The 55880-nt window shown below is 46.4% G+C and carries 61 protein-coding genes and 2 tRNA genes (1 of these 63 running past the window's edge); 42 read left to right on the plus strand and 21 right to left on the minus strand.

Features of this window, described 5'->3' with window-relative positions; all coding sequences use genetic code 11:
• Together ICN31_RS00405 and msrP are read left to right on the plus strand one after the other, a co-directional pair.
• Window positions 1-216, plus strand: a 216-nt coding sequence (locus tag ICN31_RS00405; RefSeq protein WP_216257541.1) for an NADP-dependent isocitrate dehydrogenase, incomplete at its 5' end; no start/stop codon positions are given.
• Window positions 217-363: 147 nt separating this feature from the next.
• Window positions 364-1326: a protein-methionine-sulfoxide reductase catalytic subunit MsrP gene (gene msrP, locus ICN31_RS00410; RefSeq protein ID WP_216257544.1), complete on the plus strand. Its 963-nt coding sequence runs from the start codon at window positions 364-366 to the stop codon at window positions 1324-1326.
• 26 nt (window positions 1327-1352) lie between these two features.
• Here the strand turns inward: msrP and ICN31_RS00415 are convergent, their stop codons facing one another.
• A complete protein-coding gene (locus ICN31_RS00415; protein WP_216257548.1) occupies window positions 1353-2942 on the minus strand; it encodes a 4-hydroxyphenylacetate 3-hydroxylase family protein in 1590 nt (529 codons plus the stop codon).
• Window positions 2943-3033: 91 nt separating this feature from the next.
• Here ICN31_RS00415 and ICN31_RS00420 point away from each other — a divergent pair, with 91 nt between their 5' ends.
• From ICN31_RS00420 to ICN31_RS00430, 3 genes are read left to right on the plus strand one after another with little or no spacing between them, the layout of a single operon-like run.
• On the plus strand, window positions 3034-3687 hold the full coding sequence (locus ICN31_RS00420) for a TetR/AcrR family transcriptional regulator (RefSeq protein ID WP_216257549.1): 654 nt from the start codon (window positions 3034-3036) through the stop codon (window positions 3685-3687).
• A gap of 7 nt (window positions 3688-3694) precedes the next feature.
• On the plus strand, window positions 3695-4240 hold the full coding sequence (locus ICN31_RS00425) for an isochorismatase family protein (RefSeq protein ID WP_216257551.1): 546 nt from the start codon (window positions 3695-3697) through the stop codon (window positions 4238-4240).
• Between the two features lie 41 nt (window positions 4241-4281).
• Window positions 4282-5052, plus strand: coding sequence for an SDR family NAD(P)-dependent oxidoreductase (locus tag ICN31_RS00430; protein ID WP_216257553.1), 771 nt, complete (start codon window positions 4282-4284; stop codon window positions 5050-5052).
• A gap of 15 nt (window positions 5053-5067) precedes the next feature.
• On the opposite strand, the gene ICN31_RS00435 is transcribed toward ICN31_RS00430, so the two are convergent.
• Window positions 5068-5601, minus strand: coding sequence for a DUF2889 domain-containing protein (locus ICN31_RS00435; RefSeq protein ID WP_216257556.1), 534 nt, complete (start codon window positions 5599-5601; stop codon window positions 5068-5070).
• Window positions 5602-5703: 102 nt separating this feature from the next.
• On the opposite strand from ICN31_RS00435, the gene ICN31_RS00440 reads away from it, so the two are divergent.
• Window positions 5704-6447: a pseudouridine synthase gene (locus tag ICN31_RS00440; protein ID WP_216257558.1), complete on the plus strand. Its 744-nt coding sequence runs from the start codon at window positions 5704-5706 to the stop codon at window positions 6445-6447.
• On the plus strand, window positions 6444-6737 hold the full coding sequence (locus ICN31_RS00445; protein ID WP_216257559.1) for a 4a-hydroxytetrahydrobiopterin dehydratase: 294 nt from the start codon (window positions 6444-6446) through the stop codon (window positions 6735-6737). Before ICN31_RS00440 ends, ICN31_RS00445 begins: the two co-directional genes overlap by 4 nt.
• A 15-nt stretch (window positions 6738-6752) precedes the next feature.
• Here the strand turns inward: ICN31_RS00445 and ICN31_RS00450 are convergent, their stop codons facing one another.
• The gene (locus ICN31_RS00450) at window positions 6753-6968 is read right to left on the minus strand and encodes a hypothetical protein (protein WP_216257561.1); all 216 of its coding nucleotides are present in this window, start codon (window positions 6966-6968) and stop codon (window positions 6753-6755) included.
• A 137-nt stretch (window positions 6969-7105) separates the two neighbouring features.
• On the opposite strand from ICN31_RS00450, the gene ICN31_RS00455 reads away from it, so the two are divergent.
• The 3 genes from ICN31_RS00455 to ICN31_RS00465 all read left to right on the plus strand — a co-directional run bounded on the left by ICN31_RS00455 (window position 7106) and on the right by ICN31_RS00465 (window position 10500).
• Window positions 7106-7603: a (2Fe-2S)-binding protein gene (locus ICN31_RS00455; RefSeq protein WP_216257563.1), complete on the plus strand. Its 498-nt coding sequence runs from the start codon at window positions 7106-7108 to the stop codon at window positions 7601-7603.
• Between the two features lie 10 nt (window positions 7604-7613).
• Window positions 7614-9842, plus strand: a complete 2229-nt coding sequence (locus ICN31_RS00460; RefSeq protein WP_216257566.1) for a xanthine dehydrogenase family protein molybdopterin-binding subunit — start codon at window positions 7614-7616, stop codon at window positions 9840-9842.
• Between the two features lie 64 nt (window positions 9843-9906).
• On the plus strand, window positions 9907-10500 hold the full coding sequence (locus ICN31_RS00465) for a sulfite oxidase heme-binding subunit YedZ (RefSeq protein WP_216257568.1): 594 nt from the start codon (window positions 9907-9909) through the stop codon (window positions 10498-10500).
• Window positions 10501-10503: 3 nt separating this feature from the next.
• On the opposite strand, the gene ICN31_RS00470 is transcribed toward ICN31_RS00465, so the two are convergent.
• Entirely contained in the window at window positions 10504-11370 is an 867-nt protein-coding gene (locus tag ICN31_RS00470) for a transporter (RefSeq protein ID WP_216257570.1), read from the minus strand.
• 452 nt (window positions 11371-11822) lie between these two features.
• Here ICN31_RS00470 and ICN31_RS00475 point away from each other — a divergent pair, with 452 nt between their 5' ends.
• The gene (locus tag ICN31_RS00475; protein ID WP_216257572.1) at window positions 11823-12665 is read left to right on the plus strand and encodes a peptidyl-prolyl cis-trans isomerase; all 843 of its coding nucleotides are present in this window, start codon (window positions 11823-11825) and stop codon (window positions 12663-12665) included.
• Between the two features lie 67 nt (window positions 12666-12732).
• Here ICN31_RS00475 and ICN31_RS00480 read toward each other — a convergent pair whose 3' ends face one another.
• Genes ICN31_RS00480 through fdxA form a run of 4 tightly spaced genes read right to left on the minus strand, consistent with a single transcriptional unit; the run spans window position 12733 to window position 15466 of the window.
• Window positions 12733-13221 carry a dihydrofolate reductase gene (locus tag ICN31_RS00480; protein WP_216257574.1) on the minus strand — a complete coding sequence of 163 codons (489 nt, stop codon included), beginning with the start codon at window positions 13219-13221 and terminating at the stop codon, window positions 12733-12735.
• Between the two features lie 17 nt (window positions 13222-13238).
• Window positions 13239-14033, minus strand: coding sequence for a thymidylate synthase (locus ICN31_RS00485; RefSeq protein ID WP_087909076.1), 795 nt, complete (start codon window positions 14031-14033; stop codon window positions 13239-13241).
• Between the two features lie 35 nt (window positions 14034-14068).
• Window positions 14069-15115, minus strand: a complete 1047-nt coding sequence (locus tag ICN31_RS00490; protein ID WP_216257575.1) for an FAD-dependent oxidoreductase — start codon at window positions 15113-15115, stop codon at window positions 14069-14071.
• Between the two features lie 27 nt (window positions 15116-15142).
• Window positions 15143-15466: a ferredoxin FdxA gene (fdxA, locus tag ICN31_RS00495; protein WP_216257576.1), complete on the minus strand. Its 324-nt coding sequence runs from the start codon at window positions 15464-15466 to the stop codon at window positions 15143-15145.
• Window positions 15467-15652: 186 nt separating this feature from the next.
• Between fdxA and ICN31_RS00500 the strand changes: the two genes are divergently transcribed.
• Window positions 15653-16189, plus strand: a complete 537-nt coding sequence (locus ICN31_RS00500) for a hypothetical protein (protein ID WP_216257578.1) — start codon at window positions 15653-15655, stop codon at window positions 16187-16189.
• 72 nt (window positions 16190-16261) lie between these two features.
• Here ICN31_RS00500 and ICN31_RS00505 read toward each other — a convergent pair whose 3' ends face one another.
• The 3 genes from ICN31_RS00505 to ICN31_RS00515 all read right to left on the minus strand — a co-directional run bounded on the left by ICN31_RS00505 (window position 16262) and on the right by ICN31_RS00515 (window position 20048).
• On the minus strand, window positions 16262-18145 hold the full coding sequence (locus ICN31_RS00505; RefSeq protein WP_216257580.1) for a TRAP transporter large permease subunit: 1884 nt from the start codon (window positions 18143-18145) through the stop codon (window positions 16262-16264).
• Entirely contained in the window at window positions 18138-18806 is a 669-nt protein-coding gene (locus tag ICN31_RS00510; RefSeq protein ID WP_216257582.1) for a TRAP transporter small permease subunit, read from the minus strand. Before ICN31_RS00510 ends, ICN31_RS00505 begins: the two co-directional genes overlap by 8 nt.
• A 126-nt stretch (window positions 18807-18932) precedes the next feature.
• Window positions 18933-20048 (minus strand): TRAP transporter substrate-binding protein, encoded by a 1116-nt coding sequence (locus ICN31_RS00515; protein ID WP_216257583.1) that lies wholly within the window; start codon window positions 20046-20048, stop codon window positions 18933-18935.
• A gap of 215 nt (window positions 20049-20263) precedes the next feature.
• Between ICN31_RS00515 and ICN31_RS00520 the strand changes: the two genes are divergently transcribed.
• Both ICN31_RS00520 and ICN31_RS00525 read left to right on the plus strand, forming a co-directional pair.
• Window positions 20264-20932, plus strand: coding sequence for a DsbA family oxidoreductase (locus tag ICN31_RS00520; protein WP_216257585.1), 669 nt, complete (start codon window positions 20264-20266; stop codon window positions 20930-20932).
• 82 nt (window positions 20933-21014) lie between these two features.
• The gene (locus ICN31_RS00525) at window positions 21015-22001 is read left to right on the plus strand and encodes a D-glycerate dehydrogenase (protein ID WP_216257588.1); all 987 of its coding nucleotides are present in this window, start codon (window positions 21015-21017) and stop codon (window positions 21999-22001) included.
• 90 nt (window positions 22002-22091) lie between these two features.
• Here ICN31_RS00525 and ICN31_RS00530 read toward each other — a convergent pair whose 3' ends face one another.
• The 5 genes from ICN31_RS00530 to ICN31_RS00550 form a co-directional block, all read right to left on the minus strand.
• Window positions 22092-22385, minus strand: coding sequence for a hypothetical protein (locus tag ICN31_RS00530; RefSeq protein WP_072583151.1), 294 nt, complete (start codon window positions 22383-22385; stop codon window positions 22092-22094).
• 12 nt (window positions 22386-22397) lie between these two features.
• Window positions 22398-23714 (minus strand): gephyrin-like molybdotransferase Glp, encoded by a 1317-nt coding sequence (gene glp / locus ICN31_RS00535; RefSeq protein WP_216257589.1) that lies wholly within the window; start codon window positions 23712-23714, stop codon window positions 22398-22400.
• On the minus strand, window positions 23711-24316 hold the full coding sequence (mobA, locus tag ICN31_RS00540; RefSeq protein ID WP_216257591.1) for a molybdenum cofactor guanylyltransferase MobA: 606 nt from the start codon (window positions 24314-24316) through the stop codon (window positions 23711-23713). Before mobA ends, glp begins: the two co-directional genes overlap by 4 nt.
• Window positions 24316-25443: a GTP 3',8-cyclase MoaA gene (gene moaA, locus ICN31_RS00545; protein WP_216257593.1), complete on the minus strand. Its 1128-nt coding sequence runs from the start codon at window positions 25441-25443 to the stop codon at window positions 24316-24318. Before moaA ends, mobA begins: the two co-directional genes overlap by 1 nt.
• A 94-nt stretch (window positions 25444-25537) precedes the next feature.
• The gene (locus ICN31_RS00550; RefSeq protein WP_216257595.1) at window positions 25538-28144 is read right to left on the minus strand and encodes an Rne/Rng family ribonuclease; all 2607 of its coding nucleotides are present in this window, start codon (window positions 28142-28144) and stop codon (window positions 25538-25540) included.
• A gap of 462 nt (window positions 28145-28606) precedes the next feature.
• Here ICN31_RS00550 and ICN31_RS00555 point away from each other — a divergent pair, with 462 nt between their 5' ends.
• The 3 genes from ICN31_RS00555 to ICN31_RS00565 are packed head-to-tail and all read left to right on the plus strand — an operon-like array spanning window position 28607 to window position 31294.
• Window positions 28607-29611, plus strand: a complete 1005-nt coding sequence (locus tag ICN31_RS00555) for an RluA family pseudouridine synthase (RefSeq protein ID WP_216257597.1) — start codon at window positions 28607-28609, stop codon at window positions 29609-29611.
• Window positions 29612-29644: 33 nt separating this feature from the next.
• On the plus strand, window positions 29645-30319 hold the full coding sequence (locus ICN31_RS00560) for an HAD-IA family hydrolase (RefSeq protein WP_216257599.1): 675 nt from the start codon (window positions 29645-29647) through the stop codon (window positions 30317-30319).
• 27 nt (window positions 30320-30346) lie between these two features.
• Window positions 30347-31294: a S49 family peptidase gene (locus tag ICN31_RS00565; RefSeq protein ID WP_216257601.1), complete on the plus strand. Its 948-nt coding sequence runs from the start codon at window positions 30347-30349 to the stop codon at window positions 31292-31294.
• Window positions 31295-31328: 34 nt separating this feature from the next.
• Here the strand turns inward: ICN31_RS00565 and ICN31_RS00570 are convergent, their stop codons facing one another.
• Together ICN31_RS00570 and ICN31_RS00575 are read right to left on the minus strand one after the other, a co-directional pair.
• On the minus strand, window positions 31329-32099 hold the full coding sequence (locus ICN31_RS00570; RefSeq protein WP_216257603.1) for an SAM-dependent methyltransferase: 771 nt from the start codon (window positions 32097-32099) through the stop codon (window positions 31329-31331).
• Between the two features lie 21 nt (window positions 32100-32120).
• Window positions 32121-32717, minus strand: coding sequence for a Maf family nucleotide pyrophosphatase (locus ICN31_RS00575; protein WP_216257605.1), 597 nt, complete (start codon window positions 32715-32717; stop codon window positions 32121-32123).
• 53 nt (window positions 32718-32770) lie between these two features.
• On the opposite strand from ICN31_RS00575, the gene ICN31_RS00580 reads away from it, so the two are divergent.
• From ICN31_RS00580 to nagZ, 17 genes are all read left to right on the plus strand, one after another.
• Window positions 32771-33349, plus strand: a complete 579-nt coding sequence (locus ICN31_RS00580; RefSeq protein ID WP_216257607.1) for a DUF177 domain-containing protein — start codon at window positions 32771-32773, stop codon at window positions 33347-33349.
• 102 nt (window positions 33350-33451) lie between these two features.
• On the plus strand, window positions 33452-33631 hold the full coding sequence (gene rpmF, locus ICN31_RS00585) for a 50S ribosomal protein L32 (RefSeq protein ID WP_216257609.1): 180 nt from the start codon (window positions 33452-33454) through the stop codon (window positions 33629-33631).
• Between the two features lie 83 nt (window positions 33632-33714).
• Window positions 33715-34728 (plus strand): phosphate acyltransferase PlsX, encoded by a 1014-nt coding sequence (gene plsX, locus ICN31_RS00590; protein ID WP_216257610.1) that lies wholly within the window; start codon window positions 33715-33717, stop codon window positions 34726-34728.
• On the plus strand, window positions 34725-35711 hold the full coding sequence (locus ICN31_RS00595; RefSeq protein WP_216257612.1) for a beta-ketoacyl-ACP synthase III: 987 nt from the start codon (window positions 34725-34727) through the stop codon (window positions 35709-35711). The genes plsX and ICN31_RS00595 overlap by 4 nt, the downstream gene beginning before the upstream one ends.
• Before the next feature lie 34 nt (window positions 35712-35745).
• Window positions 35746-36681, plus strand: coding sequence for an ACP S-malonyltransferase (fabD, locus tag ICN31_RS00600; RefSeq protein ID WP_216257617.1), 936 nt, complete (start codon window positions 35746-35748; stop codon window positions 36679-36681).
• Window positions 36682-36722: 41 nt separating this feature from the next.
• On the plus strand, window positions 36723-37466 hold the full coding sequence (gene fabG / locus ICN31_RS00605) for a 3-oxoacyl-ACP reductase FabG (protein ID WP_216257619.1): 744 nt from the start codon (window positions 36723-36725) through the stop codon (window positions 37464-37466).
• 102 nt (window positions 37467-37568) lie between these two features.
• Window positions 37569-37808, plus strand: a complete 240-nt coding sequence (acpP, locus tag ICN31_RS00610) for an acyl carrier protein (protein WP_071464736.1) — start codon at window positions 37569-37571, stop codon at window positions 37806-37808.
• A 21-nt stretch (window positions 37809-37829) separates the two neighbouring features.
• Complete coding sequence (fabF, locus tag ICN31_RS00615; RefSeq protein WP_216257621.1) at window positions 37830-39077, plus strand: beta-ketoacyl-ACP synthase II; 1248 nt, start codon at window positions 37830-37832, stop codon at window positions 39075-39077.
• A gap of 51 nt (window positions 39078-39128) precedes the next feature.
• Window positions 39129-40577 carry a DegQ family serine endoprotease gene (locus ICN31_RS00620; protein WP_216257623.1) on the plus strand — a complete coding sequence of 483 codons (1449 nt, stop codon included), beginning with the start codon at window positions 39129-39131 and terminating at the stop codon, window positions 40575-40577.
• A 136-nt stretch (window positions 40578-40713) separates the two neighbouring features.
• Window positions 40714-42519 (plus strand): translation elongation factor 4, encoded by a 1806-nt coding sequence (gene lepA / locus ICN31_RS00625; RefSeq protein WP_088524477.1) that lies wholly within the window; start codon window positions 40714-40716, stop codon window positions 42517-42519.
• Window positions 42519-43325, plus strand: coding sequence for a signal peptidase I (gene lepB / locus ICN31_RS00630; protein WP_216257625.1), 807 nt, complete (start codon window positions 42519-42521; stop codon window positions 43323-43325). Before lepA ends, lepB begins: the two co-directional genes overlap by 1 nt.
• Window positions 43326-43330: 5 nt before the next feature.
• Window positions 43331-44122: a ribonuclease III gene (gene rnc / locus ICN31_RS00635; protein WP_216257626.1), complete on the plus strand. Its 792-nt coding sequence runs from the start codon at window positions 43331-43333 to the stop codon at window positions 44120-44122.
• A gap of 44 nt (window positions 44123-44166) precedes the next feature.
• Entirely contained in the window at window positions 44167-45060 is an 894-nt protein-coding gene (gene era, locus ICN31_RS00640; protein WP_216861412.1) for a GTPase Era, read from the plus strand.
• A gap of 6 nt (window positions 45061-45066) precedes the next feature.
• On the plus strand, window positions 45067-45801 hold the full coding sequence (recO, locus tag ICN31_RS00645) for a DNA repair protein RecO (RefSeq protein WP_216257630.1): 735 nt from the start codon (window positions 45067-45069) through the stop codon (window positions 45799-45801).
• 12 nt (window positions 45802-45813) lie between these two features.
• Window positions 45814-46548, plus strand: a complete 735-nt coding sequence (gene pdxJ / locus ICN31_RS00650) for a pyridoxine 5'-phosphate synthase (protein ID WP_216257632.1) — start codon at window positions 45814-45816, stop codon at window positions 46546-46548.
• 15 nt (window positions 46549-46563) lie between these two features.
• Window positions 46564-46956 carry a holo-ACP synthase gene (gene acpS / locus ICN31_RS00655; protein ID WP_216257634.1) on the plus strand — a complete coding sequence of 131 codons (393 nt, stop codon included), beginning with the start codon at window positions 46564-46566 and terminating at the stop codon, window positions 46954-46956.
• 32 nt (window positions 46957-46988) lie between these two features.
• Window positions 46989-48065 carry a beta-N-acetylhexosaminidase gene (gene nagZ / locus ICN31_RS00660; protein ID WP_216257636.1) on the plus strand — a complete coding sequence of 359 codons (1077 nt, stop codon included), beginning with the start codon at window positions 46989-46991 and terminating at the stop codon, window positions 48063-48065.
• A gap of 81 nt (window positions 48066-48146) precedes the next feature.
• On the opposite strand, the gene efp is transcribed toward nagZ, so the two are convergent.
• The gene (gene efp, locus ICN31_RS00665; protein WP_216257638.1) at window positions 48147-48707 is read right to left on the minus strand and encodes an elongation factor P; all 561 of its coding nucleotides are present in this window, start codon (window positions 48705-48707) and stop codon (window positions 48147-48149) included.
• A gap of 86 nt (window positions 48708-48793) precedes the next feature.
• Window positions 48794-49864, minus strand: a complete 1071-nt coding sequence (gene earP, locus ICN31_RS00670) for an elongation factor P maturation arginine rhamnosyltransferase EarP (protein ID WP_216257640.1) — start codon at window positions 49862-49864, stop codon at window positions 48794-48796.
• Here earP and uvrC point away from each other — a divergent pair.
• The 5 genes from uvrC (at window position 49863) to ICN31_RS00695 (ending at window position 53223) form a co-directional block, all read left to right on the plus strand.
• Window positions 49863-51785, plus strand: a complete 1923-nt coding sequence (gene uvrC, locus ICN31_RS00675) for an excinuclease ABC subunit UvrC (RefSeq protein WP_216257641.1) — start codon at window positions 49863-49865, stop codon at window positions 51783-51785. The two genes, earP and uvrC, sit on opposite strands and share 2 nt — an antisense overlap.
• Window positions 51786-51819: 34 nt before the next feature.
• The gene (gene pgsA, locus ICN31_RS00680; protein WP_216257643.1) at window positions 51820-52395 is read left to right on the plus strand and encodes a CDP-diacylglycerol--glycerol-3-phosphate 3-phosphatidyltransferase; all 576 of its coding nucleotides are present in this window, start codon (window positions 51820-51822) and stop codon (window positions 52393-52395) included.
• A gap of 82 nt (window positions 52396-52477) precedes the next feature.
• Window positions 52478-52553: transfer RNA gene (locus tag ICN31_RS00685), tRNA-Gly, on the plus strand.
• Window positions 52554-52602: 49 nt separating this feature from the next.
• A tRNA-Cys gene (locus ICN31_RS00690) sits at window positions 52603-52676 on the plus strand.
• A gap of 85 nt (window positions 52677-52761) precedes the next feature.
• Entirely contained in the window at window positions 52762-53223 is a 462-nt protein-coding gene (locus ICN31_RS00695) for a hypothetical protein (protein WP_216257645.1), read from the plus strand.
• A gap of 60 nt (window positions 53224-53283) precedes the next feature.
• Here the strand turns inward: ICN31_RS00695 and lexA are convergent, their stop codons facing one another.
• The gene (gene lexA, locus ICN31_RS00700; protein ID WP_216257646.1) at window positions 53284-54003 is read right to left on the minus strand and encodes a transcriptional repressor LexA; all 720 of its coding nucleotides are present in this window, start codon (window positions 54001-54003) and stop codon (window positions 53284-53286) included.
• A 59-nt stretch (window positions 54004-54062) separates the two neighbouring features.
• Between lexA and ICN31_RS00705 the strand changes: the two genes are divergently transcribed.
• The 3 genes from ICN31_RS00705 to priB form a co-directional block, all read left to right on the plus strand.
• Window positions 54063-55112, plus strand: coding sequence for an asparaginase (locus ICN31_RS00705; RefSeq protein ID WP_255530853.1), 1050 nt, complete (start codon window positions 54063-54065; stop codon window positions 55110-55112).
• A 134-nt stretch (window positions 55113-55246) separates the two neighbouring features.
• On the plus strand, window positions 55247-55621 hold the full coding sequence (rpsF, locus tag ICN31_RS00710) for a 30S ribosomal protein S6 (protein WP_088524491.1): 375 nt from the start codon (window positions 55247-55249) through the stop codon (window positions 55619-55621).
• Between the two features lie 59 nt (window positions 55622-55680).
• Window positions 55681-55880, plus strand: partial view of a primosomal replication protein N gene (gene priB / locus ICN31_RS00715; RefSeq protein WP_216257648.1) — the 5' portion only. The gene runs 94 nt beyond the window's last position; 200 of the gene's 294 nt are visible here — the first part of the coding sequence; it begins with the start codon at window positions 55681-55683; its stop codon lies beyond the right edge, outside the window.

Raw genomic sequence — 55880 nt, forward strand, 5'->3', positions numbered from 1 at the left:
GCTACTCAGACTGAAGATAAAGAGTTACAAGCTTATTTCGCACCTTTGGCTAAAACACTGCAGGCAAACGAACAAAAGATTGTGGATGAGTTCAAAGCGGTTCAGGGTAGGCCAGCAGATATTGGTGGTTACTTTGTGATGGACACAGAGAAGTGCAAGGCAGTGATGCGGCCCAGCGCTACTTTCAATGCTGCTTTAAAGGCAGCTAGGGCTTAATCAATCAGAGCTACTAAGAGCTGCTGAAGCTGGGTTTAAAAGGCAAACTTTCGGGTTTGCCTTTTACTTTGGGGGTTTATGAAGATCAGTAAGCAATAAATTCTGATCGGTAGCAAAATAAGTGAATTACATTCATTGGACTACCCCATGCGATTTATTGATAAGACTATTCTTCCTGGCGATATCACTCCTCAAGCTGTTTTTGAGAACCGTCGCAATTTGATTAAGGCTGCCGCTGTCGGCAGTTTTGGTATGGCTTTGGCCCCTTGGTTTTCAAGGGAAGCATTAGCGGCTAATCCAGAAAAGCTCAGTGCAGTACTGAATCAGGCTTATGCATCCAAAGACGGTCTCACGCCGTATAAGTATGTAACGACCTACAACAACTTCTATGAGTTCGGAACAGATAAAGCTGACCCTGCTGAGTATGCGCATACCTTACAAACTCGCCCATGGACTATCTCGATTGAAGGCTTAGTCAAAAAGCCTGTGACCTTAGATATCGATGCCTTATTAAAACTGGCGCCGATGGAAGAGCGTATCTATCGCATGCGTTGTGTTGAAGGTTGGTCGATGGTGATTCCCTGGGACGGTTACTCTTTATCCAAGTTGATCAATCAAGTTGAGCCACTCGGTTCTGCGAAGTATGTCGAATTTATTTCTCTGGCAGATAAAGTACAAATGCCAGGCTTGAAAAGCAAAATTATTGATTGGCCCTATCGTGAAGGCTTGCGTATGGATGAGGCTATGAATCCGCTGACTCTCCTGACCTTTGGTTTATATGGTGAAGTCTTACCTAAACAAAATGGTGCCCCAGTACGTATCGTGCTGCCTTGGAAGTATGGCTTTAAGAGTGCGAAGTCCATTGTTAAAATTCGTTTCACAGAAGAGATGCCTAAAACGAGCTGGAGTCAGTTTGATGCCCGTGAGTACGGTTTTTATTCCAACGTAAACCCTCAAGTAGATCATCCGCGCTGGAGCCAAGCAATGGAGCGTCGTATTGGCGATCCTAAAGGAGCTTTTGCACCGAAGATTAAAACGCAGATGTTTAATGGCTATGCTGAGCAAGTTGCCAGCATGTATGCCGGCATGGATCTGAAGAAGTTCTATTAAATAGTACGCAAGCTCACCATCACCGTTTAAGTTCGTCTGCCTGGCTCTGGTAGGGGCACCATCACTGCTTGACCTGGAGTGCTGCAGCCTTGATCGCAGCAGCGTCCTGGCTGCTTATTCTTGGTAATCGCGCGCTCTTGATTGCTGGTTAGAACACCACGATCTAATAGCCTCTCGACCAGCTCTACTTTGTTGCCGATAGGATATTGGCGATAGATTTCTTTTTTCATGGCTGCCGGTGATCCGCCGCCATGAAGACTAATGACAGAATACCAACCACCTTGATAAGAGGCGGTCAAATCTTCAATGAAGCGCGCTACTTCAATACGCTTATCGTAAGGAACTGCTGGATTGGCGCGCAGCACTTCTGCTAGGGTGGCTGCAGTTACTGGATTGTGATCTTCATCTGGTCCAGGTAGCGCCACAATTAAGCCGCCTGAAACCTCATGAGCAAGACGGTGCATGTCATAAATTTGAGTGGCTAGTAAGAGTTTCCCGATATTAGAAAACACCGGTTCAGGCATGAATGATTTGCTGTAAGGGTCTTGTGTGCCGTACACGCTTGCAGCAACTCCACAAGCATAAAATCCTTCGGTGATTTTAATCAGATCAACCATGGGGTCACGCAAATTGGATTTGGTTTCTGGATCAAACCCATTGGCTTCACACATCAAAGCTCCCGCTCCAATCAAGAGGTCGCCAAAGCCAGCTCTCGCGGCAATACAACTATGGCGGTGATGGGTAGCGTAGCTATAAGTTAAAACACTAGAGTGCTCCCATTCACCGGCGTAGAAAACACGCTCCCAAGGAACAAATACTTTGTCAAAGATCACCACGCCAGTCGATTGGCCATACTTGCTAGAAAAGAGTGGTTTACCGTGCTCGACTTTTTCTCCTGGACGGCCAGCAGGGCGGGCAACGATGGTAATGCCTTTGGCGTCTACCGGTACGGCGCAGCAAATCGCAAACGCAGCATCTTCTTTGCTCATATTGCGTCCTGGCATTACTAAGAACTCATGCATATACGGAGCCCCAGTGACGATGGCTTTAGTACCAGAAATTACTACCCCCTTAGCGTCTTGAGAAACGATATGCACATAAGTATCTGGATTGGCTTGTTCATGCGGCCTTAATGATCGATCACCTTTAGCGTCGGTCATTGCAATACCCAAAGCCAAATCATTTTTTTGCACATGGGCAAGATACTCGGCAAACTTGGCGCGATGATCATTGCTGCCGTGAGCATCATCAATTCGAGCAGATACTTGTCCAAGTGCATTTAAGGCATCGTGGGCGAGATAGCGTTGCGCACAACCCGTTTCTTGACAGAGGACACGAACAGCTTCTAATTTATTTAAGAGATCACCAGAAGACTCATTAATGTGCAGCATCCTGGGAACGGTTTTGCCATCAGAGTTTGCTAGCATGAGAGGTGCTAAAGCAGGGTCGTGCACCATGTCATAGGTGACACCCAAAGCTTGGACCCCAGGCCTTAGTATCGCCTCATCGGCTACGGATTCAACCAGGCGACCATCGACATAGACCACAGGCTTTAACTGACGCAATGATTCTTGATAGTCCTTGCTAGTCATGAATTGGGAGGTGCTTTGATTCATATCGGGCCCTAATGATGGAATGGTTAATTCGTCCAATCATACACATAAATTGAACAGTGTTCAATTATTAAGATATATGTATAATTAAGTAATGAATCAAGTTCTTGCCTCTCCAAGAGATATACGTCAACAAGCTTTGGCTGACGCTCGCCGTGAGCATATTTTGAGTGCTGCTAGAGCGGTGTTTATCGAGTTGGGATTAGAGGCCGTGAGTATGCGAGAAATCGCCAAGCGGGCCGGATATACGGCTGGAGCTATCTATAGCTACTTTGCTAGTAAAGAAGAAATCTACGGCGCCTTACTTGCTGAATCGCTCGAGCGTTTAAATGATTTTGTGAATCTGGCCGCAGAAGATAGTTCGGTTAATCAGAAGCGACAGACAGCACTAGAGGAGCTTCGTAAAAGTGCTTTAGCTTTTTATGAGTTCTATCGAGATAATCCACGCGATTTGGACTTAGGCTTTTATCTCTTTCAGGGGCTAAAGCCTAGGGGGCTCACGAACGAGTGGGACTCAGCCTTAAACGCGCGCCTCAGAGCCGCCATGAAGCACCAAGAGGCAGCCTTGATGAAGTTAGGATGTAGCAAAAAAGAAGTAGATACTGAGTTAACTGCTATTTTTGCGCACATTGTTGGCGTACTATTACTTAACCATACGGGTCGTATTCGGATGTTTGGTAAAGGCGCCGATGAACTCATCACCCACTACTTAGATCAATTAGCGCTGCGCTTACCCATTAAAAAATAATGACTTCATGATGATCAACCAAGACACTAGCGCTCTCATTTTGATTGACTATCAAACTCGTTTAATGCCAAGTATTCATGAAGGGCAAGAAGCGATTGCATCAGCACTCTTTCTTGCTCAGGTAGCGCAAGCCCTAGCAATCCCTATTCTAGGAACTGAGCAAAATCCTGATGGTCTAGGGTCGAACGATGAGCGTATTAAAGCGTTTTGCAACCAGACTCTGGTGAAGCATTCCTTTAATGGAGCTGCCGATGGTTTAGCAGATGCCATCCAGAAAACCAATCCCGCCATTACTCAAGTGGTGCTAGCAGGTTGTGAAGCGCATGTCTGTCTGATGCAAACTGCATTGGGTCTGCAGATCCTGGGCTATGAGGTGGCAGTAGTGCCAGAAGCCTGCGGCAGTAGAATGCCACAAGACAAAATATTGGCTATTGGTCGTATGAGCCAGCAAAAAATAGCTATGCTGAGCGCTGAAATGCTCGTCTTTGAGTGGCTTAAAACATCGGAGCATCCACAGTTTAAAAATGTCCTGAAGCTAATCAAAAATAGATAAGATAAGCTACCCATTCAGAAAAATATATTTAAAGAGGAAGTATGGAACATACCGTTTTAGTTACTGGCGCTACTGCTGGATTTGGTGAAGCAACCGCAAGACGCTTTTTAGCTCATGGCCATAAGGTCATCGCTGTTGGTAGACGGATGGAACGTTTGGATGCACTCAAAGCATCGCTCCCTACAGATCAGCAAAAGAAACTTCATACACTGGCATTAGATATCTGCGATAGCGCCAAGGTTGACTCCCTAGCAGTAAGCTTGCCTGCAGAGTTTGCCAAGCTAACGATTCTGGTTAATAACGCTGGACTCGCATTGGGTTTAGAGCCAGCACATCAAACGAGTATTGCTGATTGGGATCAAATGATTGATACCAATATCAAAGGACTGGTACATATGACCCGTGCCTTTTTGCCTGGCATGGTTGAGCGTCAATGTGGTCACGTGATTAATGTTGGCTCTGTTGCAGGCCTTTACCCTTATCCCGGGAGTAATGTATACGGAGCCAGTAAAGCATTTGTGAAGCAATTTAGTCTTAACCTGCGTGCTGACTTGACGGGTACTCGTCTGCGCATCACATGTGTGGAGCCAGGCCTCAGTTCAGGCACTGAATACTCGAACGTGCGATTCAAAGGTGATGATGCGAAGGCGGAGAAAGTATATGAAGGTGTAGAGGCTCTCAGTGCTGACGATATCGCTGAGGCTATCTTTTGGTCTGCAACTTTACCTGCGCATATGAATATCAATGCCGTCGAGATTATGCCAATAGCGCAATCATTTGCTGGTACTTCCGTGTATCGGGGAGAGCTCTAAGAAGTTCAAGTGAGCTTATTTTTTCCACTGATAAAACTGGGGATACACGCGCATCACCACAGGACCGTCAAAATCCCAAGACTTACAGCCCCCAAGATATAAAGGGGGCTTGTTTTCATCAGGGTCAAATAGTGCACCAGGGATAGATTGATAGGCCGCAGTAGCAATATTGTTGAGTAGCTCACGCAGGTGAGTGCAGCCTTTAATACCGCCTAAGTGGGTCTCGATGATTTTGCGCCAACCTTTGCCAATTCTCGCTCCAATTAAGGCATCCATTGGCGGAATCACTAGCGGACATTCTGGATGGGGATGGGCATCCATCGCCACTTCGATATTCTGAATAGTGAGTTGATCATCTAAAGTCACTCGTACCCACATATCGTGAATGGGCTCGCCCGGGGCCCAAGTTTTTGAGCCCGTTACAAAAGGGTGTGACTTAGTATCTTTGAGGTGACCTTCAATATCCCATAGACCATCTTCTCTCGCATAGCCATTGAAAGTCACTTCGCGGGTATGCAATGGGGTACGGGGTTTTGGGTCTGGAAGCATGGCAGATTGAGTTCCTCAGTGAGAATGCTTAATCATAATCAATTGAGCTTCAGAGGGTCTTGATGCTCTAAATAAGGCCATCTATAGTATTCTGTGCAGCATATGGCAAAACCCATCTCCCTAGAAAAAATCCTCTTTAGCCAAGGCTTTGGAACGCGTCGCTACTGTAGTGACCTAGTGTTTGCCGAGTTGGTAAAAGTCAATGGCATCTTGGCACAAGACCCCGATGAGCGTATCGCAACCGAAGGCTTGATTTTAAATGTGGAAGGCCAGAATTGGGAGTATCACGAAAAGGCTTACATCGCATTTAATAAGCCAGCCAATTACGAGTGCTCGCATAAAACGACTCACCATCCCAGCGTCTATAGTTTGCTGCCTACCCCCTTTGTAGAGCGCGGCTTGCAATGTGTAGGACGCTTAGACTTTGACACTACTGGGCTCTTATTGATTTCAGATGATGGTCAGTTTATTCATAAAATGACGACGCCTAAAAAGAATATTGGCAAGGTCTATGAGATTACGACACCAGAACCGATTACGCAGACTCAAATAGACCATCTCTTAAATGGCGTAGTTTTAGATGATGATCCAAAACCGTGTTTTGCCGCTGCATGTCAGCAGCTCTCAGAAAATAGACTGGCAATGACCATTGTTGAGGGGCGTTATCACCAAGTCAAGCGCATGATTGCCGCAGTGGGAAATCATGTTACCAAATTGCACCGTGTCCAGATTGGCGCCTATATCATGCCTACCGATTTAGAAGAAGGCCAATGGCGTTGGTTATATCCAGAGGACTTAAAGCAACTTTCGCAAAGTGTGAGCTCTGAAACGAGGTCCATCAGATGAAGAATGCATTACTGCCAGATGATTTTGATTTTCAGAACAGCATTCCATTGTGGACGCTAGATCAATCTCGAACAACCATCTATCGTGAATTTATCTTTACAGATTTTAAGCAAGCTTTTCAGTTTATGACCCTGTGTGCGCAGCGTGCAGAGGAGATTGATCATCACCCCGATTGGTCAAACTCTTGGAACAAGGTGGCTGTGCACCTCAGCACTCATTCAAGCAAAGGTTTAACAGAATTAGATATTGAGATGGCTAGGGCGATGGATGTATTTGCACTCCAGGTCTAGGTCAAGCACTAGAAATTAATGCTCGTCGCCTTCGTGCTCTTCTTCATTAATGCTCATTAAGATTGTTGCAAGTAGGCCATAAACTACTTCAGTCGAAATCATGCCATCTTCATCAAGCTCATCAATTAAGTCGTTGAGACAATCTTCCGTAGGCTCGTTGAGCAAAGTCATTGCGCATTCGCAGCCATAGTCAAAATCTTCATCATTTTGGTTTTGGTCGTTGTCAGTCATATTTATCCTTAATTGAGTCTTCAGGATAGCAAATTACGGTCAAATTCGGTGGTTTTTTCATTGGGTGAAATTCTTGTGCTACTGCAATAAGCAAATAATCATTTATAGTGATTTGATAATAAAAAAGAGGAGGCAGTATGCAGCTAAATGTGAATGGTCAAATTCGTAATATTGATGTCGAACCCAATATGCCCTTGTTATGGGCGATACGTGAGAGCCTTGGTCTTACTGGTACCAAATATGGCTGTGGTGTAGCCCAGTGTGGGGCTTGCAGCGTTTATCTCAATGGTCAGTTAGTTCGCTCCTGCTCAATTCCAGTTTCTGCGGTCGGTTCTGCCAAGATCACCACCATTGAGGCACTTTCAAAAGACAATTCTCACCCAGTTCAAAAAGCTTGGGTTGCACTAGATGTCCCACAGTGCGGCTATTGCCAATCCGGTCAAGTGATGGCTGCTGCTGCTTTATTAAAAAGAATTCCGAAACCTAGCGATGCTGATATTGATAGTGCAATGGCTAATGTATGCCGTTGTGGCACCTATCAAAAGATTCGTGATGGTATTCATGTTGCTTCTGGCCAGAAGAAATTGGCAGACGTCTTGGCGCAGTATGACGCTACTCCTGCGACACGTGGTTAAGGAGAACAATATGAAAATGAATAATCAAAATATGGCATTAGAGAATATTGCACGCCGCGATTTCATTATTAAGGGTACGCTCCTTGGCGGCGGCTTAATGTTAGGAATTGGTGCGGTACCAGATTTGGCTTATGCAGCAGGCGTTCAATATGATCCGAACACACCAACGAAGTTTGGTGATTCTGAAGTGAATGCTTGGGTGAGTATTACACCTGATGAAACTGTCTACATCAGAATTGCTCGCTCAGAAATGGGGCAGGGTACTCGCACTGGTTTAGCCCAACTCGTAGCTGAAGAGTTGGAATGCAATTGGAAAAAAGTTAAAACCCAATCTGCAACACCTGGCCAAAGCTTGGCTCGTAAGCGGGTATGGGGTGAGCATGGTACTGGCGGAAGTCGTGGCATTAGAATTTCTGAAGACTATGTGCGCCGTGGTGCAGCTGCAGCACGCATCATGCTGCTAGAGGCGGCAGCAAAGCAATGGAGTGTGCCTGTCAGTGAACTTAAAGTAGATAAGGGTGTCATTACCCACACTCCGACTGGCCGCAAAACTACTTACGGCAAGGTTGCGCAATTAGCGTCCACCTTAACTCCTCCAGATCCGAAGTCGATTACCTTACGAGACCCTCGAGAGTGGAAAGTAGCTGGACAGCCTTATGCCCGTCTCGATACTGCCAATAAGGTCAATGGCAGCAAGGTATATGGCATTGATTTGCAGTTACCGAATATGCTGTGCGCTTCAGTAAAAGCTTGCCCTGTATTTGGTGGTAAGTTAGTCAGTTACGATGAGGCCAAAATCAAAGGTATGCGTGGCGTTAAGGGAGTTGTCAAAATTAATGACAGCACACTTGCAGTAGTTGCAGATACTTGGTGGCGTGCCAATACTGCGCTTAATGCGTTGCCAATTGTTTGGGATGAGGGAAAAAGCGCAAGTACTTCACAAGCTGGTATTGAGAAAATGCTCCGTGATGGCTTAGAAGAGCAGGGTGATTTTTGGCAGCGCAAAGTAGGTGATGCACCTGCAGCTATTAATAGTGCCAATAAAAAAGTCGAGGCAGTTTATTACACGCCGTTTAGAGCGCACGTCACGATGGAGCCTATGAATGCTACCGTCAAAATTACGGGCAATCTCGCAGAAGCTTGGGTTCCGACCCAAAATGGCGAAGGCTCGCTTGCAGCCTTATCAGAGGCCACTGGCATAGCGCTTGCTAACTGCGAAGTGTATAAATTGGATTCGGGTTGTGGCTTGGGCCGTCGCGGATCCACGCAAGATTTCACTACTTTTGCCGCTAAAGTAGCTCAGCAATATCCAGGGATACCAGTCAAAGTAGTTTGGAGTCGTGAGGAGGATTTAACGCAGGACTACTACCATCCGATTGCGATGGCCAAGATGAGTGCTGGTTTGGATAATGTCGGTAATTTAACTGGCATGCATATCAAAGTAGCAGGTCAGTCTATCAATGCCACTCTCGCACCGCAAAACATTAAGAATGGTAAGGATGAGCGTCAATTGCAAGGGCTTTATGAGAAGGGTCCTGATGCGCAATTAGGTTATACCTTCCCAACCCTGCTCACAGAATATGTGATGAAGAACACGCATGTTCCTGTAGGTCCATGGCGCGGCGTGAATACCAATCAAAACGGCATCTTCATGGAATGCTTTATGGATGAGTGTGCTAAGGCAGCCGGTAAAGATCCAGTGCAATTTAGGCAAGCCTTGATGCAAAGCCATCCAAAGCATTTAGCGGTGTTAAATGCTGCTGCCAAGAAAGCAAATTGGGAAAAGCCACTGCCTGCAGGCACCTATCGGGGTGTTGCCCAGTTTATGGGCTACGCTAGTTATTCTGCTTGCGTTGCTGAGGTCTCGGTAAAAAATAATGTTGTTAGCATTAGCCGCTTAGTGTTTGCCTTAGATTGCGGTCATGTGGTTAATCCGTATTTGACACGTGAACAGATTGAGGGCTCTGTAGCAATGGCCTTAGGAGCTATATTCGATCCCGAGATTACAGTGGAAAAAGGTCGAATTAAGCAGCAAAACCTCGATACTTACCCACTTCTCAAATTGGCATCCACTCCAAGAATTGAGACGGTTCTCGTACCGACTTATGACTTTTGGGGTGGTGTAGGTGAGCCGACCATCTGCGTGGTTGGTCCTGCAGTTGCTAATGCCATTTCTGCTGCCATTGGTAGGCCAGTACGCAGCTTCCCCCTCAGTAAAGAGGGCTTGAGCTTAGCTTAGAGTGTTAGTGCAGTTCCCGCTAAACGACCCATCCTTTAAACGGTGGGTCGTTTAATATGCACTGATGAAGTATCTCAAGAGCCCCCTATTTTTTATTTCGCTATTGCCATTGGGGCGCTTAGTATGGCTTGGCTTTCAGGATAATTTAGGGGCTAATCCGATTGAGTTTGTTACTCGCTCTACCGGCACCTGGGCGCTAGTATTTTTGTGCATCACCTTGGCGATGACGCCAATGCGTCTTCTGACTGGCTGGAGTGCCTGGATTTCTTGGCGCCGAATGTTTGGCCTATTTTGTTTCTTCTACGCCGGTATCCATTTTGCGATTTGGTTTTGGCTAGATCAAGATTTAGATCTTCAGGCAATGTGGGCTGACGTAGTGAAGCGCCCCTTTATTACGATGGGCTTTATAACATTTGTGCTCTTGATTCCTTTGGCTCTGACATCGAACAGGTGGGCTGTGCGTGCCTTAGGTCGGCGCTGGAGCTTACTTCATAAGCTAATTTATGTGCTTGCTTGTACGGCAGTACTTCATTATTGGTGGCATAAGGCAGGCAAGAATGATTTGCAGACAGTCTCTATTTATGGATCAGTTGTTTTGTTATTACTGCTATGCCGCTTACCATGGCTAAGAGCCTATTTGCAAAAGAGACAAACTTAATTTTTAAAACTCAGTCGTATAGCGAAGAATAAAGCGACGTGTTTCTACAAAACCATTTTTGATTTCCATATCACGCCCATATTGCAGGCTGATTCTGCCAAAGGGGTAATACGCTAAGGCGCTCAGTAAATACCGTTGGGTATTGACGACGTTATTTTGATAGGCGTTGCCAATTGTCGTCGCCCCGCCAGCGACATAAAAATATGAGGCACCAACAGTATAGGTTTGATTGAATTTATAAATCGGACCCAACTGAGTTGATGTTAAAGGCTTCTGATTTAAAGAAGTATTACTTGCCACGCCGCATGCGGCAGCGCATTGACTGTTGCCACCAAACCACATGGTTCCAACCGCAACCATCCCATCGAGATTGCCAACAATAGGCTGTTGATAACCCATCTGAATATCCGATCTATAACGGTTTTCGCCTGTATTAAAGGGCTGTTGACTGTTATAACTTCCGGTGGGTAGGGTCAAGTAGCCTGCAACACCAAAATAGCGTCTATTGACTCTATCGGAGTAGGGCCAAAAGGCACTCGCTAGCGTCACGTCTCCAACGCCAGTGGCTGCTGGATACATACCCAAAGATCCTCCAGGCTTAATGCTTCCATATGGCAGTTGAATAAAAGAGACTGCTGGCAAATCTTTGACGGTATAGGAAGTCACTAAACGAAGGATTGCCGTTTGCGCACTAACATCGGGGCTAGCATAAGGTCTAGCACTTACTACAGAACCATTTTTATAGTAAGTAGTGTTATCAGTATTGACGTAACTAATCATTGCATGATTTTTACCAGGCAATGGAGCAACAATATCGTTAGGTTGTAAATCAACCGCCCATACGGCCAAAGGCTGAATCAGGGCACACAAGAGGAGATGCCGATAAATTTGTATGAAGTTATTGTAGTTAAATTGTCAGAAGTCAGTTGAAGGCTCACATACAATAGTTAGATGAATATCTCCCTAAAGCTCGCACTCTGTCTTGTATTGGTAGGGTGCTCAACAGCGCAGCAAGGACCACCGCCAAAGGGATCACAGACTTCCCCCGTTTACTCTCCTGAGTAATTAAGAGAGTTTAATAATCAACCAGTTGCCTTAAGCGAAGGGCCATTTGGCCCAGTTGCTACTCCACCCCTAAAACAGGGTCTGACAAAACAGTCACCGGGGGATTCAAAATACTTTAGTCAGCCTAAGGGAGAGCAAGAGGCAGAGGCTATTGAAACCCAATCGGTCGATCCTTATACGCCAGGCACCCCGGTTTATCGCTTCTAGCTTTGGGCTACTGTTACCATTGAAGCTCATTTTTAGAAAGATCAAGTCTCATGAATTTATTCATATTCCTATTTAAATCGAAGTTAAACACTTTATTAGTTGTCAGTTTCTTGTCGGTAGTATTAATGAGTGCTGCACAGGCTCAACAAAGCGGTTTACCCATTAATGCAGCAGCTTCTGTGAATGGCGCCATTATTACCAACGATATGGTGGAGCAGGGCATTAAGATAGCGATCTCACAAGGGCAGAAAGATAGCCCTGAGTTGCGTCAAGCCGTTGTGCAGAAATTTATTGAAGTATTACTTCTTTCACAGCGCGCAGAGAGCAGTGGTTTAGCAAATTCCGATAAGGCAAATACTCAATTGATGTTGATCCGTCAAAATTATTTAGCTGATCTTCAGTTATCTACTTTTATGGCGCAAAACCCGATTAGCGATGCCGATATTCAAGCTGAGTACAACAAAGAGATTGCCTCGCTTGGTCCTCAAGGAATGTTGGTCGAATATAAGATGAGTGATATAGCGCTTGCTACTGAAGCGGATGCACAAGCAGCATTAAACCGTATTAAAAAAGGCGAGCCATTTGATAAGGTGGCAAAAAATGTTTCTCTTGCGCCTAATAAAGTACAGGGTGGCGCTGTTGGCTGGGTTCAGACTGGACAGGTTCCTCCGCAAATTTCAGCGGTATTGGTCAATCTAGCTAAGGGTCAAGTATCCCAGGCGCCAATTCAGTTAGAGCAAGGCTGGTATTTAGTGAGACTGGAAGATAAGAGAAGTAGCAAGCCACCTACATTAGATCAAGCGAAGGCTGCGATTCGTAATGGCTTAGCACAAAGAAAACAATTTGAGTTTTTATCTCAGATCGCTAAAGAATCGAAGATCGTCATTCAGTAAAAGATTTACACAATAAAAAAGAGCTCTACGGAGCTCTTTTTTCTTTAGGCATTACTTGAATGCATACTTATTTGCGCTCAAGTGTTACAAAGTTGAAGGTGATATCACCCTCTGATCCTGGGGTACGCTCTACCTCTTTCCAAGAATCTGCATCAGGGACCTCAAAGAAGGTATCGCCATCATTAACATCGATATCAATTTCGGTGATGTAAAGACGATCTGCTTTTACAAAGGCTTGCTTAAAGAGCTGTTCGCCACCAATCACAAAGACCCGTGGTGCTTCGCTTAGACGATTTAAGGCCTCATCCAGTGAGCCCGCAAGTTCTGCGCCCTCGAGTTTGAACTGCGCATTACGACTCACCACAATATTGCGACGGCCAGGCAGTGGGCGGCCAATCGATTCCCAAGTCTTACGTCCCATAATGACCGGGTGGCCCATCGTCACACGCTTAAAGAATTGCAAATCAGCCGAGATTTTCCAAGGCATCTGGTTATCACGACCAATGACATGGTCACGCGAGCGAGCAACAATCACAGAAATAGCAGGTTGGGTCATCAAATGCTTTCTGATTCTTAGATCGCTACAGGAGCTTTGATGTGTGGATGTGATTCGTAGCCCAGGATTTCAAAATCCTCAAACTCGTAATCAAAGATAGAATCTGGTTTACGCAAAATATTCAGTTTTGGTAGTGGGAAGAAATCCCTCGATAACTGCAGATCTACTTGCTCCAAATGATTGCTATAGAGATGGCAATCGCCACCAGTCCAAATAAAGTCACCCACCTCCAAATTGCATTGCTGCGCCATCATATGCGTGAGTAGAGCATAGCTAGCAATATTGAATGGCACACCCAAGAAAATATCAGCACTGCGTTGGTAGAGTTGGCAGGATAGCTTGCCATCTGCAACATAGAATTGGAAGAAGGCATGACAAGGTGCTAAAGCCATGCGGGGAATATCGGCAACGTTCCATGCAGAAACAATAATACGACGTGAATCTGGATTTTTCTTGATAGTCTCTACAACTTCAGAGATCTGATCGATATGTTTGCCATTGGGTGCTGGCCATGAGCGCCACTGGTAACCATAGATCGGGCCGAGTTCGCCATCGGGGGCGGCCCATTCATTCCAGATCGACACGCCACGCTCTTTAAGCCAGTTGTTATTAGTGCTACCTTTGAGAAACCAGAGTAATTCATAGATGATGGATTTGAGGTGTAACTTCTTTGTCGTGACCATCGGAAAGCCATCAGCTAAGTTAAAGCGCATCTGATGCCCAAATACCGAGATAGTGCCTGTGCCTGTCCTATCGGACTTTTGGACGCCCTTTGCAAGGACTTCTTTCATGAGATCGTGATATTGGCGCATATAAATATTGGCAAAAATGGATAATTAGGGATAGCTTACTCGAATGCTGGCGAACTCACTCCAAGAACCTTGTGGAGCTTGGTTGAGGTGGTGGTGTACTGGAGTTGAATGTGTTTTTCTGGGTTGAGATAGGCGGCTGCAGCAAAGGCTGCTAAGGCTGCCTCATGAAATCCTGACAAAATCAGTTTTTTCTTGCCTGGGTAAATATTGATATCCCCCACGGCGTATATTCCAGGAATGCTGGTTTGAAATTTTTCGGTATCGACACTCACTTGCTTGCGCTCAATATCTAGGCCCCAATCGGCAATCGGCCCAAGCTTAGGTGAAAGACCAAAAAAGATCAGGAGATCATCTACTGAGATTTCATGATCTTTACTCTCAATGTCAGTGACAATGATTTTTGAGATCTGATCATGCTCAACTTCATAGTGAGTAATCTGTCCAATCAATAATTGCATTTGCTTGTTTTGACAAAGCTCACGCATTTTGGCAATCGATGCGGGAGCTGCTTTAAAGTCATCACGACGATGAATGAGAGTGACGCTTGCAGCCTTGCCCACAAAATACAAGGCCCAATCTAAAGCGGTATCGCCACCACCACAAATAACAATCTTTTTACCGGTAAATTTCTCTGGATTTTTAACGCCATAAAAAATCTGCTTACCCACAAAAGCCTCCATACCATCTAGATTGAGGGTGCGAGGCTGAAAGGCACCTACGCCACCAGCAATAAAGACTGTCTTGCTCAAGAAGTGTTGATCTTTTGAGGTGCTAATTAAAAAACGGCCATCCGCTTGTTTCTCCAGCTGGCTCACTTCTTGCCCCAAATGAAATTGAGCGCCAAAGGGTTTGATTTGCTTTAGTAGATTTTCAGTAAGCTCACGTCCAGTACAGACAGGAATGGCTGGAATATCGTAGATAGGTTTATCTGGATACAGTTCAATGCATTGCCCACCAGCTTCTGGAAGAGCATCAATGACATGCGCTTTGATTTCTAGAAGACCAAGTTCGAAGACTTGAAAAAGGCCCACAGGTCCGGCGCCAATAATGACAGCGTCGGTTTGTGTGGGTGAGTGCAGCACGAATTCTCGAAAAAGGGAATTAAGAAATTACTTGATTAGCTGATCGAGTTTATTTTTAACATCTTTCCAATCATCCGCATCTGGAAGGCCAGCTTTGGACTTGGTAATAGAGTCCCAGGTCGGGGAAAGGTCAGCATTGAGCTTAATAAAGGCCTGTTGATCACCGGGAACATCATCTTCAGCATAAATAGCATTTACAGGGCACTCTGGAACACAGACAGCGCAGTCAATGCATTCGTCTGGATCAATCACTAAAAAATTGGGGCCCTCACGAAAGCAGTCAACAGGGCAAACATCAACACAGTCGGTATATTTGCAGCGGATGCAGGATTCGGTAACAACGTAGGTCATGGTCTTTAATCTAAAGAGCCCCAACGGGGACTGTTAAGTTATAAAACCCCAATTTTAGCTGAAATGGCCAAGTTTTCAGGCAAAGCCTCATTTAGGGCTTTGAGACCATTTTCCCAAGCTAAACCCCCCCAATTGATTACACTTTAGGCATTGGCATCAATAAACCCTATTAGGAAAGAATGAATTATGGAAGAGTATCGGCTGCAGATCGATAAAACAGCAAAACCTTTGATGATTATCGATTACACCTTTGGAGGTGATCGAAGTCTGGAGTTGATGAAGTCTACCAACCTGCCCACTGCCTTGCAAAATGCCAAGGTGAAGACGGAGTTTGATTTAGCCCATGCGTGGAGCGATTTTGCCCGCAAGTATTTGGAGAGTACACAAGAGATCGCAGGAACGCCCTTATGCTGGGGTGGACATTACGATCAATTAGGCAGGGTAATGCTCGAAATGATGCGTCTTAGTCGAGATAAGCAAGCGATGGTGGATACAGAAGTCTACGAAATCATTCCCCAACTTGAAGAGATTCCTTTTGTGAGCAGACCCGCTACTCTTGAAGATAAGATGTTTTGCCGTATCTGGCTTTCTTTAATTCGTCATCCCGCTTTTATTGAGATGGAGTTAGACGAAGATGAGTTAGCAGCATTTAACTACTGGCAAGGTCTATTTACGATTGCCTTAGGTAAGACCAATAGTGAGCTCCTAAAACAGGCTGCTTAGTTCTTTTCATAGGTAGGCATAAAAAAAGCGCTCCGTGAAGAGCGCTTTTTCTTTTAGTAAAACTACCAGACATCAAGCTCCGTAGAGGAACTTTGGTAGCCACAATGTCATGCCCGGCCAGATGTACATGAAGGCCATGCAGGCAATCACGATGAACATATAAGGCATCATGCCTGCAAAAATCTGGTTCAGCGTAACGCTTGGTGGCGAGACACCTTTGAGATAGAAGGCAGACATCGCCACTGGTGGTGACAAGAACGCGGCTTGCAAGTTCACGAACACCAATGTGCCCCACAGAAGTGGATCGATGTTGAAGTGAGCCAACAAAGGCAAGAAGATTGGAACGAAAATCACAATAATTTCAGTCCACTCTAAAGGCCATCCCAAGAAGAAGATGATCGCTTGCGAGAGCAGCATGAACTGAATTGGTGTGAGGTCTAGCATGAGCACCCATTTTTCGATGATCGATTGACCACCCAAAATCGTAAACACAGCCGAGAAGAGTGCAGAACCCACGAACAACCAGCACACCATCGATGTTGTTTTGGCTGTCAAGAAGACTGCCTGCTTCGTACGCTCAAAATCTAAAGTGCCAGCTTGCAGCGCCAGAATGAAAGCACCCAATGCACCCACCGCAGCAGACTCGGTAGCAGTAGTAATGCCGAGCAAGATCACAGCTAAGACTAGGAGCGTAAGAACACCCAAAGGCATGACTGACTCAATCAACAGCTTGAGAATTTCAAACTGCTCCTCATCAAACTTGATGTAGTAGTAAATCAATAGCAGTCCGAAGAGTATGCAGGTCAAACCAAAATACAGTTCGAAGTTTTCTGGTGGCCCCACTGCAGCTTCTGGAGCAGCGCCATCAGCTGTAGGCGCATCGCCAGCGGCAGCATCTAATGCAACCAAAGGCGCATCTTCTTCAACCGCTTTGGATTTAATCTTGCTAGAGGTTGCATCAATAGCTACGAGCTCTTCTTCTACTGGCTCGGCGGCGGCGCTAGCAGTGCTTGCTGTAGCAACTTGGGTTACTACAGGAACATTTTGCGCATCTCTTTCGTTTTGTTGGTGAATGATGACGTACCACCATACACCCCACATAGTTAGCGCAATCAAAAATAATGGCGTTAATGCTGCCAGTACATTTTTGAAAATGCCCTTCAGAGAGACCCTTGCCTCAGCTGGTGCATTGAGTAATTTGGCAGGAGAAAACAAGGCCTTGAATGTGGCAAGCAACATGTTTCTGGAGTAGTGTTCGCCCAAAAACCGAATCGATGCTGGAACCGGTACGATCAGTTGCTCAGCAGGAAGCTTAGGCGCAACCTTCGGGTTGATTAAAGCCCAGCCGATGATGTAGACCAAATACAAGAAGGCAAGGAAGAATCCTGGCACCATTGCAGCAGCATAGAGCTTAACCACGGATTGGCCTGCAACAGCGGCATACACAATGATCATGACTGAAGGCGGGATCAAAATACCCAAGGTACCACCAGCGGTAATGACACCAGCAGCAAGGCGAGTATCGTAGCCAGCGTTCAGCATCGGCTTCATGGCAATCACGCCCATGAGAACAACAACAGCGCCAACCAGACCGCTTGCAATACCCCAGAAGGTACAAACAATCAGAGTTGCTACAGCTAATGAAGCAGGTAAGCGACGGAATGCTAACTGGATACTGTAGAACATCTTATCTACCAGCGCCCCTCGTTCCATCACATACCCCATTAATACAAAGAGCGGAATGGAGAGCAGGACATCATTCGTCATACCCCCGAAAGTTCTTTGCACCATGAGGGTAAATACTTTGTTTGCAGTCCAGCTTTGCGATGGGTCGTAAAAAGCCACAAAACCAAACATCATGCCTAAACCCATGAGGGTAAAGGCAGTTGGGAAGCCCAGCATGATTACAAAAATAATCAAGCCGAGCATGACTAGGCCAAGAATTGGATCACTCATGATTTATCTCTTTAGTTTGGCCAATACGATGGTGTGCTGCTTCATCGATGGATTTGGCGTTTTTGATTGCTTTTTGACGTGACTCTTCATCAACGTGGGTAGACGCTGCTAATTGCTGTTCAATCACATCAATTTCTTCAGCATCTTTGAGACGTGCAGGCCATTCGCCAGTTTTCAGGCAAATGATGCAGCGCATGATCTCTACAACACCTTGTAAGAGAACAAATGCTCCTGCAACCGGAATAATTGTCTTGAAAGGATAAAGCGGTGGGCCGTTCGCAATTTGAGTGGTGTGCTCACCAATACGCCATGATTCTGCTGCATAGGTATAGCCGGCATAAACCAAAGCTGCGATACCTGGAAGGAAAAACGTGACATACAAGATTAAATCTAAGGTAGCTTGTGTCCGGGGTTTCATGGATCCATAAAGGAAGTCACCGCGAACGTGGCCATTTTGTGCCAAGGTATATGCGCCGCACATCATAAATAGGGTGCCATACGCCATGACAGACAGCTCGCCAATCCATGCGGATGGTGAATTAAATGCATAACGCCGTACGACGTCTGTAAATACCATCAGCATTAGTAGTACGACAAGCCAAGCGGCAGCCTTACCTACGAAGGTGCTAATTTCATCTACTCTTAGCATGAATTTATCCATAACAACTCTCCTAAGACAACTAACTATTTCCCTAGAGGGATATAAAAAAACCGGACGGGGATGCCGTCCGGTCAAGATGTGCATTGGGGCACATTATTACATAAGCCAATACGGCTTTAAAGGGGTTTAGCCCTTGAAATAATGGTCGTAAGCAATCTTCATATCCACATTTACTAGCAAATCCCAGCGAACTGCGCGCTGAGCAAAGGCTTTCTGGGATTCCAATACTTTCTTGAACATTGGGAGCTCAGCAGCCTTCTTCGCAATAATCTTGTCCCAAGCATTCAACTGGGCTACCAAAATAGACTTCGGTGTAGCGTAGAACTTCACCTTGTCTTTGGTTTGTAACTCAGAGAAGTCTTTGGAATAGCGATCAATCGCTTTCCAGGACATATCCGCAGAAGCTGCTTGGGTTCCGTATGACAGGATTGCCTGAAGATCTGCTGGCAAGGAGTTGAATTTCTTCTTATTGAAGATAATTTCGAACTGCTCTGATGACTGATGGAAGCTTTGCAGCATGCAGATTTTAGATACGTCTGGGAAGCCAAGGATGCGGTCTGAAGTTGCATTGTTAAATTCAGCTGCATCGAGAACACCACGGTCCATTGCTGGGATGATCTCGCCACCAGGTAATGCCTGAACTGATGCACCCATGTCTGTAAAGATCTCAATAGAGAGACCAACAGTACGGTATTTCAAGCCCTTCAAGTCATCCGCTTTAGCGATTGGCTTTTTAAACCAACCCAATGGCTGTGTAGGCATTGGGCCATAAGGGAATGAAACAACATCGAGCTTAAGGTCGTTGTAAATTTCATTGAGTAATTGCTGACCACCACCATATTGGTTCCAAGACAGGAGGGTATTAGCGTCCATACCGAAAGCAGGACCTGATCCCCATAATGCTAGTGCTGGGCTTTTGCCATACCAGTAAGCCAAAACGCCATGGCCACCATCCAATGTTCCGCTAGATACAGCGTCCAACATATCGAAAGCTTTTACAACTGAACCTGCAGGCAGTACTTCAATTTTGAGACGGCCGCCTGACATTGCATTTACTTTAGTGGCGTAGTCATTAGCGTACTCGTGGAAAATATCTTTAGCTGGCCAAGTAGATTGAAAGCGCAAATTCACTGTTTGCGCGCTAGAAATCATTGGGAAGCCCATTGCAGCTGCGCCGGCGCTACCAACTGCCGCGTTCTTTAGGAACTTGCGGCGAGGGCTAGTGTTTTTTGTATCTGACATCTAAATCTCCTAAGGTCATTTTTATAAAATTAACTACTGGATGAAACAAATCCTACACAGAGCTTATTCTAAATTAGGGTAAATAGGGTTGAGGGTTTCCCCTCGAGTAGAAGGGATTTATATTGTGCGCTGCAACAATAAAAACCCAATCATTTCTTGGTTTAAAGCTGGATTTGCTACTTCAAGCCTCTGGTGCATGAGTACACTACGTGGGCATGAAACCCACTATCAAAATCCATTTTGTATCCGATATCGGCTGCCCCTGGTGCGCGGTTGCCCTTGGAGCCTTAGAACAAGCAATTGAGCGCCTGAGCGATCAGGCAGATTTTGAAATTCATTTTGAGCCATTTGAGCTTAATCCTCAGATGAAAGTGGGTGGCGAGAATGCCATTGAATACCTTGCTAACAAATATGGCATTTCTGAGCAACAGGTCAAAGCCAATCAAGCCAACATTCGGGAGCGTGCTGCAGCCGCAGGTTTTAACTTTCATCCCGAGGGTCGAAAAAAGATATACAACACCTTTGATGCTCATCGTTTGTTGTATTGGGCTGGGCACGAGCATGGCTTAGCTAGTCAGCATAGGCTAAAGAGAGAATTCTTTAATACTTACTTTTGTCTTGCAGCTGATTTTGATAAACGTGAGAACTTATTAGAAGCAGTGCAAAGAGCGCATTTGGATCAAAGCGCAGCAAGCAAAGTTTTAGAAGAGGGGCTCTTTACTAAAGAGGTGAGGGCGCAAGCAGCCCACTATCGAGACCAGGGCATTAATGCGGTGCCAAACCTGATTTTAAATAACAAGTATTCATTGCAAGGGGCGCAACCCTTAGAAATTCTCGAAGCCTCCCTCAAAGAGGTGATACAGAAATCTTCCCAAGTCACATAAAATGATGCAGTGAGATTGTTAGTTAATAAATGAATAAAAAAATCAATGCAAGCAATAAATAAAAGAAATAAAAAGGAAAGAAATGAGCAATAAACCTAAAGTTTTAGTAGCAAGAGCAATATTCCCCGATTTGTTAGCTAAGCTAGAGGAGTCTTTCGAGGTTCGCTCTAATCAGGTCGATGAAGTCTTCACAGCAGAAGAGTTGCAAAAAGAACTTTCAAGCGCAGCGGGCGCTTTGGTGACTGGGAGTGAGCGTATTGATGCTGCAGCTTTGACTCATGCTAAAAATTTAAAGATAGTAGCCAATATTTCAGTGGGCTATAACAATTTCGATGTACCTGCAATTACTGCGGCTGGTGTGATGGCTAGCAATACGCCAGATGTATTAACCGATAGCACGGCTGATTTTGGTTTTGCACTATTAATGGCTACAGCACGGCGTGTTACTGAGTCTGAGCGCTGGATTAGGGATGGCAAGTGGGATAAGTGGTCGATTGTGAGCAACCCTCTGGGCATGGACTTACATCACACAACGCTAGGTATTATTGGCATGGGCCGCATTGGTCAGGGTATTGCAAAGCGCGCCTTAGGTTTTGGAATGAATGTGATTTATCACAATCGTAGTCGTTTGCCTGAGGCTGATGAAAAAGCCTGTGCGGCAAAGTATGTCTCCAAAGAAGAATTACTCCGTACCGCCGATCACGTTGTCTTGGTATTGCCATACACAGCGCAGAACCATCACACCATTGGCGCCAAAGAAATAGCTTTCATGAAGCCGACCGCCACCCTAGTCAATATTGCGCGTGGTGGCATAGTGGATGATGCAGCATTAGCCCAAGCGCTCAAAGAGAAAAAAATCTTCGCTGCAGGTTTAGATGTATTCGAGGGTGAGCCAAAAGTGCACCCCGAGTTATTGAAACTCAGCAATGTGGTTTTAGCTCCGCATATTGCCAGCGCAACTGAAAAGACCCGTAGAGCCATGATCGATTTAGCAGTAGAAAATTTACGTGCTGCACTGGCTGGTAAGAAACCACCAAGCCTAATTAATAAGGAAGTATTTAAGGGTTAGAAAACATAAAACTTAAACGAGTGGAGTAGTAAAAAATAAAGCCGAGCATTGCTCGGCTTTATTGATTGATGCGCACTGAAGTTTTATTACTTACTCAGCATCAATTTCTTCTGGTAATTCACGCAGCGCTAATTCAATGCCGCCAAATTTACCAGCAACCCAGTTGTAAACCTTGCAGGCAATCCACAATAAGCCAAAGCCCAATAAAGCATTGAGAATAAGGGCAGATAAGACTGTAAAGCCTGGAATCGCACCGTCTCGAATGAAGGCAACAAACAGCGCTAACAAGACGATTGGAACGGAGAAGCAGAGGTATACCAAAACGAGTGTTTTGGCGGTATGCATCGGGTCGAGGAAGACAAGTTCTTTTTTGCTAAGTTTCATAATGACGCAATCTTAAAGCAGTCCATCAAAAAGCGCTACATCTACCCAGTCACCAGCGGCAATATTTCCTTGGTCGTGAGCAAGGATCACAAAGCAATTTGCCTCACTCATAGAACGCAGAATGCCTGCCCCCTGACTGCCAGTCAGTCTGACGCTTGGGCGACCATCAGCGTTTCGTCCCAAGATGGCACGTTGAAACTCGGTACGGCCAGGTTTTTTACGAATCGCTGCCTCAGAGATTGCCTGAGTGATTGGTGGCTCAGTCTGGTTTGCACCATTGAGTTGCAAGAGCGCACTTCTCACAAATTGATAGAAAGTCACCATGACTGCCACTGGGTTGCCAGGCAGGCCAAAGAACAAGGTCTTGCGCGCAGGTGATTTGCCCGCCACGGGTTTCAGAATCCCAAAAGCCATTGGCCGACCAGGCCGCATTGCAATTTTCCAAAAACCCACATCTCCCAACTCTTGCATGATCTGTTTGGTGAAGTCTGCTTCACCAACGGAGACCCCACCAGAAGAGATTAAGACATCCGCTTTGGTAGCGGCATCGATAAATGCTTTTTTAAGTGATGCTGGGTCGTCACGTACGATGCCGCAATCAATAATTTCAAGGTTGAGGCGATTTAATAAACCAGTCAGGCTATAGCGATTGCTGTCATAAATACTGCCGGCATCTAAGGGTTGATCTAAGGATCGCAGTTCATCCCCAGAAGACAGAATTGCCACCTTGAGTTTGCGCTTGACTATAAGGGTGGAGATTCCGAGTGATGCTGCCAAACCTAAATCTGAAGGGCGCAGTAAACGACCAGCGCTAATTGCAGGTTTGCCTTCTTGGAGATCTTCGCCACGCAAGCGACGATTCTCACCAGGCTTTAATTGATTTTGAGGGAACTCAATCTGCGTTTCCGTTTGAGTGCTCGTGAACTCTTGCGGAATCACGGTATCGCACCCAGCCGGCATCACTGCACCAGTCATGATCTTGAGGCACTTACCAGGATTGATCTTACCTTCGTATGGTTTGCCAGCAAAAGCAGTCCCCATTATTTTCAAGGATACGGTAGCGTCACTGACTCCTAGACAGGTGCTGTCAAAGGCATAGCCATCCATCGCTGAATTATCAGCCGCAGGAACGTCAATGGGTGAGAGCAAATCGTTCGCAAGGATTCGATTGATGGCTTGATCTAGAGAGACAGTTTCAATATCAGCTAAATCACCAATCGCTTTGGATTCTTCAATGAGCTCATTCACTAATTGAGAGATAGCTTTACGAGCTTCATCGACATGTAGTGATGAAGTGAGAAGTATGGGGCTATTGGGTGAGTGCTTCATATAGAGGCCTCTTCTAGGCGCTTTAATTCTTCTGGAGTATTAACGTTAGCAAATGCTTGCGCATCATCAAACACGACAGTACTGCTACGCAATTCTCTAAACCAACGATCAATTTTGAGATCGCCCTTTTGTAAAAAAGTTTTCAAGAGCTCTTGAAGATCAGCGCGCATTAAACAAAAAACGGGTTGTGCCCAGATTTTGCCGTCTGCCTCTTTGCTCGAAGCGTATACCAACTGAAAGTCGCCACGGATCATTTCAGTCGCTAGTTTGAGACCTAAATCCGTTGGGAGTAAAGGTGAATCACAAGGGGTAGTGAGTAGGTAAGGGGTGTTACAAACTTTGAGACCAGCTGCAAAGCCTGCGAGCGGTCCTGAAAAATCGGGCGTCTCATCCATGATGACGGGAAAGCCATAGCTAGCGTACTTCGTAACATTGCGATTGGCATTAATGAGGATTGGGCCAACTTGACTTTTGAGTCTTGTAATAGCCGATGCAATCAGGGGTTTGCCGTTAAAGGGAATGAGTCCTTTATCGATACCACCCATGCGTTGGGCGCGACCGCCAGCCAGTATGAGGCCAGTGATTTGCTCTGGGGAAATCATTAGCCGCCGATATAAGACATTTCGACTTTACGAGCGCCAGTCGATTGGTTTGCAGTATGAGACCCACGAATTTCAGAATAATGATCATCGCGTCCTGCCCAAGTATTCATGATGGCATTGGCGATTTCTAAATCACTCTTTTCAGAACGCAACATTGTTTTGAAATCAAATCCTTCATTCGCAAAAAGACAGAGATACATTTGACCATCAGTAGAGATGCGGGCACGAGTGCATTCGTGACAGAAGGTTTGGGTAACACTAGAGATCACACCCACTTCACCTGAGCCATCGACATAACGCCAGCGTTGTGCCACCTCGCCTGAATAATTGGCTTCGATCGCTTGCAATGGAAAGACTGCATTGATTCTGGCAATCACTTCCTTAGAGGGTAATACCCCTGCCATATTCCAACCATTCGAGCTACCTACGTCCATGAATTCAATAAAGCGCAGAATGACGCCACTGCCCTTAAAGTGTTTGGCCATCGATACGATCTCATGATCGTTTGTGCCTTTTTTCACCACCATATTCACTTTGATGTTTTCAAAACCGGCTTCTTGAGCGGCGGCAATGCCATCTAAAACATCTGCTACCGGAAACTCGACATCATTCATTTTCTTAAAGATGGCGTCATCTAAGCCATCTAAGCTAACAGTGAGTCTTTGTAAGCCAGCAGTTTTTAGAGCAACAGCTTTCTTGCGAAGGATGCTGCCATTCGTTGTTAAGGTAAGGTCAAGTGGTTTGCCGTCTGGGGTACGTATTTGCGCCAACATTTCAATCAGCACTTCTAAGTTCTTACGAAGGAGTGGCTCACCACCAGTCAAGCGAATCTTTTCAACACCTAGTGTGGAAAAGATGGAAGTGAGGCGAGCAATTTCTTCGAAACTCAGCAGCTCTTTGTGCGAAAGATAAGGATAGTTTTGATCAAAGACTTCCTTAGGCATGCAATATGTACAGCGGAAATTGCAGCGATCAGTTACGGAGATGCGCAAGTCACGCAAGATGCGCCCGCGTTTATCTTGTGTATTGCTGTGAGGTGTAATGAGTTGGGCGCCAATAGACGGCGTCAGGCCTTTGCCTTCATCAATTCGGATAGGAATTACTTTTGGGATTGCTTTTTCAACCATATTCTCAATTATGGCGGTGAAACGGGCTTTCTGCCAAACTGCCAAATATCCTTATGGGATAAATGACAGTCTGGAGAAAAAGCTTACATCAGGTTTAAACCTTTTTTTCCTGGCCGCCGGTTTCAACTAAAACCATTGGCCCATCTGGCAGGCTTGCTGCTGGTTTAGGGGCTCTGCCTAAGTTTGTTTGCTCAGGCTGAATTTGACCTTGTGCCTCTGCATGCTTAGAGGTATCAGTAGCAACCCAGATCATTCCAGCAGATTGCACAACGCTGTGCAGCGGAGTTTCTTCAAGTGCCTCGAAAGCAACCTTCGGAAGCTCTGGCGCAGGTTTAGCAATCACTTCGACAGATGCAACAGTCGCAACTGCTGCTACTGGTGCTGCCGCTACATTGTTCTGAGTATCTTGTGCTGGACGATTTGATGGACGTGGAGCACGTGGCGCTCTTTCGCCCCGTTCTTGTCTTGCGGCAGGCTTTGCATTACTAAAGCTATTGGCAAGATTCTGAATTGGCATTGATGCAGATGCACCAGCCATGCCTACTGGAGGGCCTGCAAATGGACTTGCAGATACAGCAGTTGCATTGCTTGTGTCACCATCAGTGCGCTCACCACGTTGGCCACGACCACGACCACGACGATTGCGACCACGACCACGACGTTCTTCACCATCAGCAGTTGGTGCCGCTTGCTCAGGAGCAGCTTCAGTTGCAGGAGTTACTGCAGCTGGGTTTGCTTGACGCTCAGGCTTCGGACCATTTTGATTACGATTGCCATTGCGGTTATTTCGGTTATTACGGTTACCGTTATTACCTTCAGCAGCGCCTTCAGCGGCATTTGCTACTGGACGCTCAGCACGTTCGCCATTGCGATCGTTACGCTCGCCACGACGATTACGACCACGGTTGCGATCGCCGCCATTACCATTGCGGCCTTGATTGCGACCACGAGCATTGTTTTCTATTGGCTTCTCTTCTACTGCAGGAGAGGAGGAGAACATCTTCTTGATAAATCCAAATAAACCACCAGAACTTTCGGTTTGTACTTTTTCAGTACGAGCTGGACGGGGTTGGCTTATTGGTGCAGGTTGAGCTGGCGTAATGCCTTTCACTGCTGCTTCAGGACGAACCTTCACATCAGCATCTTTGCGGCTCACTGTGGTGTCAGTCTCAAGTTCACGCGCAGCTTCTTCAGCCATCACATAGCTAGCCTTTTGATCATCAAGACGTGGATCGTCATGTCGCAAACGCTCTAGCTTGTAATGTGGAGTTTCTAAATGCTTATTCGGAACCATCAAGACATTCACTTTGAAGCGAGTCTCGATCTTAATGACTTCAGCACGTTTTTCATTCAAGAGGAAAGCAGCCACTTCGACTGGTACCTGGGTATGAATCGCTGCTGTGTTCTCTTTCATTGCCTCTTCTTGAATGATGCGTAGTACTTGCAATGCAGAAGACTCGGTATCACGAATATGACCTGTGCCATTACAACGTGGGCAAGTGACATGACTACCTTCAGAAAGAGCGGGGCGCAAGCGCTGGCGTGACATTTCCATCAAGCCAAACTTGGAGATCTTGCCCATCTGAACGCGAGCACGATCATGACGCAGAGCATCGCGCAGGCGATTCTCAACATCTTTCTGAGCTTTACTCGATTCCATATCAATGAAGTCAATTACGATCAAACCACCTAAGTCACGCAAACGTGCTTGACGGGCGATTTCATCGGCGGCTTCTAAGTTAGTACGAGTAGCAGTTTCTTCAATATCAGAACCACGGGTTGCACGTGCAGAGTTCACGTCCACAGAAACTAAAGCTTCGGTGTGGTCGATCACAATCGCGCCGCCAGATGGCAGTGGCACGGTACGTGAGTACGCGGTTTCAATTTGATGCTCAATTTGGAAGCGTGAGAACAAAGGCACATCATCTTGATAGCGCTTTACTCTTGGCAAGTTATCCGGCATTACGACGGACATAAATGCAGCAGCTTGCTCGTAGATATCATCGGTATCAATGAGGATCTCTCCGATATCCGGCTGGAAGTAATCACGGATTGCGCGAATCACTAGACTCGATTCGAGGTAAATCAATAATGGGGCTGAATTGCCTTTGGCGGCCTCGTCAATCGCTTTCCATAACTGCATGAGGTAACTTAAGTCCCATTGCAATTCTGTAGCGTCACGACCAATACCAGCAGTGCGAGCAATGATACTCATGCCATCAGGAATATCCAATTGGGACATGGCATCACGGAGTTCTTGACGGTCTTCACCCTCAATACGGCGAGACACGCCACCACCACGGGGATTATTGGGCATCAATACTAAATAACGGCCAGCCAAGGAGACAAAAGAAGTTAAAGCTGCGCCTTTTTGGCCACGCTCTTCTTTTTCTACTTGAACAATGATTTCTTGACCTTCGCGCAGGGCATCCTTAATAGAGGCATTGCGAACGTCTATACCTTCTTTGAAATACGTTCTGGCAACTTCTTTAAATGGCAAAAAGCCATGACGCTCTTCACCGTAGTTGACAAAGCAAGCTTCCAGGGAAGGCTCTATGCGGGTAATCACACCTTTGTAAATATTGCCTTTACGTTGTTCACGACCGGCAGCTTCGATATCAATATCGATGAGTTTTTGACCATCAACGATGGCAACTCGCAACTCTTCTTGTTGAGTTGCATTAAATAACATGCGTTTCATAACACTCTCCTATGGGGGAGGATGTCGTAGCGCGCTGCGTAGGAGACAAGTTAGATACCGCCCAAGGCATAACCTATGGCGATTTAATAGTGTGGATCATGCAAATCTGAGCATCTTTTACTCAGTTCACCCAGTTAACTGTTGGTTAAATCGGTGCCACACTTGACGATCGCCGCAGAGACCTCCTTTAGGTCATCAACGCAGGCGCGCGCCTGAAAACTGTCTTCTAATCGCGGGTCGCGGCATACGGCACACCAACCCTGCGCCTCATTACAACGGGGGAGGGGCGACCCCGGGAGTCTTTTAAAGGGCGACTCCAAGCTCCACGATTTAAGCCTGAATCAGGCTTGTCTCGGGCCAATAAATTGGCTAGAGCGTTGATTATACGGCACAAGTTGAATGACAATGGGGTATTGTTGAGTCCCTTGCCGTCCTCTGCGGAGCTGGCAAGAGAGATAAATCATGAAATCCGACCCTATATTGACGCCAAAAGTAGTTTCAGGCCGTACTCCGGCCACAGTTCTTCTTCAGACTATCGGTCCTGAAGAGGCTGGTCAACGTTTGGATAACTATTTGCTGCGCTGGGCCAAAGGGGTCCCCAAAAGTCACGTTTACCGGATTATTCGTTCTGGCGAGGTGAGGGTCAATAAGAAGCGCGCCGAACCAACCACTCGTCTGGTTGAAGGCGATGTCGTTCGAGTTCCGCCAGTCAGGCTGGCTGAACCTGCCCAAATGGCAGCAGTCAATAGTGCCCACACTAAATCTCGGGCTCAGGGCTATTCAGACAAAATGCCTATTCTGTTTGAGGACGAGGCGCTGTTAATCGTAGATAAGCCTCCTGGCTTAGCAGTGCATGGTGGCTCTGGAATTGCCTTGGGTGTGATTGAGACTTTACGCATCACTCGCCCGGAATTGAAGTTCTTGGAATTGGTTCACCGCTTAGATCGGGATACTTCTGGTGTATTGCTGCTGGCAAAAAAGCGTAGTGCTTTAGTCGAGCTCCATCGCCAAATTCGTGAAGGTCAAACTGATAAGCGTTACTACTTGCTTGCCCACGGAGAAATTGCGCAGGGCGCCCAAGTGATGCAACTCAAGTACCCACTCCATAAATATCTCTTGGCTAATGGTGAGCGCAGAGTGCGCGTGGATCCAGAAGGCTTACCAAGCCACACTGCCTTGCGCGTTACGAAAACGATGAAGCGTGATGAAGTCGCGATTACTCTGGCTGAGGCACAACTCAAGACAGGTCGCACCCATCAAATTCGGGTACATCTTCAAAAACTAGGACATGCCATCTTAGGTGATGATAAATATGGTTTTGAAGATCAAGATAAATTGATTAAATCCAAGCGCCTCTATCTCCATGCTCACCTGGCTGGTTTCACACATCCGCGTACTGGTGAAAAGATGCGAATTGAATCCCCATTGCCGCCTGAGTTTGCGGCCATGATGAAAAACTTTGAGTAGTTAGCGAAAGTAAAAATAGTAAGTAAAGCGAAGATGATTGACGAGAACAAACGAGATCGCCGTTATGACCTGATAGTCTGGGATTGGGATGGAACCATTATGGATTCCACACCGACTATCGTAGACTGCATTCAGCAGGCCTGTCGCGACTTGGGTTTTAAAGAGCCTGATGATGCATTGGCGAGTTCAGTCATTGGCTTGGGTATACAGGATTCATTACGCAGAGCAGTTCCTTGGATTGAGCCAGTGCATTTTCCAAAATTGACTGATCGTTTTCGTTATCACTATTTAGCGAAAGATCATGAGCTCGATCTATTTGTTGGTATTCGTGAGCTCTTGGAAAAGCTTCGGGCTGATCAATATCTCTTAGGCGTTGCAACAGGAAAATCTCGGGTGGGTTTGGACCGCTCTTTAAAACATCACGAAATTGGTCATCTTTTTCATGAAACACGCACAGCCGATGAGTCTTTCTCAAAACCTCATCCAGGGATGTTGCTGGAGTTATCGGATGTCACTCAAGTCCCCACTCGCCGAATGCTGATGATTGGGGATACTACACATGATTTAGATATGGCAGCCAATGCTGGAGTGGATGCGCTGGCGGTGACCTACGGCGCTCATCCGCCGGATACGCTAAAGACCTCAAAATCATTAGCCCATGTAGATGATGTGGCAGAGCTGTCACAATGGCTAAAACAGAATCTGTAAATATTAGGCATTACTAAGGAATCGAAGATGGAAAATAATCCAAATCCAAACTGGGAACGACAAGCTCTTGAGCATTTGCTGCTAGAGAATTTGAAAGAGACTCGTAAGGCACGTCGCTGGAGAGCAGTACTGCGCGTTCTCACTTTAGTAGTGATTATTGGAGTGATTCTTTCAGTATTTGATTTTCATCTTCCTGGGCGCGGCATGGGCACAGAGAAGCACACGGCGATGGTGACGCTAGAGGGTGAGATTTCTTCGAGCTCCATGGCCAATGCCTTAGATATCAACTCATCATTAGTTTCTGCTTTTGAAAATGAAAACAGTGCTGGTGTTGTTCTGCGGATTAATAGCCCTGGTGGTTCACCAGTACAAGCAGGCATGATTAATGATGAGATTCATCGTTTGCGCAAACTCTATCCGAACAAACCTTTTTATGTCGTAGTTGAAGATATCTGTGCTTCAGGTGGTTACTACGTGGCAGTCGCTGGTGATCAGATATTGGTAGATAAAGCCAGCTTGGTTGGTTCCATCGGTGTGATCATGGAAGGCTTTGGTTTCACAGGCCTGATGGATAAGTTAGGTGTTACCCGTCGCATGATTACCTCGGGATCAAATAAAGGCATGCTCGATCCTTTTAGTAAAGAAGATCCTAAGCAGGTTGAGATGGTCAAGACCATGATCGATGAAATTCATCAGCAATTCATTGCGGTCGTTAAAGAAGGTCGCGGGACTCGCTTGAAGGAAAGCCCAGATTTATTTTCTGGGCGTATTTGGAACGGTGAGCAGGCCGTCAAAATTGGTTTAGTAGATGGTTACGGCACAGTAGAGTCTGTGGCGCGCGATATCTTTAAAGCTCCAGATATTTTGGACTACACCATGAAAGAAAATTTTGCAGAGCGTGTGGCTAAGCGTTTTGGTGCGGAGGCTGGTGCAGCCGCTGGCAAGGCCCTAGTGAAATCACCAGACCTGAAGTAAAAATGAATTCCTAAATAAAACGAGGTATCAATTCTTAGGCCAACAGTAGAAATACCGTTGGCCTATTTTGTAAGGAAGCGCCTGCAGCTTCATTTGGATAGCACTTACGCCAATCCGCTATCGAGAGCGTTGTGATCATTTCCGATGGAAGGCTTAGGTCCACCCCCAAGCAAAGTAAAGATTGTGGCGCTAAAGAATTTAAACAAGCCATCAGCATCGCCGTATTGCGATAGGGCGTCTCAATCCAAATTTGGGTTTGCTGTAGTTTTCGGGATTCCGCTTCAAGCTGTTTGAGTTTGGCGCTGCGATTATGGGTATCTTGCGGTAAGTAACCTTGAAAAGCAAAGCGCTGACCGTTGAGACCGCTTGCCATCAGGCCTAATAAGATAGAACTTGGCCCAACTAAAGGCTTTACTCTTGCGCCAAGTTGATGCGCTGCCAGAACTAGCTCTGCACCAGGATCGGCAACTCCCGGAACACCTGCTTCGGACATTAAACCCATGTCATTACCAGTAAGTAGTGGTTTGAGTAAATCCGCTGGCTTAACAGCATCACCATACTTTGCATTGCGAGCTGCACCACGCCATTCACTCATTTGCATTTCTTGAATAGTGCATGCAAGCGGAGAAAGACTATCGACAGCTTTTAATAGTGCGCGCGCTGTTTTAGCATCTTCCACAACCCAGTGTTTAAGTTTTGCTGCTTGAGTGATAGTTTCAGTGGGCAAGACCCATGGCAGCTGTTCGCTGCGCGCATCATCCCCTAAGGTATTGGGAACTAAATAGAGTGTACCTAACTTTGCCATGAATGATTTTCTATTGGTTTTTTAATTCTTCGCAGGAATGACAAAACCAGCATCACGTAATAAACCAGTTAAAGCAATCAGCGGTAAGCCAATGAGGGCCGTTGGATCATCACTCTTGATTGACTCAAGAAGACTGATACCTAAGCCTTCCGACTTAGCGCTACCAGCACAGTCATAAGGTTCTTCCGCTAACAAATAGCTTTCTAAAACATCATCTGGCAATTTACGAAAAGTGACTTCGGTAGGAATGTTTAAGGTAGTTTGTATATCACCCTTCATCAAGCAAAGCGCTGTATAAAAAGTCACTGTTTGACCCCGCATCAGTTGCAGTTGTGCTAACGCTCTCTCGAAATTACCTGGCTTGCCGATTGCAGCGCCACACAAATCTGCTACTTGATCAGAGCCAATCACCCATGCATGAGGATGTTCTTTTGCAACAGCCGCTGCTTTTGCATTTGCAAGACGTAGCGCTAAGTCGAGAGTGCTCTCACCAGTCAGAGGTGTTTCATCTACTTTTGGAGAGATTACTTCAAACGGGATGCGTAAGCGCTGTAATAGTTCGCGGCGATAAACCGAGGTGGACGCCAAGATGAGGGGCGGGTTATTAGGGAAATTCATTAAGTTACTCATTGCTGCTGACTTTCGAGGATGCCTTGATTTAGACTGATGCCATGAATCGTAATCAAGTTTTACCTCAAGTTCAGCTATCGGCAGAAGCTATTGCTTTAAAAAAGGTCGACTTTTGTGCTCCACAGTCCTATCAGGGTACTGGTTTTTTGACTATGGGCGATATGCCTAGGCTTGCTAAGGAGGCTTCAAGCCTTAACCCCGGGGATGGCTTTGCCTGGCAAATGGAGACCCATTTTGAGGATTCGCCTGGAAGCGAGTCTCGCCAAATCTTGGAATTAGCCTTAAAAGGGTGCCTTCACTTGGTTTGCCAGCGTTGCCTGCAGGATTGCGCCGTCAATTTAGACGAAAAACGGCGTTTTGTCTTCCTGGCTACCGAGGCCGAGGCGGATAACTACCCTTTGGAGGATGAAGAGCAGGAACCCTTGGTCGCTAGCCAGCATTTCAACCTCTTAGAAACCATAGAAGACGAGGTTTTATTGTCCCTGCCCTTGATTCCAAAGCATCCAGAGGGCTTTTGTGAGCCTCATGCCACGGTATTTGGGCTTGAGGAGGAGGATGAGGGGCTCGATGAGCGTGAAAATCCCTTTAACATATTGAAAAATATGAAGAAAAACTCATAAACGGGGCTTTTTCTGTCCCGTTGTTTTAAGAGGACTTGATCGATAAATCAAGCATTTAGACGCTTTGTCATGCTAGAATATCGCCTTGCTTAGGAGTTCAATATGGCCGTCCAACAAAATAAAAAATCACCTTCCAAACGTGGCATGCACCGTGCGCACGACTTTTTGACCGCACCTGCTACGGCTGTTGAAGCCACAACTGGTGAGGCTCATTTGCGCCACCACATTTCACCAAACGGCTACTATCGTGGTCGTAAAGTTATTAAAACTAAAAACGACTAATTTTTTAGTCTAAATAGATCGAAGCGGCTCCCAAAAAAGCCGCTTTTTTCTTAGATAAATCACTTGCAGCAATCAATGAGTTTATGAGCGTTACTCTAGCTATTGATGCCATGGGCGGAGATCATGGAGTCGTTGTGACGGTCCCTGCTGCCTGCGATTTTCTAGAAAAACATTCTGATGTGAAGATTATCCTCGTGGGTGATCTTGATTTAATCAAGCAAGTCTTGGATAAATCTTCTAATGCTCACATGGATCGCATTCAAATTATTGCTGCCAGCGAAGTGGTGTTGATGGATGACCCCATTGAAGTCGCTTTGCGCCGCAAAAAAGATTCGTCGATGCGTGTGGCCATTGAGCAAGTCAAAGAGGGCGCTGCTGATGCGGTGATCTCCTCTGGTAATACGGGTGCGCTCATGGCCATTTCCCGATATATTCTCAAAACCCTGGATGGAGTTGATCGTCCTGCGATCGCGACCGCCATCCCGAACGAATTGGGGCGTGGCACCACCATGCTTGATCTAGGCGCAAATGCAGATTGTGAGCCGATGCACCTGGTGCAGTTTGCGCAAATGGCGAGTGTCATGGTTCAAGTGGTGGATGGTAAGCAGAACCCTTCAGTTGGCCTTCTCAATATTGGTGAAGAGGTGATTAAGGGCAATGAAGTGGTAAAGCAGACCGGAGAGTTACTGCGCCAAACCAATTTAAACTTTTATGGCAACGTAGAAGGCAATGATATTTTTAAGGGTACCACTGATATTGTGGTGTGTGATGGATTCGTGGGTAATGTAGTTCTTAAAGCCAGTGAAGGTTTGGCCAAAATGATGAGCGGCTTGATTCGCTCAGAATTTAACCGCTCATGGCTCACTAAATTGATGGCTGTATGCGCTATGGTGCCATTGCTGCGTGTGCGCAAGCGCGTAGATCATCGTCGTTACAACGGTGCTGTATTGTTAGGTTTACGCGGTTGCGTCATTAAGAGCCACGGTTCGGCCGACCGCTTTGGATTTGGTTTTGCTTTAGATCGTGCCTATGAAGCTTCCAAAAATCGCATGGTTGAGAGAATTGCTGCAGCCTTTGCGGTGGAGACAAAAGAATGAGTACTTTTGCAAGAGTAGCTGGAACTGGAAGTTATCTTCCCGAGCAGCGCTTAACCAATCAAGATTTAGTCGAGCGTTTGGCTAAATCCGGTTTAGAGACAAGCGATGAGTGGATTACTACTCGTAGCGGAATTTCTGCACGTCACTTTGCTGCTGAAAATGAGCTTACTAGTGATCTAGCGGTGAAAGCTGCACAAGCTGCATTAGCCAGTGCAGGCATTACTTCAGAAGATTTAGATCTGATCATCTTGTCCACCTCTACACCAGACCATTTGGGCGGATTTCCAAGCACTGCTTGTGTAGTCCAAGACAAATTAGGTGCTCACACTGCCTGTGCCGCATTTGATGTTCAAGCAGTCTGCGCAGGGTTTACTTATGCCCTTGCTACAGCAGATGCGTTTATTCGGACTGGCTCATACAAAAAAGTATTGGTGATCGGTGCTGAGACTTTCTCACGCATTTTAGATTTCCAAGATCGTGGTACTTGTGTATTGTTTGGTGATGGGGCCGGTGCTGTTGTACTTGAGGCCTCGAATGAGCCCGGCATCTTAGCTACCGCTTTGCATGCTGATGGTAGTCAACGCAACATATTATGTGTACCTGGTCGTGCTGGTAATGGCGAAGTTCATGGCTCCCCATTTATGACGATGGATGGCCAAGCGGTTTTTAAATTGGCAGTCAAAGTATTAGAGCAAGTGGCGCATGAGGTTCTAGAAAAAGCCAATCTCAAGCCTGAGCAGATTGATTGGTTAGTGCCACATCAAGCCAATATCCGCATCATGGAGGGCACCGCTAAGAAGATGGGGATGTCCATGGATAAAGTCATCGTGACAGTGCATGAGCACGGTAACACCTCTGCGGCATCGATTCCCTTGGCGCTAGATACTGGGGTGCGCTCTGGTCAGATTCAGCGTGGCCAATATCTTTTATTAGAAGGTGTTGGCGGCGGCTTTGCTTGGGGTGCGGTTGCACTCAAGTATTAAAACCATTTCCTTCTTTACTTCGTAAATTAATCACATGACATTTGCATTCGTATTCCCTGGTCAAGGCTCCCAATCGGTAGGCATGCTCAATTCTATTTCTGAGCGTCCTGAAGTGCGTGCAACATTACAAGAAGCTTCAGAAGCTTTGGGTGAAGATGTTGCCAAGTTAATTGCCGAAGGCCCTGCAGAGGCGCTATCGTTAACTACCAATACTCAGCCAGTGATGTTGACTGCTGGCGTGGCTTTTTACCGCGCTTGGTTAGCCGCTGGGGGTGTCGTACCACAGGTGATGGCTGGCCATAGTCTCGGTGAGTACTCAGCCTTAGTTGCTGCTGGTGTTATCTCCTTTAAAGATGCGGTTCCTTTAGTGCGTTTTCGTGCGCAGGCAATGCAAAGTGCCGTACCAGTAGGTACGGGTGGCATGGCAGCCATCTTAGGTTTGGATGATGCAACTGTCATTAAAGTCTGTGCAGAAGCAAGTGCTGCATCGGGTGGTGTAGTGGAAGCTGTGAATTTCAATGCGCCTGGTCAAGTTGTGATAGCGGGTGCAAGTGATGCTGTAACGAAGGCATGTGAGTTACTCAAAGCTGCGGGCGCTAAACGTGCATTACCGCTACCGGTATCTGCACCATTTCATTCTTCTTTGTTGCAACCCGCTTCTGAAAAACTCAAAGGCTATCTTGCAGAGATTGAATTCAAAGCGCCAATCATTTCCGTGATTAATAACGTAGATGTTCAAATCCTGAATGATCCCAGTGCGATTAAAGATGCTTTAGTGCGTCAAGCCGCTAAGCCAGTGCGCTGGCAAGAAACGATTCAGGCGATGGCTGCCCAAGGAGTTACTCAAGTAGTAGAGTGCGGTCCTGGCAAAGTGTTGGCAGGCTTAACCAAGCGAATCAACGATCAGGTGACTGGCATGCCAGTATTTGATGAGGCTAGCCTAAATGAAGTATTGGCTACCTTAAAATAAGCACTATTGATCAACATCAATCGATATAGCGAAAGATAATTATGAATCTCGATCTCAGTGGACAAATTGCTCTGGTGACTGGCGCGTCGCGCGGTATTGGCCAAGCGATTGCAGATGAGTTAGCCAAGTGTGGCGCCAAGGTGATTGGTACTGCTACGACAAGTGATGGCGCTAAAGCAATTGATGCGCGCTTAAAGCCTTCGGGTGGTTGCGGTTTGGTTTTGAATGTCACCGCCCCAAATGCGTGTGAAGAAATGATTGATCAGATTGTGAAAGATCATGGCGGCATCCATATCTTGGTAAATAACGCCGGCATTACTCGCGATAACTTAGCGATGCGCATGAAGTCCGAAGAGTGGACTGATGTGATTGATACGAATTTGAGTTCGGTGTTTCGCTTATCCCAGGCTGTTTTGCGCCCAATGATGAAGGCACGCGGTGGTCGCATCATCAATATCACCTCTATCGTGGGTCACATGGGTAACGCAGGACAAGCAAATTATGCTGCTGCAAAGGCAGGTGTTTCTGGAATGACCCGTGCCCTAGCGCGTGAAATTGGCAGCCGTAATATCACTGTCAATTGCGTGGCGCCGGGATTTATTGATACCGATATGACTCGTGCTCTGAGTGAAGAGCAGCAAAATGCCCTAAAAGTGAACATTCCCTTGGCCCGCCTAGGTAGTCCTGAGGATGTGGCCCAGGCAGTGGCGTTTTTAGCCTCTCCAGCAGCTGGATACATCACGGGCAATACCCTACACGTCAATGGCGGGCTCTATTTAGCCTAAGCCAAAAGCAAGGATTTGGCCATTTTTAGACGAATTTGCTAAATTACTTGGCCAAGCTGATAAAATTCTTCAATCGTTTTTTTACAACCCCTGGGGGACTTAATGGATAACATCGAACAACGCGTTAAGAAAATCGTCGCTGAGCAATTAGGCGTCGCTGAAGGAGATATCAAAAATGAATCTTCTTTTGTGAATGACCTGGGCGCTGACTCTCTTGACACTGTTGAGCTGGTAATGGCTTTGGAAGATGAATTTGGCATCGAAATTCCTGATGAGGAAGCCGAAAAAATCACCACAGTTCAGCTCGCTATCGACTTCGCTCAATCTAAAGCTCAGGGTTAATTCCCTAGCCTAGGCATTACTGTGTCAGCATCAAATGGCCGACGCCGGGTTGTAGTTACCGGTCTTGGCCTTATCTCACCCGTTGGTAATTCTGTTGATGTAGCTTGGTCTAATTTGCTTGCTGGCAAATCAGGCATTGCTACCATCACGAAATTCGACCACGCTCCACTGAGTGTTCATTTCGCGGGAGAGGTGAAAGATTTCAACGTTGAAGAATATGTTTCGGCCAAAGAGGCGCGCCATATGGATACCTTTATCCATTACGGCATTGCTGCTGGCACGCAAGCTATTCGCGACAGCGGTTTAGAAATTAATGAGCAAAACGCCGAGCGCGTAGGCGTGATGGTGGGCTCTGGGATTGGCGGCTTGCCAATGATTGAGGAAACGGGGGCTGAGTTATTGGCTCGTGGTCCTCGTCGTATCTCACCATTTTTTGTGCCTGGCTCAATCATCAATATGATTTCTGGGCACCTGAGTATTTTGTTTGGCCTTAAAGGCCCAAACGTTGCTGCAGTGACTGCTTGTACTACTGGCTTACATAGTATTGGTTTGGCAGCCCGCTTAATTCAGTATGGCGATGCCGATGTCATGGTCGCTGGTGGCGCTGAATCTACTATTTCCGCTTTAGGTGTTGGTGGCTTTGCTTCAGCAAGAGCGCTTTCAACTCGTAACGATGATCCAGCAACTGCTTCACGTCCTTGGGATAAAGACCGCGATGGTTTTGTTCTTGGAGAGGGTGCTGGCGTGATAGTGCTCGAAGAATATGAGCATGCAAAGGCACGCGGCGCAAAAATTTATTGCGAACTACTCGGCTTTGGTATGAGTGGTGATGCGTACCATATGACCGCACCAAACATGGATGGTCCACGTCGTTGCATGGTGAATGCCATGCGCGATGCTCATTTAAATCCAGATCAAATTCAGTATCTGAATGCCCATGGCACATCTACACCTTTAGGTGATAAGAATGAAACCGAAGCCATTAAAGCAGCCCTAGGCGATCATGCTAAAAAGACTTTAATTAACTCCACCAAGTCGATGACTGGCCACCTTTTGGGCGGTGCAGGTGGCTTGGAGTCTGTTTTCACTATTCTGGCTCTCCATAACCAGAAATCCCCACCGACCATCAATATCTTCAATCAAGATCCTGAGTGTGACTTGGACTACTGCGCCAATACCGCTAGGGATGTGAAGATCGAGCACGCTGTTAAAAACAACTTTGGCTTTGGTGGTACTAACGGCACCTTGATTTTTGGTAAGCTGACCTAATATTCTCTTTATCTCCACTTTTTGGTTTTTACCAAGTAGGTCTATAGCATCATGAAAAAGTACCTGATTGCGCTCTTGGCTATTTTGAGTCTTGGGCAAACTGCATTGATACCGAATGCCTCCGCACAAAATCCCCGTGTAACGCTTCCGGATTTTGCGGATTTAGTTGAACGCGCGAGCCCAGCGGTGGTGAATATTCGTACCACTGAAAAGGTCGTGGTTCAGCAGTCTCAGGGCGGCATCCCAGGAATGCCTGACGATCAAGCAGAATTCTTCCGCCGTTTCTTTGGGGTGCCTATTCCAGGTATTCCAAATAGCCCAAAGCAAGCGCAACCAAATTCAGGCAAACCACAAGAAGCAGATCGTGGAGTTGGCTCTGGTTTCATTATTGAATCTAATGGTTTGATTTTGACAAATGCCCACGTCGTAGAGGGGGCAACAACGATTTATGTCACCTTAACGGATAAGCGTGAGTTCAAGGCGAAGTTATTGGGTTTGGATAAACGTACTGATGTAGCAGTGGTCAAAATTGAAGCGCGTGATTTACCAAAACTGCCATTAGGTGACTCTTCGAAGGTGCGTGTAGGTGAATGGGTTCTGGCGATCGGTTCGCCTTTTGGCCTTGAGAATACCGTAACAGCAGGCATTGTCTCGGCGAAGAGTCGCGACACTGGTGATTACTTACCCTTTATCCAGACTGACGTTGCAGTCAATCCTGGCAACTCTGGCGGCCCATTATTAAATACTGCTGGCCAAGCCATTGGCATTAACTCTCAAATCTTTAGTCGCTCCGGTGGCTATATGGGAATCTCCTTTGCAATTCCGATTGACGAGGCGATGCGTGTAGCAGAGCAATTGCGTACCAATGGAAAAATGACGCGCGGTCGTATCGGTGTTGCCTTGGGAGAGATGACAAAAGAGATTGCTGAGAGTTTGGGTTTAGGTAAGCCTCGTGGTGCTTATGTGCGCAATGTCGAATCTAATGGCCCTGCAGCAGCTGGTGGCATTGAAGCTGGTGATGTGATTCTGAGTTTCAATAGTCGTGAAATTAATAAGTCTACGGATTTGCCGCGCGTTGTTGGTGACACTAAACCAGGAACTACGGCTACTGTGCAAGTTTGGCGTAAGGGTAGTTCTCGCGACTTAACAGTCACTGTTGCTGATACTGATACTGCGCAAGCCGCTACTAAAAAGCCGGATGCGCCAGCCGTAAATGGCAATAGTACGAGCGCCTTTGGGGTGGCGGTGGTGGACTTATCAGATGCCAAAAAGAAGGATCTCAATATCAAGGGTGGTGTTGAAGTCACCAGCTTGGGTGATGGTCCTTTGGCAAGAGCGGGCGCGCGTCCTGGTGATGTGATTATTCGGATCGCTGATACTGATATCAATGGGGTAAAGCAATTTGAGGCTTTAGTGAAATCCCTTGATGCCAATAAGGCCGTTCCAGTCTTTATTCGCCGTTCTGACAGCACTTTAGTCATTCCTGTAAAGCCTAAATAAGCCCTTTTTAGGCTAGAAAATGGGGTTTGGGGCCTTTTGGGCGCCACCCATTACAATCTCTTTAAGACGGCTTTTTGCAGCGCATCATTGTGGTGCGTTCTGACAAGGCGTTTTTTGAATGACCTACTAAGACGCTATGGATTTAATCCGCAATTTTTCTATCATCGCCCATATTGATCACGGCAAATCTACGCTTGCCGATCGCATTATTCAACTGTGTGGCGGTCTTTCTGATCGCGAAATGGAAGCGCAGGTTCTCGATTCGATGGATATTGAGCGTGAACGGGGCATCACCATTAAGGCCCAAACTGCGGCACTCAATTACAAAGCCAAAGACGGCAAAATTTATAACCTCAACCTGATTGATACTCCGGGACATGTGGACTTCTCATATGAAGTCAGTCGCTCCTTATCGGCTTGTGAGGGTGCTTTATTGGTGGTCGACGCTAGTCAGGGTGTTGAGGCACAAACGGTAGCGAACTGCTATACCGCAATTGAACTTGGTGTTGAAGTAGTCCCTGTTCTCAATAAGATCGATTTACCGCAGGCTGATCCTGAGCGTGCCATTCAAGAAATTGAAGACGTGATTGGGATTGATGCGACGGATGCTGTTACTTGTTCTGCTAAGACTGGTCTGGGTGTGCACGAAGTGATCGAAGAAATGATCCGCCGAGTACCGCCACCAAAGGGTGATGCTACTGCGCCACTACAGTGCCTCATCATTGACTCTTGGTTTGATAACTATGTTGGTGTGGTGATGTTAGTTCGGGTTGTGAACGGTACTCTCAAGCCTAAAGACAAAATTACTTTGATGGCCAATGGCTCCACTCACTTAGTTGAGCACGTCGGCGTCTTTAGTCCTAAGTCAGTGGATCGCCCTGAGCTGAGTGCTGGCCAGGTGGGCTTCATCATCGCAGGCATTAAAGAATTAAAGGCTGCAAAAGTAGGCGATACCGTGACGCACGCTGTCGGACAGGTAGGTCGCACACCTGCGACCGTGCCATTACCTGGATTTAAAGAAGTGAAGTCTCAAGTCTTCGCTGGTTTATATCCAGTTGAGGCGAGTGAATATGATCAACTGCGTGAATCTCTTGAGAAGTTAAAACTCAATGACGCATCTCTCTTGTATGAGCCTGAGGTTTCACAAGCGCTGGGTTTTGGGTTCCGCTGTGGGTTCTTAGGCTTACTGCATATGGAGATCGTACAGGAGCGCTTAGAGCGCCAATACGGGATGAACTTGATTACTACTGCGCCAACCGTGGTGTATCAAGTGCAGCAATCCGATGGGACGATCTTAAATGTGGATAACCCATCAAAGATGCCTGAGACTAGTAAGGTGGAAACCATCTTGGAGCCCATTGTGACGGTCAATCTCTACATGCCTCAAGAGTATGTAGGCTCCATCATTACCCTATGTGTTGGTAAGCGCGGCATTCAGACGGGCATGAACTATTTAGGCCGCCAAGTGCAACTGACTTATGAGTTACCGATGGCAGAGATTGTGATGGACTTTTTCGATCGCCTGAAATCCATTTCACGGGGCTATGCTTCGATGGATTATGAGTTCAAAGAATATCGCCCGGCCGATGTAGTGAAAGTTGATATTTTGATTAACGGTGATCGAGTAGATGCGCTCTCGGTGATTGTTCATAGAAGCAATAGTCAGCACCGTGGTCGTGAAGTAGTGTCTAAGATGCGCGGCATTATTCCGAGACAAATGTTTGATGTGGCTATTCAGGCGGCAATTGGTAGCAATATTGTTGCGCGTGAAAACGTCAAAGCCTTGCGTAAAAATGTTTTGGCAAAATGTTATGGCGGTGATATCTCTCGTAAGCGCAAGCTGCTAGAGAAGCAAAAAGAAGGTAAGAAGCGCATGAAACAAGTGGGTAATGTGGAAATTCCACAAGAAGCTTTCTTGGCTATTTTGCAGGTGGAAGATTAATGAACTTTGCACTTATCCTTTTGATCTTAGTGTTTGTTACTGGCATTGCTTATGCCGCTGACAAGTTCTACTTTGCACCTCAAAGACGCTTGGCCGGTATTGATCGTATGCCTTTGTGGTTGGAATACACCGCTGGTTTCTTTCCGGTGATTTGCGCGGTGTTTGTCTTGCGTTCATTCATTGTTGAGCCCTTTAAGATTCCATCGGGCTCTATGATCCCAACCTTACAAATTGGTGATTTCATCTTGGTAAATAAATTTACCTACGGAATTCGCCTACCGGTGATTAACCAAAAGGTAGTTGATCTTGGCACCCCAAAGCGCGGAGACGTTGTGGTCTTTCGTTATCCACGTGATGATTCCATTGATTACATCAAACGCATTGTGGCGTTACCCGGCGATGTGATTACTTATCAAGATAAGCGTCTGACGATTAACGGTCAGCCATTGCAATACGGTGGCGGCGAGTCCTATCTTGATCCTGAGAATATGCGCTATGCAAAACTCTATACAGAAGCCTTCCCTCTAGATTTGGGCGGTAACCGTCATGAGATTTTGAATGACCCAGATCGTCCCGCAACTGTATTTCCGACAGAGCGCTTTCCAGGCTCCGATTTTTGCCAATATCAACAATCGGGCTTGACTTGTAAAGTGCCCCCAGGGCATTACTTTGCCATGGGTGATAACCGTGATAACAGTGCTGATTCTCGTTACTGGGGTTTTGTGCCTGATAAAAATATCGTGGGTAAAGCCTTCTTTGTCTGGTTGAATCTGGGCAATCTGGGTCGCATCGGCGGCTTTGAGTAAAGATCATGAACGCGCGCGCTGTTATTGAAACCGCACCATTACAAGAGCAGCTTGGCTATATATTTAAGAAGCCAGAGCTCTTACATCAAGCTTTGACCCACCGTAGTCATAGTAAGAAAAATAACGAGCGTTTGGAGTTCTTGGGTGACTCGATTCTCAATTGCGTCGTTGCAGATTTGCTTTATGAGCGTTATTCCGATTTGGACGAGGGTGATCTCTCGCGCGTACGGGCTAATTTAGTCAAGCAGCAAGCCTTATATGAGATTGCACAAACCCTGTCCTTATCGGATTATTTGCGTCTGGGTGAGGGTGAGCTCAAGAGTGGCGGCTTCCGTCGCCCCTCCATTTTGGCCGACACTTTAGAGGCAGTGACTGGGGCTATCTTTTTGGATGGTGGATTTGATGCGGCAAAAGTATGTCTGCGAAAGTTATATTCGATCATCCTTGCACAGGTTGACCCAAAGACTCTAGGTAAGGATGACAAAACACTTTTGCAAGAATGTTTGCAGAGCTATCAATTACCTCTACCTACTTATAACGTGACTGGCACTACTGGTGCTGCTCATAACCAGCAATTTGAAGTGGAATGCCTGATTACTAGTTTGAAGGTTTCTGTAAAAGGTGAAGGTGCGTCACGTCGTGCAGCTGAACAGTCGGCTGCGAAGAAAGCTTTGCTAGCAGCCCTTAAGGCTTTGCCACAGGAATCTCGTAAACCCAAGAAAACTCGGTCGGCTAAGAAAAAAGCAGCCAAAAAAGAAGTGGCCGAAGAGCAATTAAATCTGAAGCTGAAGGGCTAATCGTGTTTAGATGCGGCACTATCGCCATTGTTGGGCGTCCCAATATGGGCAAATCAACACTGCTCAATGCATTGGTTGGTCAAAAGATCAGTATTACCTCTCGTAAGGCTCAAACAACCCGACACCGTATTTTAGGTATTCAGAATCGTGAAGAGGCGCAATTTATTTTTATTGATACGCCTGGTTTTCAGACGCGACTGATGAATACTCTCAACAAAGCACTGAACCGCACAGTGACCACTGCTCTGCAGGATGTCAATGTGGCCTGCTTTGTAGTTGAGGCTGGATACTTTGGTGAAGACGATAAAAAAGTTTTACAACTATTACCGGCTGACTTGCCGGTAGTGCTGGTTCTCAATAAATTAGATCTTTTTAATAGCCGTTTTCAGACGCCTTCTGAGCGTGACCAGGCTTTACTTAACTTTATGAAAGAGATGGCGCAGCCCTGGAGTGAGCTAGGTGGCCACGAAGATCAAAAGTCTGAGTTTGCAGAAATTGTGCCAATGAGCGCTAAAAGTCCTGGCGATATTGAAAGACTCTTAGATGTATTAGAAGGGTATTTGCCTGAAGCACCAGCTGTCTACGACGGCGACACTATTACCGATCGTAGTGAGCGCTTCCTCGCCGCTGAAATTCTCCGTGAGAAGGTCTTTCGCTTTACTGGTGAAGAGTTACCTTACACCAGCACAGTAGTGATTGATCAATTTAAGATGGATGGCAAGATGCGCCGTATTGCGGCAACTATTTTGGTTGATCGCGATAGTCATAAGGCCATGATCATTGGCGCCAAGGGCGAGCGATTGAAGAAGATTTCTACGGATGCCCGTATTGATATGGAAAAACTCTTTGATGGCAAAGTCTTTTTAGAGACTTGGGTCAAAGTAAAAAGGGGTTGGGCAGATGATCGCGCTGAATTACGGGCGCAGGGTCTGGAATAAGTCGTCATGGCCTCGATTCGTATTGCTGACGAGCCTGCTTTTGTATTGCATAGCATTCCCTATAAAGAAACCAGCTTAATTCTGGATGTCTTTACACGGCAGTATGGGCGCATGGCCCTGATTGCTAAAGGCGCAAAGCGTCCACACTCAACATTGCGTCCAGTGTTGCAACGTTTCCAACCCCTCTTAGTTTCTTGGAGTGGCAAGTCGGAGCTACGCACACTCACCAAGTCTGAGTGGGTAGGCGGCATGCCTTCCTTAGTTGGCGATGCATTGCTTTGCGGTTTTTATCTCAATGAATTACTTGTCAAGTTTTTGGCGCGTGAAGACGATTACGAAAAACTTTATGATCGTTATACAGAAACGATTAATGCCTTATCGAATCTCGAACTTGAATCCAAGGGTTTAGAAGAAATTCTGCGTCCATTCGAGTTATCACTCTTGCAAGAAACGGGTTATGCAGCTGCTTTGGATCGCTGTGTTGAAACTAATGAGTTACCCGATGCGAAAACTCAGTATGTTTATCAGCCTGAGCGCGGTATTCGTCCTGTGCAGGGGGATGATCCCGGGCATTGGCCAGTCTTAACTGGTAAATCTCTACTCGCTATTGCGCTTGGGGATTTTTCTGATCCAGAAACGCTATCTGAGAGCAAGCAACTCATGCGCTTTCTTCTGGGTTTGCATCTGCAAGACCAGGTCTTGACCACTAGACAAATTTTGATTGATCTGAAGAAAATCTAGTAACCTACAGTCATGACAGCCTTAGAACTCGGAATTAATATCGATCACGTAGCCACGCTACGTAATGCCCGTGGTACGGTTTATCCCGATCCCATCAAGGCAGCACAATTGGCTGAAGAGGCTGGCGCCGATTTAATTACCCTGCATTTACGTGAGGATCGCCGTCATATTAAAGATGCAGATCTATTTGCGCTGCGCCCACTCATCAAAACGCGCATGAACCTCGAGTGCGCAGTTACCCCTGAAATGATTAACATCGCTTGTAAGGTAAAGCCGCACGATGTGTGCTTGGTACCTGAGAAGCGAGCAGAGGTCACTACTGAAGGTGGCTTAGATGTGGTGGGGCACTATGAGGCGGTGAAGGCTGCAACAAAGCAATTGCAAGAAGCAGGTATTCGGGTATCGCTATTCATTGACCCAGAAGAAAAACAAATTCAAGCGGCAAAAGATGTTGGAGCCACAGTAGTAGAATTGCATACTGGTCGTTATGCAGACTTGTCTGGCGCAGATCAGACAACTGAATTAGAGCGTATTCGTAAGGCAGCGCAATTTGGAAAAAGTATTGGACTGCGTGTCAATGCGGGCCATGGTCTGCATGAAGATAATGTTATGCCCATTGCAGCCATTGCCGAGTTGTCCGAATTGAATATTGGTCATGCCATTGTGGCCGAGGCAGTATTTAAGGGATGGCAAAAGGCCATCACCGATATGAAGGCTCTGATGATTCAGGGTCGAGCTCACTCATAAATCAAAAAAGTAAATATGATCATCGGCATTGGTACAGATATTCTCCAGATCGAGCGCTTACAAGCGGCTTATGATCGGACCAATGGCCGCTTGGCTGAAAGAATTTTGAGCCCTGCTGAGATGTTGGTCTTTAAACAGCGTCTTGCCAGAAATCACAAACGGGGCATTGCCTTCTTAGCAACGCGCTTTGCTGCTAAGGAAGCATTTTCTAAGGCTATTGGCCTAGGAATGAGAATGCCTATGACCTGGCGCTCATTGCAAACTTTAAACGAGCCGAGCGGTAAGCCGGTCACTTCCTACTTGGGCGCACTGGCCAAATTTATGGCAGAAAAGAATTGGGAAGCGCACGTTACTGTGAGCGATGAACAGGATATGGCGATTGCCCATGTCATCGTTACTCAAAAGTAAGCACTAGATATTCAGAATATACAGAGGAAGAGATGAGTAAATCCACCATGAGCCCAGGCCCAGTCACATTGGATGTGGTGGGTCAGGTCTTAGATGCTGAAGATCGTCGTCGTATCCTAAATCCTTTGACTGGTGGCGTTATCCTGTTTGGTAGAAACTTTGCCGATCGTAAACAGCTGACCAAACTCACTGCTGATATCAAAAAACTCCGCTCTGATGTCTTGATCTCCATTGATCATGAGGGTGGACGAGTGCAGCGTTGTAAAACAGATGGCTTTACCCACCTTCCAGCAATGCGCAAGTTCGGTGAACTTTGGGGTGTAAAGAGTAATTCGACCCATGCAGCCGAGTCAGCAGCGCTTGCGATGGCGGCAGCTACTGCCTGCGGATACATTTTGGCTGCTGAGTTGCGCGCTTGCGGTGTGGACTTAAGTTTCACGCCAGTTTTGGATTTAGATTTTGGTCGCAGTGGAGTCATCGGCGATCGTTCATTTAGTCGTGACCCACAAATTGTGTTTGCCTTAGCAAAGAGTTTGAACGAAGGCTTGCGCTTAGCTGATATGGCGAATTGCGGCAAACATTTTCCGGGGCATGGTTGGGCAGAAGCAGATTCTCATGTGGCTATTCCGGTAGATGAGCGGTCCATGGCCCAGATTCTGAATGATGATGCCAAGCCTTATGAGTGGTTAGATCTCAGTCTGGCTGCCGTCATGCCTGCCCATGTCATTTATCCTAAGGTAGACAAGAACCCTGCGGGATTTTCTAATGTTTGGCTACATTCCATCTTGCGTCAAGAGTTGGGATTTGAGGGCGTGATCTTCAGTGATGATCTCTCAATGGAGGGCGCCAGTGTTGCAGGCTCTGTGGTGAAGGGTGCTGAGTTGGCACTCAATGCAGGCTGTGATGCCGTTCTGATTTGTAATCGTCCAGATTTAGCTGATCAATTACTTGAAAAACTCAAGGTCTCTAAAGCTAAACAGTCTGAATCTGCTACTCGCCTGAATCGCTTGATGCCAAAGTCAGCAGCTTTATCGTGGGATGACTTGCAGGATGAAGCAGAGTATCAACATGCTAAAGGCTTGCTCAAGCAGATGAAGTTAATTGCTTAAGATATTTTTCACTTTGTGAGAGAAATAAAAAAGCCCGGCGTACCGGGCTTTTGTTTTTGAGTTTGCTACTCAGTGTTTTACTTAGTTAGCGCGGCTACGATATTCACCGGTGCGAGTATCGATCTCGATCTTGTCGCCAGTGTTACAAAACAAAGGAACTTGCAATTCATAGCCAGTAGCCAGTTTTGCGTTCTTTAGTACTTTACCTGAGCTAGTATCGCCTTTAACAGCAGGTTCTGTGTAGATGATTTCACGAACGAGTGAATTTGGCATGGCTACTGAAAGTGCTTTACCTTCGTAGAACACAACTTCACAGGGCATGCTTTCTTCGAGGTAATTTAATGCATCGCCCATGAATTCAGCTTCCACTTCGTACTGGTTGTAGTCACCATCCATAAATACATACATTGGATCTGCGAAATAAGAATAGGTGCAGTCTTTCTTTTCGAGAATGACAACATCAAACTTATCATCGGCTTTATAAACACCTTCGTTCGGTGCGCCAGTTAATAAGTTCTTAAATTTCATTTTTACAACTGAGGAGTTACGTCCTGAGCGGCTGTATTCGGCTTTTAAAACGACCATGGCATCGCTGCCGATCATAACTACGTTACCAACGCGGAGTTCTTGTGCTGTTTTCATCTTGCTATTCCTGGGTGCAGAGTGATTTTTCTGCGGTTTTTATCAAAAACAAGATTGTAACCGCCCGCAGGCCTTTAATGCAGAGCTTAGGCTATAAAGCGCATTAAGCGTGCGGCCAAACCACCATCTTCTTGATTTTTGAGTATGTGAGCACGCCAGGCTTTGGAATGGCCATGCCAGGCGTTTAGGGATTTAAACCATGAACTAGGCATTGCCCAGGTCATTGCCGCAATCGTGGCTAATCTGAGTTCTTGGCTAGCATTATTGAGGTACAAATCTAAAAAGGCTGCCAATTTGACTTCGTGCGCTCGATCTTCTTGGGGGTAGATGTGCCAAATAAATGGTTTGCCAGCCAGTTGAGCGCGGATAAATGAATCTTCACCTCGCACAATATTGAAGTCGCATTGTGAGAGTACCCAGTCATACTCATCTTGCGATACAAATGGTATCGAGAGAAGTTGGATGTTTGCAGGCAGCTCAATTGGTTTTTCACCATAAAAATTGAGTAGTTCTGCATGGCCATGGGTAAGCAATACATCAACGTGTTCTCCAAGATTGCCTAAGTCTTCAAGCCATTTGCGTAAGGGGGCTCCAGGGTAGCAAAAAATACTGATGCGTTTTGCTTTGGGGCGTAGTTTTAACCAGATCGATTTCAGGCTCTTGGGAATGAGACGGGTAACTTCTGATCCTTCAGGAGGAATAGGGTCTAGTAAGAGTCCACCAACATCATCTTGAAAACCTGGAAAGAAAAAATACTTTGGAATACCGTGCGATTGTGGTGATGCCTTTAAATGAAAATCGCTAATCCAGGGCTCGGCGCTGAGATACTCTAAATTGATAATGATCGGCTTTACAGGGGCAATGAAGAGTCCTGCAAGATAGCGTTCTGGTAAATCACAGCCAAAAGCTTCAATTACGACATCTGGGGTTTGAACAGGATGCCTGGCATTACTATGGCTAGCCTCCCAAGGTTGCAGATCAATTTGGTGGCCTAGCGCTTCATCGCTGCCAGAAGCGAGTAAATTAAGGGTTGGCAAGTCATTGCAGAAAATGCGTACTTCTTGGCCATGAAGACTTGATAAGCTTCGGGCTAGACGCCAGCAAATACCAGCATCACCATAGTTGTCTACGATTTGGCAGAAAATATCCCAACGCATGAGTAATTCTTTTTTTGAAAACCTTCAGCAAGACGTTAAACGGCTGCCCGGATTGCCGGGGGTGTATCGCTTCTTTGATGAAGCAGGGCATATTCTGTATGTTGGCAAAGCTCGCCACCTCAAAAAACGGGTCTCCAGTTATTTTCAGAGCAAACAACTTTCTCCACGCATAGCGCTCATGGTGGGCAAAATCGCCCGCTACGAAACAACAGTAACACGGTCCGAAACCGAAGCACTCATTCTTGAGAACAATCTCATTAAAGAGTTGGCTCCACCATTCAATATTCTCTTTAGAGATGATAAGTCTTATCCCTATGTCATGATGACGGGTCACCAGTTCCCCAGGCTGGCTTCTTATCGTGGCAAGATAGATAAGCGCAATCATTATTTCGGACCTTTCCCAAATTCTTGGGCAGTGCGTAATAGTGTGCAGATTTTGCAAAAAGTGTTTCGACTACGAACCTGCGAAGACTCTGTCTTTAAGAATCGCAGTCGTCCTTGCTTGTTGCATCAAATTCATCGTTGCAGTGCCCCTTGTGTTGGCAGACTCAGCGTAGAGCAGTATGACCAAGATGTAGCTCAAGCAACCCGCTTTTTAGAAGGCGATCATGGTCGGGTGTTATCAGAGCTTGAAAAAGAAATGCATGCCCATAGCGAGGCCATGGAATTTGAAATGGCGGCAGTACTGCGAGACCGCATTGCCGATCTCTCGAGTGTGCTGCAGCAGCAGTCTATGGATACTGTTGCTGAAGGTGAGGGTGATGTTGATGTGATTGCTGTCGCACAAATGGAAGGAATGGTTTGCGTGAACTTGGCTATGGTGCGTGGCGGTCGCCACTTGGGCGATAGAGCTTACTTCCCTAAGGGATTGCGAACCACCTCTGGTGAGTTGCCATCACCCCCAGAAATTCTAGAAGCTTTTATTGCGCAACATTATTTAGAAGAAAATATAGATGAGGCAGCTTCTGGAGCAACGACTCATTTAATTCCATCCGTACTGGTTTTAAATCATGCTCTGCAATCAATTAGTGATGATGTCTCTAAGCTTAGTGATGCACCTCCGGAAGGTTTGCATGAGCTATTAAATGCGCAAGCCGGCAGAAAAATCACCTTCTTGCATCAACCGCAAGGACAAAGACGGCACTGGCTTGCAATGGCTGAGGGTAATGCCAAGATTGCTCTGACTAAGCGGCTAGTTGAGACTGGTGGGCAATTAGCGAGAGCGCGAGCATTGGCAGATATTTTGGCACTCGATCTAGAAAGCCTTGAGCAATTACGAATTGAGTGTTTTGATATTAGCCATACCTCTGGTGAGGCAACCCAAGCCTCTTGTGTGGTTTATGCAAAGAACGCAATGCAGTCTAGTGAGTATCGCCGTTTTAATATTGCCGACATTACTCCAGGTGACGACTACGCTGCTATGCGACAAGTATTGCAAAGACGCTACGCCAACTTTCAGGAACTTCCAGTAGATAGAATCCCGCAAGTCATTTTGATTGATGGCGGTAAAGGACAGGTGGAGATGGCAAGACAAGTTCTTGCAGAATTTGGCATGGATGTAGGTCTCATTGTGGGAGTAGCTAAAGGCGAGGGTCGTAAGGTTGGGTTAGAAACACTGATCTTTGCTGATGGGCGCAAAGCCTTAGAGCTCGGAATTGATAGTGCCGCTTTATTATTGGTTGCGCAGATTCGAGATGAGGCTCATCGTTTTGCAATCACCGGAATGCGCGCCAAGCGGGCCAAGGCAAGAACAGTCTCTCGCTTAGAGGAGATTGAAGGTATTGGTGCCAAGCGACGTCAACAGCTATTAGCCCGTTTTGGTGGATTAAAAGGGGTGGCTAATGCGAGTATTGAAGAGATTGCCAGCGTGGAAGGAGTCTCACTTACTCTTGCTGAGCAGATTTATCGCCAACTCCACTAGCAAATCTATCACTCACTTAGTTTATCCTTGATATATGCCATTTAATCTACCGATTGCCCTAACCTGGTTGCGTGTTGCAGCAATTCCCTTGCTCATCGCGATCTTTTATCTCCCGGGGGTATGGTTAACACCTCTTGAGAAGAATGTCATCGCAACCATCATCTTTGTCTTTGCGGCACTCACCGATTGGTTGGATGGATTTTTGGCGAGGCGTATGCATCAAGAGTCTGCCTTTGGACAATTTCTAGATCCCGTTGCAGATAAACTCATCGTGGCGGCAGCATTATTGGTTCTGCTGAATATGGATCGCGTTCAAGTCTGGGTTGCCCTCATCATCATCGGACGAGAAATTACGATCTCTGCTTTGCGAGAGTGGATGGCTTTGTTGGGTGCTGGCAAAAGCGTCGCTGTTCATATGGTCGGGAAATTAAAAACGACAGCACAATTGGTGGCCATTTCATTTTTGTTGCTCAATGACACCTTATTTGGGTGGTTGGACTGCGCCAGAATTGGTACTTGGCTGATTTGGGTAGCTTCGTTTTTAACACTTTGGTCCATGTTCTATTACATGAAAAAGGCCTTGCCACAATTGGCTGGCAAGATTGATTAAATTCTAAAAACCCCAGCCAGCTAAGCCTTTGAAGGGAATAATGCTTTCTCTTCGATTGTTTGTTAAACTGACGCCCTGTTATGCGGGAATAGCTCAGCTGGTAGAGCGATACCTTGCCAAGGTATAGGTCGGGAGTTCGAACCTCCTTTCCCGCTCCAAGTTCGATGGGAAGCCCTGAAAAGCTTCCCATTTTTGATTTAAGTATCTGGCGCGTTGGCCGAGTGGTTAGGCAGGAGCCTGCAAAGCTTCGTACGGGGGTTCGATTCCCTCACGCGCCTCCAGTAATTTCGCTTGACGAAATGGGGGTATCCCCTAAAATACTTTCAAGTTATGTAAGTAATCCTCGTTCACTAGGTAAAGCGAAAAATGATCAAAATCCATACCCTCAAAGTCGGAGCATTTGCCTTATTCTTTTCTGCCTTTCTAGGCGCTTGCGCTAGCTCTGGGGACTCTCCTACTGGAACGCCCAGTGAAGTTCAGGAGACTCAGACTCAACTCCTAGGTGATATGCCATTACCAGCTGCCTCAAAAATTATTGGCCCAGATTCTTTAATCATTGGTCGTGGCGACAACTGGGTAGGGCGTGTCATATTATCTGGGGTACAAACACCAACAGATATTTATGCATTCTTTCAATCTGAGTATCCAAGAGCTGGTTGGACAACGGTTAGTGCAGTGAAATCTAAAACGAGTATTTTGGTTTTCACGAAAGGCGATCGAACAGCTACGGTAGAGTTGAATGAAGGTTCTTTCACTGGACCAAAAACCATCATCGTCATTACTTCATCCCCAAAGAATGCAAACGTAGTGGCTCCAGGTCGTAAGTAATTTAGAAAAGAGATATTAAAAAAGGCCTCCACTGGAGGCCTTTTGCTTTATGGTGCTTGCTTACAGCCCTCCAGCCCTAATGAGACCAACGGCCTGACCTTCAATAGCGAAGTTGGGTTGACGACTATCTACGAGAATATTTTTAAAGTCTGGGTTCTCAGCTTGTAATTCGATCACCATACCGTTAGTAGTTTTCTTTTGATTCCAGCGCTTCACAGTGACTTCATCATCAAGGCGGGCAACCACGATATCGCCATTGCGCACTTCGGTAGTTTTGCGAACAGCTAAATAGTCACCATCCAAAATTCCGGCATCACGCATACTCATACCCACAACCTTCAATAAGTAGTCAGCGCTCTTACTGAATAAGCTTGGATCAACAGGGACTTGTTTTTCAATATGCTCAACGGCCATGATTGGTGAGCCAGCAGCAACTCGTCCAATTAAAGGAAGCGTGAGTTGTTGTAATGCACCTGACGGTAATGACATCTGGCGATATTGATTGGTGTGATGTGTTTGATTGAAGCGTTGCAAAATCCGAATGCCACGAGAAGTACCTGGCGTTAATTCTATATAACCCTTTTTTGCCAGCGCGCGAAGATGTTCTTCAGCGGCGTTAGCAGATGCGAAACCTAATTGAGCTGCAATTTCTGCGCGAGTAGGTGGTGAGCCACCCTCATCGATCGCTTTGGAGATCAATTCTAAAATCTCACTTTGACGTGAGGTGAGTTTGGGGAGGGCGGTCAGCTCCTCAGGAAAATCGACTGTATTTATGTCCATACTGGGATTGTATACAGCACTATTTGATATTTCAAGGACTTTTGGCAGGGGATAATGCAATGATGGGTTCAAATCACGCTAAGCCTGAAAATTCTCCCCATATCCTGGTATTGGGTATGGGCGGCACTATTGCTGGTTTAGCCCCAAATCCAGGGGTCGACCCAAGGTCCTATAAGGCCGGGGAATTGGGTATTGAGACCCTGGTGGCGACTATCCAAGATGGGATTCCAGGGCATTTAAAGCTGCTTGCTCAGCAGGTGGCCAACATCAATAGCCGTGATTTAGGTGAGGATTTACTAACCCTCTTAGGCAATTTGGTAAAGACTTCTCTAGAAAACCCATCTGTTCAAGGGATTGTCATTACCCATGGCACAGATACAGTTGAGGAAGCGGGATTTTTCTTGTCTGCTACCTGCGGCAAACTTGCTGAAAAATTAGGCAAGAGAGTCGTTTTGACCGGAGCCATGCTCCCAGCCAATGTACCGCAGGCTGATGGTCCTCTAAATCTTCTAGATGCCTTGAAGTGGGCCGCCACTTCTCGAGAAAATTGCCCTGGAGGAGTTTTTGCCGTATTCGCAGGTAAGGTCTGCCTTGCTCGAGATTTGGCAAAACGCCATACTTCAGCCCTCAATGCACCCTTAATGGACTCCCCATCTAGTCCTGTAGGCTTGGTTAATCCTTCTTGGATGTCTAGAGTAAGGGCGACTCAGGAAGCATGTGGTGATGATTTACCCATTCCTGAGGGTATTTGGCCATGGGTGGAGATTTTAACTAGCCATGCTGGTGCACGTTCCGAGGCTATCGAGTTTTTGGTCAACACCGGAGTCCAAGGCTTAGTTCTTGCCGGAACAGGCCTAGGAGGGTTTCATCAAGCCCTGGAAGAGGCTTTAAAGCTAGCTCAAGACAAAGGTGTTGCCCTCATAAAAACCTCACGTACTGGCGCTGGCGTAATTGGAGAAGTGTCTGCCTTAGGTTTGACCGCGGGTAGCCTTTCCGCCCCCAGGGCACGAATTGCTCTTCAACTGGCATTAAATGCCACAAAGGGAGATAAATCCCTGACTTGGCAGGATTTTTTTGCTAGAATAGCGGTCTTGCCTGAGATTAGGTAAGCGCTGAAAAGCGGCTTTAAAAGTGTTGTAGCAGTACCTACAATTTGTTACTACCTTGTCACACTGGCGCTAACTTCAAAAACCATCGGAAGTTAGCAAGACGCTCAGGTGACTTTATCCTTAAGGAGTGTTAGATGCGTCATTATGAAATCGTTTTTATCGTCCATCCGGACCAAAGCGAGCAAGTGCCCGCGATGATCGATCGCTACAAAGCTACATTAGCAGCTGCCGGCGGCAAAATTCATCGCATGGAAGATTGGGGTCGTCGTCAGATGGCTTACATGATCGACAAGCTTGCTAAAGCCCACTACGTTTGCATGAACATTGAGTGCGACCAGAAAACTCTGGAAGAGCTCGAGCATGCGTTCAAATTTAACGATGCTGTTTTGCGTCACCTCATCATCAAGACTAAGAAGGCTGAAAGTGAGCCTTCCATCATGATGAAAGAAGTGCAACGTGAAGAAGCGCGCAAATCAGCTCAATCCGAAGCTCCTGTAGCAGCGGAATAAGTTAGAAATTTGAAGAGGAATACACAGACTAGAAAACGTATCAGAGAAGCGGAGCGGCGTTGAATCATTTCACTCTCACTGCAATCTTGGTATCTAAAGACGCAATTCGATTTACACCAGCAGGAATACCGGTGATGCATTGCCAGCTAGAACATAGCGGTCAAGCAAACGAGGTAGGAGTGGCTAGGAAAATCCTGATGAGCGTTGAAGCCATAGCAATTGGTCCGATACAAAAGGATCTTGAGCGAATGGATTTAGG

The sequence above is a fragment of the Polynucleobacter sp. UB-Piko-W3 genome, assembly GCF_018881635.1.
In the GTDB taxonomy this organism is placed as follows: domain Bacteria; phylum Pseudomonadota; class Gammaproteobacteria; order Burkholderiales; family Burkholderiaceae; genus Polynucleobacter.

Bases quoted from the DNA above. Each gene is read 5' to 3' on its own strand.
- msrP (WP_216257544.1), top strand. From the start codon at position 364: ATGCGATTTATTGATAAGACTATTCTTCCTGGCGATATCACTCCTCAA.
- ICN31_RS00415 (WP_216257548.1), bottom strand. From the start codon at position 2,942: ATGAATCAAAGCACCTCCCAATTCATGACTAGCAAGGACTATCAAGAA.
- ICN31_RS00420 (WP_216257549.1), top strand. From the start codon at position 3,034: ATGAATCAAGTTCTTGCCTCTCCAAGAGATATACGTCAACAAGCTTTG.
- ICN31_RS00425 (WP_216257551.1), top strand. From the start codon at position 3,695: ATGATGATCAACCAAGACACTAGCGCTCTCATTTTGATTGACTATCAA.
- ICN31_RS00430 (WP_216257553.1), top strand. From the start codon at position 4,282: ATGGAACATACCGTTTTAGTTACTGGCGCTACTGCTGGATTTGGTGAA.
- ICN31_RS00435 (WP_216257556.1), bottom strand. From the start codon at position 5,601: ATGCTTCCAGACCCAAAACCCCGTACCCCATTGCATACCCGCGAAGTG.
- ICN31_RS00440 (WP_216257558.1), top strand. From the start codon at position 5,704: ATGGCAAAACCCATCTCCCTAGAAAAAATCCTCTTTAGCCAAGGCTTT.
- ICN31_RS00445 (WP_216257559.1), top strand. From the start codon at position 6,444: ATGAAGAATGCATTACTGCCAGATGATTTTGATTTTCAGAACAGCATT.
- ICN31_RS00450 (WP_216257561.1), bottom strand. From the start codon at position 6,968: ATGACTGACAACGACCAAAACCAAAATGATGAAGATTTTGACTATGGC.
- ICN31_RS00455 (WP_216257563.1), top strand. From the start codon at position 7,106: ATGCAGCTAAATGTGAATGGTCAAATTCGTAATATTGATGTCGAACCC.
- ICN31_RS00460 (WP_216257566.1), top strand. From the start codon at position 7,614: ATGAAAATGAATAATCAAAATATGGCATTAGAGAATATTGCACGCCGC.
- ICN31_RS00465 (WP_216257568.1), top strand. From the start codon at position 9,907: ATGAAGTATCTCAAGAGCCCCCTATTTTTTATTTCGCTATTGCCATTG.
- ICN31_RS00475 (WP_216257572.1), top strand. From the start codon at position 11,823: ATGAATTTATTCATATTCCTATTTAAATCGAAGTTAAACACTTTATTA.
- ICN31_RS00480 (WP_216257574.1), bottom strand. From the start codon at position 13,221: ATGACCCAACCTGCTATTTCTGTGATTGTTGCTCGCTCGCGTGACCAT.
- ICN31_RS00485 (WP_087909076.1), bottom strand. From the start codon at position 14,033: ATGCGCCAATATCACGATCTCATGAAAGAAGTCCTTGCAAAGGGCGTC.
- fdxA (WP_216257576.1), bottom strand. From the start codon at position 15,466: ATGACCTACGTTGTTACCGAATCCTGCATCCGCTGCAAATATACCGAC.
- ICN31_RS00500 (WP_216257578.1), top strand. From the start codon at position 15,653: ATGGAAGAGTATCGGCTGCAGATCGATAAAACAGCAAAACCTTTGATG.
- ICN31_RS00505 (WP_216257580.1), bottom strand. From the start codon at position 18,145: ATGAGTGATCCAATTCTTGGCCTAGTCATGCTCGGCTTGATTATTTTT.
- ICN31_RS00510 (WP_216257582.1), bottom strand. From the start codon at position 18,806: ATGGATAAATTCATGCTAAGAGTAGATGAAATTAGCACCTTCGTAGGT.
- ICN31_RS00515 (WP_216257583.1), bottom strand. From the start codon at position 20,048: ATGTCAGATACAAAAAACACTAGCCCTCGCCGCAAGTTCCTAAAGAAC.
- ICN31_RS00520 (WP_216257585.1), top strand. From the start codon at position 20,264: ATGAAACCCACTATCAAAATCCATTTTGTATCCGATATCGGCTGCCCC.
- ICN31_RS00525 (WP_216257588.1), top strand. From the start codon at position 21,015: ATGAGCAATAAACCTAAAGTTTTAGTAGCAAGAGCAATATTCCCCGAT.
- ICN31_RS00530 (WP_072583151.1), bottom strand. From the start codon at position 22,385: ATGAAACTTAGCAAAAAAGAACTTGTCTTCCTCGACCCGATGCATACC.
- glp (WP_216257589.1), bottom strand. From the start codon at position 23,714: ATGAAGCACTCACCCAATAGCCCCATACTTCTCACTTCATCACTACAT.
- mobA (WP_216257591.1), bottom strand. From the start codon at position 24,316: ATGATTTCCCCAGAGCAAATCACTGGCCTCATACTGGCTGGCGGTCGC.
- moaA (WP_216257593.1), bottom strand. From the start codon at position 25,443: ATGGTTGAAAAAGCAATCCCAAAAGTAATTCCTATCCGAATTGATGAA.
- ICN31_RS00550 (WP_216257595.1), bottom strand. From the start codon at position 28,144: ATGAAACGCATGTTATTTAATGCAACTCAACAAGAAGAGTTGCGAGTT.
- ICN31_RS00555 (WP_216257597.1), top strand. From the start codon at position 28,607: ATGAAATCCGACCCTATATTGACGCCAAAAGTAGTTTCAGGCCGTACT.
- ICN31_RS00560 (WP_216257599.1), top strand. From the start codon at position 29,645: ATGATTGACGAGAACAAACGAGATCGCCGTTATGACCTGATAGTCTGG.
- ICN31_RS00565 (WP_216257601.1), top strand. From the start codon at position 30,347: ATGGAAAATAATCCAAATCCAAACTGGGAACGACAAGCTCTTGAGCAT.
- ICN31_RS00570 (WP_216257603.1), bottom strand. From the start codon at position 32,099: ATGGCAAAGTTAGGTACACTCTATTTAGTTCCCAATACCTTAGGGGAT.
- ICN31_RS00575 (WP_216257605.1), bottom strand. From the start codon at position 32,717: ATGAATTTCCCTAATAACCCGCCCCTCATCTTGGCGTCCACCTCGGTT.
- ICN31_RS00580 (WP_216257607.1), top strand. From the start codon at position 32,771: ATGAATCGTAATCAAGTTTTACCTCAAGTTCAGCTATCGGCAGAAGCT.
- rpmF (WP_216257609.1), top strand. From the start codon at position 33,452: ATGGCCGTCCAACAAAATAAAAAATCACCTTCCAAACGTGGCATGCAC.
- plsX (WP_216257610.1), top strand. From the start codon at position 33,715: ATGAGCGTTACTCTAGCTATTGATGCCATGGGCGGAGATCATGGAGTC.
- ICN31_RS00595 (WP_216257612.1), top strand. From the start codon at position 34,725: ATGAGTACTTTTGCAAGAGTAGCTGGAACTGGAAGTTATCTTCCCGAG.
- fabD (WP_216257617.1), top strand. From the start codon at position 35,746: ATGACATTTGCATTCGTATTCCCTGGTCAAGGCTCCCAATCGGTAGGC.
- fabG (WP_216257619.1), top strand. From the start codon at position 36,723: ATGAATCTCGATCTCAGTGGACAAATTGCTCTGGTGACTGGCGCGTCG.
- acpP (WP_071464736.1), top strand. From the start codon at position 37,569: ATGGATAACATCGAACAACGCGTTAAGAAAATCGTCGCTGAGCAATTA.
- ICN31_RS00620 (WP_216257623.1), top strand. From the start codon at position 39,129: ATGAAAAAGTACCTGATTGCGCTCTTGGCTATTTTGAGTCTTGGGCAA.
- lepA (WP_088524477.1), top strand. From the start codon at position 40,714: ATGGATTTAATCCGCAATTTTTCTATCATCGCCCATATTGATCACGGC.
- lepB (WP_216257625.1), top strand. From the start codon at position 42,519: ATGAACTTTGCACTTATCCTTTTGATCTTAGTGTTTGTTACTGGCATT.
- rnc (WP_216257626.1), top strand. From the start codon at position 43,331: ATGAACGCGCGCGCTGTTATTGAAACCGCACCATTACAAGAGCAGCTT.
- era (WP_216861412.1), top strand. From the start codon at position 44,167: ATGGGCAAATCAACACTGCTCAATGCATTGGTTGGTCAAAAGATCAGT.
- recO (WP_216257630.1), top strand. From the start codon at position 45,067: ATGGCCTCGATTCGTATTGCTGACGAGCCTGCTTTTGTATTGCATAGC.
- pdxJ (WP_216257632.1), top strand. From the start codon at position 45,814: ATGACAGCCTTAGAACTCGGAATTAATATCGATCACGTAGCCACGCTA.
- acpS (WP_216257634.1), top strand. From the start codon at position 46,564: ATGATCATCGGCATTGGTACAGATATTCTCCAGATCGAGCGCTTACAA.
- nagZ (WP_216257636.1), top strand. From the start codon at position 46,989: ATGAGTAAATCCACCATGAGCCCAGGCCCAGTCACATTGGATGTGGTG.
- efp (WP_216257638.1), bottom strand. From the start codon at position 48,707: ATGAAAACAGCACAAGAACTCCGCGTTGGTAACGTAGTTATGATCGGC.
- uvrC (WP_216257641.1), top strand. From the start codon at position 49,863: ATGAGTAATTCTTTTTTTGAAAACCTTCAGCAAGACGTTAAACGGCTG.
- earP (WP_216257640.1), bottom strand. From the start codon at position 49,864: ATGCGTTGGGATATTTTCTGCCAAATCGTAGACAACTATGGTGATGCT.
- pgsA (WP_216257643.1), top strand. From the start codon at position 51,820: ATGCCATTTAATCTACCGATTGCCCTAACCTGGTTGCGTGTTGCAGCA.
- ICN31_RS00695 (WP_216257645.1), top strand. From the start codon at position 52,762: ATGATCAAAATCCATACCCTCAAAGTCGGAGCATTTGCCTTATTCTTT.
- lexA (WP_216257646.1), bottom strand. From the start codon at position 54,003: ATGGACATAAATACAGTCGATTTTCCTGAGGAGCTGACCGCCCTCCCC.
- ICN31_RS00705 (WP_255530853.1), top strand. From the start codon at position 54,063: ATGATGGGTTCAAATCACGCTAAGCCTGAAAATTCTCCCCATATCCTG.
- rpsF (WP_088524491.1), top strand. From the start codon at position 55,247: ATGCGTCATTATGAAATCGTTTTTATCGTCCATCCGGACCAAAGCGAG.